The organism is Rhizobium laguerreae (assembly GCF_002008165.1).
In the GTDB taxonomy this organism is placed as follows: domain Bacteria; phylum Pseudomonadota; class Alphaproteobacteria; order Rhizobiales; family Rhizobiaceae; genus Rhizobium; species Rhizobium laguerreae.
In genome coordinates this window covers 280,741-337,656 of the sequence record NZ_MRDM01000032.1, presented here as the reverse complement: position 1 = coordinate 337,656, position 56,916 = coordinate 280,741, and the positions used below count along the sequence as shown (strand labels likewise).

Below are 56,916 nucleotides of genomic sequence, written 5' to 3'. Positions count from 1 at the left end.
GGGCGCCGTAACCGCGCGCATGGACGACCCGCTCGGGGATGCGCTCGTGATCGAAATGAAAGATCTTCTCGCGAAAATGGAAATCATCGATGAGGGCAGGGCCGCGGGCACCGAGACGAAGCGTATTCTGATCGTCTGAGACGGGTCCGCCCTGCGCTGTGGTCAGCACCGGCTTGCCGTCTTCGGCAAACTGATGAAGCTCGCCGCCTGCACCCCGGTGCAGTTTCTGATCATGGATCGTCGCGTTGTCCGAGGGCGAGGTTTGGGAGGTCTTCTTGGCCATCTACATTCTCCGGAAAAGGTTTGACCTAACCGAAGCTCCCCAACGGCGACATGTTCCGCCCGATGCGAAATAAACCGCCATGGGAAAAAAGACTTGCAGCGCACGATCACCCAACCGCGGCAGAGCCGGGGATGGCTCCACGTAATGGGGCGCGGGGCCTTTCGACCCGCGGCCCGATTCCGTTGATCCTGAGCCCCGGGCCTTAGATCCGGGGCGTGACGAGGAGGTCTTCCTCTTCGTCGCGTTGCGACCCGCCAAAGGCAGCGGCGGCGGCAGCGATGAAAGCCCCGATCAGAAGTGACAACGCGCCGAGCAATGCCGTGGTGGAGGCAGCCTTGCGTGCCTCGTCGGCGGCTTTCTGGGCGGCGACCTTGGCGTCGTCGATGCGCTTCAGCACGGTGTCGACGCGCGTGCGTGCATCGGCTTCGGAAAGACCGGTGCGAGCAGAGACGATGGTGGCCAGATAGGCCTTGTCGTCATCCGGGATCTGGCCGGCGGCAGCACCGTTGAGGAGGATGCGAGAAACCTCAGCCGTTGCAGCAGTATCATCGGATGTTGCTCCTGCACGGGCCTGTTCCGGACGCAGCAAAGCGTCAGTAAAATAGGCGGTAGGCAGATCCGCGGCCGATGCCGTCGACGACGCTGCTGCCGTACCTGCGGCGCTGGCCGCTGAACCCACGGCTTGTGCGCCCGCACCGGCAAGCGAGGTCAGCGACGAGGCTAGAAATCCGGCAACGAAGATCGTCGCCAGCGCCCAGCTGATGAAGCCATGCGCGGTATCGCGGAAGAACACCTCGTCGGTGTGCACGGCTGCCCACTTCGTGCGCAGCCGGCCGGTGATATAGCCTCCGAGCCCGGAGGACAGCCATTGCACGACAACGAGCCAGATCGCCGCCGTCACCCCGACCGTGCCGAGCGAACTACTTTGCCCCGACCAGGGCGACACCATCGTCAACCCGACCCCGGATCCAAGCAGCAAAAGAATGAGGGTCACGCCGATGGCCGCAGCGGCGCCCCCGAAGATTGGCCCCCATGTCATGGCGGAATTGGAGGATTCGACTGGGGTAGCAATCTCCCCGGAACCTGTCATTGAAACCGACATGATCTCTTCCTATCGCATAAACAGAGCAAGAAGGATGATGATCGGCAGTGGAACACCAAGCAGCCAAAGCAGAATACCGCGACCCATGAGAGACCTCCTGTCAGAAACTGACGTTACGTGGTTGATGCCACTCAACTTTTATCCACGGCGTTTGTTCCCGAACGGGTTCTATCTGGGATGATGCGCCTAAGTCGGGCCGTTTCATCAGCGGGACCGAGCCGCTCGCGCGGTTCAGCCGAAAGCCAACACGATCTGGTGCGCAATCTCCTTCAATCGCGCGGCAGCTTCTGAAGTAACAGCACATTGTCGGACCGGTTGCCGCATCCTTGACATTTGAGGCACCTGGCGAGCTTGGCGAGAGACAGGTCATCGCCGCAGCGTCGGGCAATTTCCTGCCGGTCGATAGATGTTTCGTGACGGCATCTGCGGCAACGAGCATGGATGATATACCACCGCGGCAGGGTCGACAGCGTTTCCTTTTCGATTTCGACTGCATGGCTATCAGGGGGTGCGAGCTCAATACTGCGGCGATGTTTCATGCCCGTTCGACAGTCGGTGTCCACCTACGTGTCATGCCGCAGTTCATCCCTCTTTCCGCAAGAGCAAGCTGAAGCCGCAGGTGACGGCAATCCAGCAGCAATGTCGTAATGGCGGCGCGGATATCCCCATCGTGAAAGGCGACAACTGCGTCGACTTCTCCTCTTAGCGCTTCTTCTGCCAGTTTTTCAGCTATCTGCGGACGCACGACCTCGCTCTCCTTCAGAGTTTCCACCGCAAGTTTTCAGATTGGCGGCCACTAAGCCGATGTTCCTATTATGTTCCGTTCGGTTCGCGAGTCAAGAGTGGCAGAAGCGGAGTTTCCGTCGCTTTTAAACGGAAACAGTTCGAGAGCCCCGGTTGCCGTTGCCGAGCCTACGAAGGTCGAAGAGAATCTTGCACGTTCGGAGCTAACGCCAACCGAGGAGCGCGCCTATATGTTGAGGCTCAAGATATCTGGGAGCAGATGAGTTCTGGGAAAATTTCTCCCGGCATTCCGAAGGAGAGGGGCTCTCATCGCGTCGAAAACTGGAGAAGCATAGATGAACAGATTTCAGGCATTTGTAGCAGCCGCGGCAATCAGCCTTGCCGCCATGACCTCGGCCTGCTCGACACCACCAAATTCATATGGCTCAGCATCAGGATATCAGCCGGGCGATTCAATGAACCCGGCCTGTGCGGATGGGTTCCGACCCGGCGACGGCCGTTCATGCAGCTACTAGAGGCCGGCGTCTGTTTGTCGGTACAAGCATGCGCTGTCCGGACGCTTCAGCGCTCAGGTCCCTGGAGCGCGAAATCGGCGTGGCACCGGCGGGCTATTTCGCCGGTTGGCGACCGGCAACATAAGCGCGCCAGCCGGTGATTTTATCGAGCATACCTGCTCTCGTGGTTGTTCAGTGCGCGATGGCGGAATCGTCCGTCATGGACCTTTCCTACTTGTTTGTGCGGCCGCGCTGTTTGGGGTTTACGCCGCCAAATCGGTTGGTGTCGTTGGCCACATCGCCTTCTTCAGTGTTCTGCCCGGCAATATCGTCGGCGCCCGTGTCACGATGCAGCCCCTTCGACTGTCCGATACCCGGATCTCGCTCGAGATCTGCGTCGGTAGGGCGAGTTGACTTGGGATGTTTGGAAGTCATGATTTTCCTCCGTTTCGTTGCCTGGATGCAAAACAGCTGCCGGCTGCGAGAGTTCCGGTGAAAACGGAATTAAGCGGGTATATTGGGTGTCTTAATCAGAACACCCAGGGGCGGCTGATCGCCTCCAGACCAGCCTGTCGTTGTCGCAATACCTTGCGCAGCGTTGTACGATCTGTTTAGGCCGCAGCCTGCACCGGCTCGAAATCGATGTCGAGGACCGCGTCGAGTTGGCGATCCATGAAGCGCTCCGGGATACTCTTCACCACGCGATTGCGAAGTGGAACAACGAGTGGATTTTGCCACTGGGCCACCTTTGCGTAGAGGCGGGACCCGGAGGCGAGGCGATGCGCGCGACCGACGCGCCGGGCATCGTATTCGTGCAGGGTCTCATCGATCGGAAGGCGGCCGAGAAGCGATGCGAGTACCGCTGCATCCTCTATCGACAAGCCCGCGCCCTGTCCGAGATCGGGCGTCACGGCATGAGCAGCATCGCCGAGCAGGACAATTCTGCCATGCGTGAAGGACGGCATGGGGTCGAGATCCTCGATGTCAGTCCAGATCACGGCGTCTGCAGAGGTGCTGGCGAGCACCTCCGGAACAGGATCGTGGAATTCGGCAAACATGGCCTGGAGTTCGGTGAGCCCAATCTTGGCCAAGTCAGGATCCTTGATTCTGCGGGCGCCGCAGCACGCGAACCAGTAGATCCGTTGCCCGGAATGGCGGCCAGGCCGATACGTTTGCCGGCAGCGCCCCAGCTCTCCGACAGGCGGGTCGGATCAAATCCCGCCGGTATTCCAGGCGAGATTGCGCGCCAGCACGTATAGCGCGCGAAACGCTCACGCGCTTTGGGGAATACCGCCTTGCGTATGGCGGAATGGACGCCATCGCAGGCAAGCACGAGGTCGGCTTCGATAGTATGGCCATTTGCAAAGGTCAGTACGGCACCGGCCTCATGCGTTCGTGCACTCACGCATTCCATGCCGAGGCGAATGGCTGATTGAGGCACCGCCGATAACAGGGCGTGGTGCAAGCCGCCGCGATGAAGCACCGCCATGCTGAGATGGCCATAGCGCTGGCTGAGGGCAGCCAAGTCCGTCGTCTGCAGCACGTCACCGCTGTGATCCAACAAAGCGATGCAGTCAATACGCTGCGCCTCGGCCAGCACGGCATTACAGAGACCGAGCGTGCGCAAGGCGCGCAACGCATTGGCGCTGAGGCTCAGGCCCGCGCCGATCGGCTTTAACTCCGGCGCCTGTTCATAGATTTCGACCTCGTGGCCGATGAGGCTAAGACCCCTTGCCATAGCCAAACCTGCAATGCCAGCGCCGACGATGACGATGCGCATGATGTCGCTCCCCATGCCGTGAGTTGCTGTGAGACCGAACGCCTGACGTTCCTGGACCGTTCCATCGACCTGAGAAATCGATCAAGTAACTCAGCGGCGGAGGGCGAGCGACCGGCTGCCGATACCGTGAACGACCTCGGCTACACGGCGCGAATTTCCAATTGAAGCGTTTGTCTTGACGGCGTCGCCCTTGCCGGCGGCGGCGCCCGCTCCACATCAAGTGCCAATATTATCAAAGGCGGAACGATGCTGATTCAGCCAGTTGATTACTTTCTGCTTGTTTGGTTTGCACTTGCCCTTGCGTCCACCTTGTACGTTGCCTGGGACCAGTACGCCAACAATCCCGAACCGGTGGTGATGAAGTGGGGCTTCATCCTCGTCACGCTCTACCTCGGTCCCTTCGGGTTGCTGATCTATGTGCTCGCCGACAAGGAGCCACGGCCAGGCACGCATGAGGAGTTCGTCAAACCGTTGTGGAAGCAGGGCATCGGCTCCACGATCCACTGCGTGGCGGGAGATGCCACCGGTATCATCATCGCCGCGGTGATCGTCGCGCTACTGGGTCTGCCAATGTGGCTCGACCTGATCGTCGAGTACATCGCCGGGTTCGCGGTCGGCCTCTTCATCTTCCAGGCCCTCTTCATGAAGAACATGATGGGCGGCACCTACTGGGAGAACGTACGAAAGTCCTTCCTGCCTGAGTTCATCTCCATGAATTTCATGATGGCCGGCATGGCGCCCGTCATGAGCTTCCTGATGATGGGCCGCGATATGCGCGCCATGGAACCGACCGAACTCCTATTCTGGGGCGTGATGTCGTTGGGCGTCATGGCCGGGTTCGCCTTCGCCTACCCATCCAATGTCTGGATGGTCGCCCGTGGTCTCAAGCTCGGTCTGATGACCGATCGCGGCGATTCGGACCATGCCGAGCATGCGCGCGAAAACCGTTCGGAGCCCGCCGTACCAGCGCATGAGCCCAAGCAAAACCATCAGCACGCGGCGAAGGAAGCTCCGCGGTCGCAGCGCCGCGGCACCGCTCCCCATCATGATGGCCACGGTTCCGACCACGACATGGTCCCGGATGCGCCTGTGCCACAACTCGCCGCCGTTGGCGGCGTTTCGCTGATGTTGTTGCTGATCGGGATGGTCGCCCCTGCCAACTGGGTCAATATGACGTTGAGTGCGCGCGATGTAGGGGGCGCCATCATGCCGCCGGGCATGATCATGGATCGCGACACGCCGGCCGAGGCAATGCTGGATATGGCGGCGATCCATCCGCGCTATATCACTGCTACCTATGGCCTCGACACGCGCGGCGACCGTGTGCTCGAACCGCGCATCGAGGATGGCGTCAAGGTCTTCGACATGGAGACCAAGGTCGTTCGCTGGACGATTCTGCCCGGGATCACGGTCGACGCCTTCACTTTCAATGGTCAGCTACCCGGTCCGCGGATTCAGATCCGTGAGGGTGATCGCGTCCGCATCAACGTGAAAAACGGCCTGCCCGAAAGCACGTCGGTGCATTGGCACGGCTTGGTCCTTCCCAATGAGATGGACGGACCGGCAGAAATCACCCAACCGCCGATCGATCCGGGCGAGACCTATGTCTACGAATTTACTGCCGGGCAGTCGGGTTCATATTTCTATCACTCGCACGACCACGTCGACCGGCAGCAGGCTCTGGGCCTCTATGGCGCGCTGATGATCGATCCGGCGCAAGCCGATCCGACCACGATTGCAGACCGCGAATATGTCATTCTCTTGCAGGAATGGCTGAAGCGCGAGGGCCTCACCTATCCAGCCATGCCGATGGATGGCGGGCAGCCCAACTACTTTACCATCAACGGCCGTGCCTATCCCGAGACCGACATCATCAAAATAAAGGTCGGCGAAACCCTGAAGGTGCGCTTTGTCGGGTCGAACAATGGCTTCATCCATCCGATGCACATTCATGGTGGACCGTTCACCGTCGTTGCCCGTGACGGCATCAACCTCTCGCCAATGGCGCGCTTTCAGGCGGACACCGTCAATGTCGGCCCAGGACAGCGCTACGACGTTATCTGGACGGCGCTCAATCCCGGCAAATGGCTCATTCACTGCCACATCGGGCACCACACGACCAACAACAATACCGAAAGCGAAGGGGGCGGCGGCCTGATGATGGTCATCGAGGTCGAGGCCTGACAAACACCGCCGCATCGACCCGCCAGTGCTGCAGCGGTCAGGATGTCAACCTTCCCCTTCCGCCGCGATCCGGCGGGCGCCGGCTAGATCGATCCCGATCGTCCTCCTGCGGCCACTACCAGCAGCGAGCCGGCCGGTTGTTATTTGACTGCCAACCCATCCCGCTACCGCTTTTTCCGGAGGTCACCTGGCAAAGCGTCGATGAGTTGATGCACTTTTCCGGTGGCGAATACGATGTCCTCGCGCGGCAGATGGACTGTTATCTCAATCTCTTCCCACCTGCCGCCATGGTCTTTTGCGAACCTGACCGCGGCTTCCAAAGAGGTGAATTGCACGGCCGGTGCCTTGGCGGTCCAGAACTGCACGCTGCAGTCCGCCGCACTGTAATCTAAAAATGCTTTTTCGGGATCTAGCGCCATGGTGTTTGCTGTACACCGCCGGCGGTTGGTTGGCTAGCGAATGCCTACCTGTCGTAGATGCTGGCAGCCGTTCATCGGAGGTTAATCCTCATTAACCCAGAATCGCAGCCTGAAAGGATGCGCCGATGAAGATGCTTTTTTCCTCACTTGCAGCCATGATCTTGTCTGCATCTTTCGCCCTGCCGCTAAACGCCACGCCGATCGTTGTGCCGAATGCAGTACATATGCACACCCTCGACGTCGAGCAGGTCAAACACCGTCGCCACGGTAATGGACACGCGTATGGCCACTGGAAGAAACACCGGTACGCTTACCGCGACTGCCGGTATTACGGCTCGTGCTATCGTCCGCGGTATTACGGCAGTCGCGACTATTACGGCTATCGCGACTATCAACCCTATCGTCGTCGGTCAGGTGTGACCGTGTATTTCGATTTTTAGCCGGCAGTAGCGACAGAACGGTCTTGGATAACAAGAAAGGTCGGGCGAATGCTCGCGCCGACCCTTCTTTGATTGCATCAGCAGGGTGCCAGTACATCCGTGGTCACCAGCAAAAGCCATCTGATAGATTGAATTTATGCGCCCCGTGAATTTTCGCAAGGATTAGGGGGGTGCTGATTTAGGGCTAGGCGAAGCAGGGGGCGTCCCTTCAGTCGCAGATTTGAAATACGCGGCGGTCGTCTCGATCCACTCAGCGCCGGGTACCTTGCCGAACGCTGCGAGGGTACCAGCGGTCGTGACAGCCAGGAGAGCCGCGATAATGGCCTTGGCCACTAGCTTGCGGCCTTCGCTCGAAACTTCCTTGGCTAGCGCAGACTTGGCAGCGAGCGACCACAGGTTTTGCAGGGTGCCAGTAAGCGCAAGAACGTCGCGCTTGTCCGCCTCTTTGTCCTCTGTCCAGCCCACCACAGTATCTAGAGCGGCCGTAACCTCTGGATCTGTCTCCCTTTGCGCTTTAAGGTCTCGTACCAAAGCGAGCGTGCTTTGGGAAAGGGCGGCGACGGACTCTCGATCAATGTCTACAGCATTCTCACGGAATACCCGCCAGTCGTCAAACTGCGACGCGGCAGCAAAGACAAGCTCGACGTGGGATCGGAGCAGTTCGAACAGCGTGGGCGAAAGTTCCTCGACATCCCCCCGCAAAACCCGACCACAGGTCTGGTTATACATTCCTACCTGAATGATGTTAGCGCGGGCCTCGAGCTTGTCCTGGAGTGACTTGAACGATTCCCTCAGACGCGGCGAACAGTTCGATTGAGCTAGCTGCTCACCAACATAGACGCCCCTCTCGGTGGCCGCTTCCATCGCCGCTTCAGCGATGTCCTTATCACGCTCCCGAGTCCTGAGAGGCTGATCAACCACAACGAGGCGTGAACCCTCGAACCCAAACTGAAAGGCTGCGGGTTTCTGACCGGGCACTGCGTCCAGGACGTCTTCGGGTCCGAGAAGATTGAGACCGATCTTCATGCCGAGTAGCAGATTACTCAAACTCGATCGGTCCAGGTCATTGATCGGAATGACCGACAGCGTTAGCTCCAGTGCTGCAATGTCCGACGTTCGCAAGGTATCGACTTTGCTGAGAAGTCGCTGCACCTCGGTCCGGAGCCATGACAGGTTTGCAGCGAAGTGGTCCTTCCTTGCACGTTGCATCCGCGCGACGCGAGCATCCATTTCCTGCAGCAGGTTGCGAAGTTTGTCTGGCTTCATCGTTTTCCTATCACCACGAGGCTCAGGTAGTGTACGGTGATGGAGGGCAGGGTGCTAGAAGATACCGCCCGGTCGGAGTTATCCACAGGAGTCGAACCGCAGAATGGGCGTTCCAAAAGCGGGAGGGAAAGTGGGGAAGAAAGCGCCTGCATTCGGAGTTATCAACGAAACAGGCGCTTAACTTGAAAAATGGCTCCCCGGGCCGGATTCGAACCGGCGACCTGTCGATTAACAGTCGAATGCTCTACCGCTGAGCTACCAGGGATCACTGCTTGGCGCGGTGTGAGTGGGCTAATACAAACGCTTTCCCGATTTGCCAAGCAGTTTTTTCAAAAAAATGAAATGAACTTGTATTTGGGATGCCTGCGCCCATCTCTGGGGAATGGCAAATGTGAATGATCGTGAGGAGACGAGAGGCGGCGAGAAGCGCAAGGCACGGGCAGTGCGCTTCGGCATCGATCATGCAAACGGCAGGCTTGTGCTCGGCTCTTTCAGCATCGGCATGCCGCGCTCGCGCATCGCGCGGATGGCGCTTGGCATAGCCCTCATTTTCTGCGGCGTGTTGGGTTTCCTGCCCATCCTGGGTTTCTGGATGCTGCCGCTCGGTTTCCTCGTGCTCTCGCACGATTTGCCGTTCGCGCGCCGACTTCGGCGGCGCCTCGCGGTCTGGTGGCACAGGCGGCGGAAACCGGCTGACTGATAGCCACCCCGGGAGGGCCTCGCATTCGTGGTTTATGCAGTGTAAAACGCGAAAACGCACCACAATGGTTCAGGTGAGGAATGAAGGCATTTTTTGTGGTCGCTCTGTCGGCAGCGACGGTTCTTTCAGGCATTTCCGCCGAGGCCCAAGCCATCGACAGCCGCGGTTTCGACGCGCGCGGCGTCTGCCGCCGCCCGGAAGGCTGTGTGGTCGACCATGGTCAAGGCGGCAGCTACAACGGGCCTCGCAACTATCGCAATTTCAACGGTCGTAACGATCGCGACGACAGGAACGACCGCGAGCGGGACAATCGGCGCTACCGTTCTCAGAACAGGAGCGACAATTTCGACGCCGGAACCAGCCGCCTTGTCGCAGGCCCTGAGATTGAGCTGGGCGCGCAGCTCATCAACATTCGCGCCTAGTTGGACCTGAGTTCGCTTTCCTCGAAAGTCCCGCCACGGTCCTGATCGAGACCTGTCGCCATCAACAAGCTGCAGGCGGCAAGGAGCAGCACGAGCTTGACTGCGTAGGACGCAACGGAGACCGGTTGTCGATGCGCCTGTGATACGCGACACGGCGCTATATAATATTTGTAGTAGAAATGCGGATCATCAGTTTCCAGCAGGTTCTGGTAGACGTGCGGCGGAATATCCGCATGTTTCACCGGCGCAGAACCGGGAAATTTTACAAAAAGATCCCGGGTTTCGGCATCATATGCGGCACGCACGCGCTTCGATTTGAGGGCAGCCCAATCCATCGCAAGCTCCTATACCCTCCCGGGCATAATTGAGGCCCGGACGAGGATCGAAGTCAAGTTAAGAATTTGTTTCAAATGCCATCATTGCCAGGAAATGGGGCATCGTTGCGGCTATGGAAATTCCAGCCTGCGCCCGCGCCGTTCCGGGATGGAAAAATGGTCGTTTCGGCAGCTGCGGAATAGCGTTTTTCCGAAATGCCCTCTTGCGATTTCCTTACGATCATTCTAAACGCTCGCCACGGCTCAGATAACGAGCGCGTGAGGCCTCGTGGCGGAGTGGTGACGCAGAGGACTGCAAATCCTTGTACCCCGGTTCAATTCCGGGCGAGGCCTCCAAACATCTTTTCACCGCCTTGATAAGTATTTCAGAACCTCGGTAATTTTCGAGGTGTGGCAGTTCGAACTTGAACCGTTCCGCCACACCAAAAGCCAGGTGTGGTAGTGTGTTCCCGGTCTATCGGTTCGCCACGTCGCCTTCGTCGGTCAGCGCCAGCAGTTTCGTACCGACGCCATCCCAGTTGATTCGTGCGACCGTCTGCCGGCCAGACGGGCGCGATCGGCATTTTTCGTATAAATTTTGAGGTCTTTCCATCGCGCCAGGCGAACATCGCTCGAGCATGCTGTCGGTCGCCTCGTTGTGGGCAACGGCGGTCGCCAAGAACGGCTTGCCGAATTCGGTGGCGATGTAGGTGAGGTCCGTCACCTTGTGCATGGCGAGCACCGCCTCGAGGATGGGATAGATGGCGATCTCGATGTCGTAGGGATTGCGGTTGCAGTTCTTGAACAGGCGAAGCTTGAACATGTCCCTGCGGCGATGCTGTGGGCCGAGCCGCGAGACATCGGACACTCGGAAGCCGGTGAACATCATGATAGCGACACACAGGACGGCCTTGGAGCGCATTCCATGGTGTTCGATGAACTTCGGGGCCAGCTCCCCGGGCGTCGCCGTCGCGGGGCCATCTGTGTGGACGGGGAAGGGCTCGACGAGGCGGGCGACGTTCGGAACGATCGCCTTGCCGTCCTTCCTGGTGTCGAACGACTGCCGGTTCGCCCTCGGCCGGCAGGGCGGCGTTCCGGGCCTTCCAGGAGGCTTTGGAGAATCTTTCGCTGTCGATGTCCTCGAGAAGGCGGCAGAATAGCGCACCGTGACGTGACGGCTCTTGTTCTTCTCGACACAGGGCAGATCGTCGCGACCATGACTCAACTGTATTTGCACTGACGCCGAAGCTGCGGCATTCGTCTTATGAAGGCCTCCGCGAGGGCAGGACAATGCGGCGGTTTATGAGGTCGAATAGCGTTCGAGGCGGGTGAAGACTGCGAGAAGGCGCGATAGGATGCCAAGCTTGACCGGGATTCCTATTGTTTCTTTGCCGAGCCTTGTGAGCCGCCAACCGGTGACGTAACTCCATCCGCCACCAGGACTATGAATGGTGATGAGGCCAAGATCGCATGCGCGATTTACAACCGTTTTGTCGTAATCTTCCCATTCCCCATCAGTCATGAGACAGCAGAGATCGACTTCCTTCGCTGTGATATACAGAAGCTGAATAACATCTTCGTCCAGTGACGCTATGGCAGCCGCAGAGGACATGCCTGCGTGATTAAATATGTTCATTGATTCTCCCCACCCAAGTAATTAGCTACAGCTCACGCGAGTAATTTGCACAAGCACTATTTCTGGACTTTTGTGACATGGTTACCAACTGCACGGTTATTCAACAGGGGTTTGAGAGATGATGCGCACCGGCGGGGACGGTGCTGCCTTCGGACGGCATCTTGGCGAGCTTTGCATTCCTCTGAGGTGTGGCAGGGTGTGGCAGCCGCCTTTGATTTCTCAAGGGAAATATTTCAGCTAAGGTGTGGCTAAAAACTCGCTAACCATTTGACGCCGCCAGCTTGCGAATTCTGGGCGAGACCTCCAACATCTTCCACATGACAGAATCTACGTGAAACGCTGCTGGCTCAGCGGTGCAGCATCGCCGTTTGCTAACCTACCAAACCCGCTGGCTCGGCGATAAATCGAACTGTGACGGATTAAATTCCCGCGAGGCGGTAGAGCGCTCCGCGTTTGCGGGTTTCCGCCTGATAATCCAGATTGCTCAATTCGGGTCCGTCGTCGAATTCGGGGCCGGAGCCAAGCAGCCGTCGCATGCCTTGCGGCGAAATGCGGGTGAAGCTGCGAATCTCGCCGCTGCTGTATTTGATCAGCAGCAGTCGGGCATCGGCATTGTAGTGAAGCGCTTCCTGCCGCGAGTGGATCATGAAGGTTTGCATGCGCACACCCATAGCGGAAGGCGAGGGCGCCGCAACAAAATGGTTGACGTAACGTTAATGCGCGTGCTGCTGTCGAGGGCTGGACTTCAAAGGAAAAGAACGCATGCCGGACAAGCGCTCGCCGACATGCATTGCCGCAGCCGCGATGCGGGGGATATCTCCGAGCGCGCTTCGGCGCCCTATCGCTTCCAGGTCGTTTCGCCGTCCAGCAGCCCGCAGCAGAAGATGCCGATGAGCGCTGCGACGATGAAGAAATCGAACAGCGTGAAATATTCGATAATCGCAGACATGGCCTGCTCCTCCTATTTCCTCCGCTGCAGATCATAGCATGAAGGGGTAAAAGATTCCACGCTGGAGTTGCAGCGTCCGTCCGGCCCCTGTAGCGCGGAAGAGGCGCCTGCCGGATTCTTTTCGCCGGCGCCTGCCAAGCCTTGAAAGCATCCGTGGCGGGGATTAAGAGACGGGGGACAGGAACCGCTTTTCAAGAGCCAGAGGACATGATGGATTTCGAAGCAGCGCGCGCAAAGATGGTCGATACCCAGGTTCGCACGACGGACGTTACCTCGCATTCCGTGCTGACGGCGTTTCTCACGGTGCCGCGTGAGGCTTTCGTGCCGGAGAAGGCGAAGCTGCTGGCTTATATCGACAACGACGTTGAGATCTCCGCAGCCGCTCCGGGAAAGCCTGCCCGCTTCCTGATGGAAGCGTCGCCGCTTGCCAAGCTGCTGCAGTTGGCAGCGATCACCAAAGACGACTTCGTGCTCGAGGTTGGCTGCGGTACGGGTTATACCTCGGCGCTCTTGTCGATCATTGCCGGCTCCGTCATCGCGCTCGAATGCGACGAAACGCTGGCCACTGAAGCGAAGGCGCAGCTTGCCGGCTACGCCAAGGTCGAGGTGGTGACCGGCCCGCTGGAACAGGGTTACGCTGCCGGCGCTCCCTATGATCTGATCTTCATCAACGGCGCAGTCGAAGAGGTTCCAGCTGCCCTTCTCGGCCAATTGCGCGATGGTGGCCGTCTGATCACCGTTGAAGGTTACGGCAATGCCGCCCGTGCCAAGGTCTTCGTCGCCGAGCGCGGCGCCATTTCGGAAAACGTCTTCTTCAACGCCTCGGTCAAGCCGCTGCCGGGTTTCGCCAAGGCGCGCGAATTCGTTTTCTGACAGCGTTCTTGTCGATGACATTCAGCGACGGGCGTCATCGGCGCCCGTTTTTTTTGTCAACGCCGCTGGAAAGCCTTCACAAACATCATCTACCCTGACGCCGCCACGGCGGATCGGACGGATGTTATGCGCTTCAACTTCGGTTTTATGGGATGTTCCGCCGCAAAATCGCGACAGGCTTTGCGGGTGGCAAACATCAGGTAACAAAACTGTGCATGGCCGCATTCATTTGATTCGCGATGATTTTTTTCACGTCTGGGGTATTCTAAGGTCGTGGTGATTCGGATGAATGCTCCACACCATCCGGTCGTTGTTTTGGGATAACGGGGATAGAAATGGCTCAGCCAAGCGTAGCGCGTGAACCGTCCATGGAAGAAATTCTGGCGTCCATCCGCCAGATCATCGAAAGCAATGAGCCCGGCGCCGGCAAGGCGATTTCCGCATCCCTGCCGCCGGTCTACGGCGCCGACGAGGATGACAATGGCTCCGAAATTCATCTGACGGTCGACGATACCTATGCCGGCGTGGAATTCCCCGAACCGGTCATGCGCTCCTCCGATCCGCGTTTCGTCGCCGCCAATTCGGCCGGCACTGCCCCCGAAGCAGACGTTCCGGCCCGCGCTCTGTCGCTTGCCGATGTCGCCGCCCGCGTGCGCGCCGCCTCTGAGCGCAGCGCCGTGCAGGCCGGTCAGGCCCTGCGCGAAATTCCGAGCGGCTTCCGTCCGCCCGAACCGCAGCCGGCCGTGATGCCGGAGCCGCCGCGCGCTGCAGTTCCGCAGCCGCAACCACATCAGCCGCGGCCAGTTTTCCCGGCGGCCGCTGCACCCGTTCAGAATGTTGCGATCCAGCAGCCGGCCGAGCCGGTGCTTGCGGAAACGCCAAGGGTCGCGGTCGCCGAGCCGGAGCCTGTCCTCGAAACGGCGCTGCCGGCCATGGAACCTGCTCAGTCGTCGACCGAGCGTTTCCTGCCGAGCGTTATGGACGAGGTCCAGCCGACGCTGCTTTCGGAGGATGCCGGCCTGCAGATCAGCCGCTCCTTCGAGGAACTCGCCGCTGCGATCGACGGTGCCGAGCGCCGCTCGCTGGACGAGATCGCAGAAGACATGCTGCGCCCGATGCTGCGTGAGTGGCTCGATGATAATCTGCCGACACTGGTCGAGCGGTTGGTGCGCGAGGAAATCGAGCGCGTGGCGCGCGGCCCGCGCCGCTGATCGGATTGCTTTTTCCTGAAAAGCCGCTCCGGTCTCCGGGGCGGCTTTTTTATTGACTTGGCCGTGACCATCCTATTTACAAACGCCACCCTCGAACCTCGAAATTGGTCAGAAAATGCTCGACAAGACCTATGATTCCGCTGCCGTCGAACCGAAAATCGCCGCAATATGGGATGAGGCGGACGCTTTCCGCGCCGGCGCGAACGCCAGGCCCGGAGCCGAGACCTTCACCATCGTGATCCCGCCGCCGAATGTCACGGGTTCGCTGCACATGGGCCACGCGCTGAACAACACGCTGCAGGACATCCTGGTGCGCTTCGAGCGCATGCGCGGCAAGGACGTGCTCTGGCAGCCGGGCATGGACCACGCCGGCATCGCCACGCAGATGGTCGTCGAGCGCAAGCTGATGGAACAGCAGCTGCCGGGCCGCCGCGACATGGGCCGCGAAGCCTTCATCGACAAGATTTGGGAGTGGAAGGCGGAATCGGGTGGCCTGATCTTCAACCAGCTGAAGCGTCTTGGTGCGTCATGCGACTGGTCGCGCGAACGTTTCACCATGGACGAGGGCCTGTCGAAGGCGGTTATCGAGGTTTTCGTCACCCTTTACAAGGAAGGCCTGATCTACAAGGACAAGCGCCTGGTCAATTGGGATCCGAAGCTGCTAACGGCGATTTCCGATATCGAAGTCGAGCAGCACGAGGTCAAGGGCAATCTCTGGCACCTGCGCTATCCGCTGGAAAAGGGCGTAACCTACCAATACCCGATTGCATTCGATGAGGAAGGCAAGCCGACCGAATTCGAGACGCGCGATTATGTTGTCGTCGCAACGACACGACCGGAGACCATGCTGGGCGATACCGGTGTTGCCGTCAATCCGAAGGACGAACGCTATCAGGGCATTGTCGGCAAGCATGTCATTCTGCCGATCGTTGGCCGCAGAATTCCGATCGTTGCTGACGATTATGCCGATCCGGCTGCCGGCACCGGCGCGGTGAAGATAACGCCCGCGCACGATTTCAACGACTTCGACGTCGGCAAGCGCGCAGGTCTTCGCGTCATCAATATCATGAACGGCGACGGCACGATCACCATCAAGGACAATGAGGACTTTCTCGAAGGTCTCGACAATCCGGCGGCGCTGCACGGCGCCTGGGACCGCCTGGAAGGGCAGGACCGCTTCTATGCGCGCAAGGTCATCGTCGAGATTTTCGAAGAGGCGGGCCTCGTCGACAAGATCGAGCCGCACAAGCACATGGTCCCGCACGGCGACCGCGGCGGCGTGCCGATCGAACCGCGGCTGACCGAACAATGGTATGTCGATGCAAAAACGCTCGCCGAACCGGCGATCGCCTCGGTCCGCGAAGGTCGCACCAGGATGGTGCCGAAGAGCTGGGACAAGACCTATTACGAATGGATGGAAAACATCCAGCCCTGGTGTATCTCCCGTCAGCTCTGGTGGGGTCACCAGATCCCCGCCTGGTACGGCCCGGACGGCCAGGTCTTCGTCGAAAAGACCGAGGAAGAGGCGCTGCAGGCGGCGATCCAGCATTACCTTTCGCACGAGGGGCCGATGAAAGCCTATGTCGAGGACCTGCTTGAAAACTTCAAGCCGGGCGAAATACTGACGCGTGACGAGGACGTGCTCGACACGTGGTTCTCCTCAGCACTCTGGCCTTTCTCGACGCTCGGCTGGCCGGACGAGACGCCCGAACTGGCGCGTTATTACCCGACCAACGTTCTCGTCACCGGCTTCGATATCATCTTCTTCTGGGTTGCCCGCATGATGATGATGGGCCTGCACTTCATGAAGGATGAGGACGGCGAACCCGTCGAGCCTTTCCAGACCGTCTATGTCCACGCGCTGGTGCGCGACAAGAATGGGCAGAAGATGTCGAAATCGAAGGGCAACGTCATCGATCCACTCGAACTGATCGACGAATACGGCGCCGACGCGCTGCGGTTTACCCTGGCGATCATGGCGGCGCAGGGGCGCGACGTGAAGCTCGATCCGGCCCGCATCGCCGGCTACCGCAATTTCGGTACCAAGCTCTGGAACGCTACGCGCTTCGCCGAAATGAACGGCGCAAAAAGCGACCCGCATTTCGTGCCCGAAGCCGCCGAGCTCACCATCAATCGCTGGATCCTGACGGAACTTGCCCGTACGGAACGTGACGTTACGGAAGCACTCGAAGCCTTCCGCTTCAACGACGCCGCCGGCGCGCTCTACCGCTTCGTCTGGAACGAGGTCTGCGACTGGTATCTCGAACTGTTGAAGCCGGTCTTCAATGGCGAGGACGAGGGCGCCAAGGCCGAAGCCCAGGCCTGCAGCGCCTATATTCTCGAAGAGATCTACAAGCTGCTGCATCCCTTCATGCCCTTCATGACCGAAGAGCTTTGGGCCCATACCGCAGGCGAAGGCAAAGTGCGCGACACATTGGTCTGCCACGCCGAATGGCCGGCGCCGTCCTATGCCGATGACGGGGCCGCCGACGAAATCAACTGGCTGATCGACCTCGTCTCCGGCATCCGCTCGGTGCGCGCCGAAATGAATGTGCCGCCATCGGCGACAGCCCCGCTTGTCGTCGTCAAGGCCAACAACCTGACACGTGAACGGCTGTTCCGCCACGACGCCGCCATCAAGCGCCTTGCGCGCGTCGAGGCGATATCGCTGGCTGACGATGCGCCCAAGGGTGCCGCTCAGATCGTCATCGCCGAGGCCACCATCTGCCTGCCGCTCGGCAATCTGATCGACCTTACCGCCGAAAAGGCTCGTCTGGAAAAAGCGATTGCCAAGATGGAGAGCGAGATCTCCCGCATCGACGGCAAGCTCTCCAACGACAGGTTCGTCGCCAACGCCAATCCCGAAGTCGTCGATGCCGAGCGCGATCGTCTCGAGGAACTGAAAAGTCAGATTGCGAGCTTGAGGATCGCTCTTTCCAGGGTGAGCGAAGCCGGGTAAATTTCACCGGCCTATTTGGTAAGTTATTTCAAAGACGCGCCCTCTGCGGGCGCGTCTTTTTGTCGTTCTGGGCGCATGCGATTCGGCCCTGAAAACGGCTGGTTTCAGGCGCGGAGCCTGTGGATTGTGGCTGAGCGGGGCATCCAGCGGCGAAAACTGCCACTGTTGTTGGATTGATACAGATTCTGCAATGTTGGAATGAAAACCCAAAAGCCTAGCTGAAATTCGATAAGTCTGGAATAAAATTTTATTAACCAGGTTTTTTGACGTGTCCGTCAATTTCTTTACGTAAGTTGGTCATTCCAACGACTGGGAGCGCTGTCATGGGGCGCGTTGCCATATCGGGCGAACACTTACTAGAGTGTCGCCACATCAATTGCTGGAGTGGGGGAGACACAATGGCATCGCGTAGGTTTTCCAAGGGCATAACATCGCTCGTTCTTCTTTCGTCGCTTGCATCACCGTCCTTCGCCGGCGGTCTGGAGCGTGGCGGATATAATATCGACCTTCTCTTTGACAATTCGAGGTTCGCTGTCCAGTCCGGCGCGACCTATGTCATGCCGCAGCGCAAGCTGAAAAATGTCAGGGACACCGACCCGACCGATGGCCTCGGCACGAACGGCATTGGCGGCGGTTCGACCACGGCGGATGATACGGAGGACTACTGGATCCCCTATCTCGGGGTGAAAGTCGGTTTCGGCGATGCCATCGACTGTATGGGCGATTTTTCGACACCCTTCGGCGCACATACCAATCCGGGCGCTGACTGGTTGGGCGTCAACGACAACATCGAAACCAAGATCAGCACCCGCAACTATGGCGCCACCTGCTCCTATCGTTTCGATATGGGACCTGGCCAGCTCCGCCTGATCGGCGGCGGCTTCTATCAGACGGTCGAAGGTTTCAAGACACGCCTCGTCGCGCCGATCCCAGGGGCGGCCGCGCTGGTCTATGACGGCACCGGTCGTCTGGACCTTGCCGACCAGGCCTTGGGATGGCGGGCGGGCATCGCCTACGAAATCGAGGAATATGCCTTCCGCGCCAGCCTAGTCTACAACAGCAAGGTCAAATATGACAATCTTACCGGCACGGTCGACCTGACCGAGGTGCCGGCGAATCCCGCCAATCCCTACCTCGGCGTTGTTACGCCGGTCTACGGTTCGGCCGAAGCGCCCGATTCTGTCGAATTGAAATTGCAGAGCGGCATTGCGCCCGATTGGCTTGCCTTCGGTTCCGTCAAGTGGACGAACTGGAGCGTGCTGCAGTCGATCGCCTTCTGCCCGAAGGCCAACAAGGGCGTCGTCGCCTGCGGCGCCGGCAGCCAACTCACCTCGCTCGATCTCTTCTATCGCGACGGTTGGACGATCAGCGGCGGCGTTGGCCACAAGTTCAACGAACAATGGGCCGGCGCCCTCAGCCTGACCTGGGATCGAGGTACGAGCCAGGGCTACGGCGCCCAGACCGACACATGGACGCTCGGCGCGGGTGTCTCCTATACGCCGGTGGAGAATGTCGAGTGGCGTCTGGCCGGCGCGCTCGGCATCATGACCGGCGGGGAATCCGGCACCTACGTCTATAATGGCCGGACCTACGGCAACGACGTTTCCTATTCCTTCGACGACGATCTGGTGGCGGCTCTTTCCACCAGCGTAAAGGTCAAGTTTTGACTTGCAGCCGAAGTAGAAGTCTTAGAGCCCGGCAGGTTGCCGGGTTTTTCTTTGGGCGTCGCAAGACAAATCGACGTTCCAATTTGTGACGATTCAGCAACACAATTTTACGACGTTTGGCGTATGGTGGCGGTAGGGCGAATTTGTCCATTTCCCGCCACAAAGAGGGCGCAGCGATATTTGCGGGCGAGGTGATGGCAGGCATACGGTGCGTGTAAATAGTAGTATGGGTCGATTTTTTTCCGGGTACATCAGTTCGTGCGGCGCGATTGGCGACAATCGTTTGATTGCGGCCGTTTCGCTTTCCGAACAAGGCTGTTCCGGCCGCCGATCCGACCTCGCGATGAGGTCGTCGATTCATGCATTGTGGTTATTTTCGACCCGCTCAGCTGAGCAGCCCGGCCTTACCGAAAATGTCGATACCGCTTTCGTCACATTTACTGTTTACGAATGCGATAAAGGCGGGAAGGCGGATGCCGCACCTGCCGAAAGAGTGCCACAGAGATTGCAGTCGAGCCATGCCGGGAGCCGGGTGGTTCTGAAGGATGGGCTGAGAATATCGCCTTTGAGAAAAGGCCAGTGGGCTGAATGCGACGCGGGTAAAGGAGCCATGGAGCTCGCCGCGGGATCGCTCGCCTCGAAGAAATACATCCGCGGGATGCACGGCATGAGCGCCGTTGCCGCCTGCCTGGGATGAGCGAAAGAAATCGGTTGAAATGGTGACGTCCGAGTTCAAACTGTTCAAATTCATGCTGGTGGGCATGTCTATAGCGCTGGCGCTGTCCGGTCCGTGCCGCGCATTCGACATCAAAGGTGGCGTCAGCAAGGAATCCGGACCCTTCGATCTCTTCAAGTTCGGCTTCAAGGCCTATAAGAACGGCCAGAAGGAAGAGGCGGTCGAAGCCTATAAATACGCCGCCGAAAAGGGGCACACCGGCTCGCGCTGGGCGCTCGCCAACATGTATGCCGATGGCGACGGTGTCACGCAGGATGATTTCGAAGCCTTCAAGATCTACAGCGAGATCGCCCAGCAGGGCGTCGAACCCGGCTCGGAAGATACCGGCTTCTTCGTCAACGCGCTGCTCTCGCTCGCCAACTATTACAAGCACGGCATCGCCGGCAGTCCGGTCAGGACCGACCTCAGCCAGGCACGCCAGCTTTATTTTCAGGTGGCCTCCACCTTTGGCGTGCCCGAGGCGCAGTTCCAGCTGGCGCAGATGATGCTGGCCGGCGAGGGTGGCAATTCCAGCCCGCAGCAGGCGAAGAAATGGCTGAACCAGGCCCGCAAGAGTGGCCATCCCGGCGCCATGGCGGTCTTCGGCAATATTCTTTTCGACGAAGGCCAGACGGCCCGTGGTCTGGCGCTGATGACCGCGGCACTCGACCGCTGCAAGCCCAAGGACTGCGGCTGGATGGAAGCACTGCAGGAGCAGGCCTTCTCGGTTGCAAACGAGTCCGACCGCCGCACTGCGGTGTCGCTGTCGCACACGATCGCGAGCGGTTCGGACGATTGAGGTAGAAGGCCTCAGGCTGCGAAATCGAAATAGGCGATGACGGGCACGTGGTCGGACGGCTTTTCCCAGGCCCGCACATGTTTTTCGATCGCAGCCGACGTCATCCGGTCGGCAGCTTCCGGCGACAGCAGCAAATGGTCGATGCGGATGCCGTTGTTCTTCGGCCAGGCGCCGGCCTGATAATCCCAGAAGGAATAGAACTGCGTCGCATCCGTCGTGGCGCGCACCGCATCCGTCAGGCCGAGATTTTCAAGCCGGCGGAAAGCCTCCCGCGTCTGCGGCAGAAACAGCGCGTCCTTTTCCCAGACCTTGGGATCGAAGCAGTCGTGCGGTTCCGGGATGACGTTGTAATCGCCGGCAAGGACCAGCATTTCCTCATAGGCCAGCCGTTCGGCGGCGAACGTCCGTAGGCGCTCCATCCAGGCGAGCTTGTAGGGATATTTCTCCGTTTCGACGGGATTGCCGTTCGGCAGGTAGATGCAGCAGACGCGCAGGATGCGCGTGTCGGACAGCGTGAACGCCGCTTCGAGGAAACGCGCCTGTTCGTCCAGCGGATCGCCGGGCAGGCCGCGGTTCACTTCGAAAGGTGAACTTTTGGAAAGGATCGCCACGCCGTTGAAGCCCTTCTGGCCGTGCGTCTCGACGTGATAGCCGAGCGCCTCGATCTCCAGCCGCGGAAAACCCTCGTCGACCGTCTTGATCTCCTGCAGGCAGACGATATCCGGATCGGAATCCTTCAGCCATTGCGTGAGATTGTCGATGCGCGCCTTGACGCCGTTGATGTTCCAAGTCGCGATCTTCATCTCTTCGCCCTGTTCGCTTCGTGCGCTTCTTTTATCGCGGTCTTTCGCCGCCGGACAAGACGATAAACCGGCCGGAAGGAATTCTTCGGCCGGTTTGATGGGGAGTATGTGCGTTTAGACGTTCAGATCGAGAAACTGGTGCCGCAGCCGCAGCTTGCCACCGCGTTCGGGTTCTTGATCTGGAACGATTGGCCAAGCAGATTGTCGACGAAGTCGATCTCCGAGCCCGCCATATAAACCAGCGAAAGACTGTCGATCAGCACCTTGGCATCGTTCTTTTCGACGATGATGTCGTCGTCGGCGGCGCTGTCGGCAAGATCGAACTTGTAGGAAAAGCCCGAACAGCCGCCGCCCTCGACAGAAACGCGCAAGGCGCTCTTGCCGGCTTCGGCGCCGACGATCGCAGCGATACGCTTTGCCGCAGCATCTGAAAGGGTTACACTCGTATCCGTCATGTTTCCTCCTGCCGGGGTCAAGATCCGGAGAGAATGGGTTTTGGCACTTGAATGTTCAAATGCCTGATATCAAAGAAACTTACCATGATATTCGCGAAAAGGCGATGATGCGCCGAAGCGGTTAAGAAAGCGCCTCTTTGCCGTTTCATCGGGCTATAGGTATGAAGAGCGTTAGGCGGCGTCAATGGGCAGATGCAGCAACATGCAGGATGACGGTGAAGAATGACGATCGATACGCGTGCTTTGGGTTTCGGCAGCAGTGAGAGGGCGGTTTATGCGGCCGACCCCTGGACGACGCGCGGGCGGCTCTATCAGGAGGACGGAAGCCCGACGCGCTCCGATTTCCAGCGCGACCGCGACCGCATCGTCCACACCACCGCCTTCCGCCGGCTGAAGCACAAGACCCAGGTCTTCATCGCCCAGGACGGCGATCATTACCGCACACGGCTGACGCACACGATCGAGGTGGCCCAGATCGCCCGCGCGCTTGCCCGTGCCCTGAAGCTCGATGAGGATCTGGCCGAAGGCGTGGCGCTCGTGCACGATTTCGGCCATACGCCGTTCGGTCATACCGGCGAGGACGCGCTGCACGAGGTGCTGCTGCCCTATGGCGGCTTCGATCACAATGCCCAATCGCTGCGCATCGTGACCAAACTGGAGAGGCGTTATGCCGAATTCGACGGCATCAACCTGACCTGGGAAAGCCTCGAAGGTCTCGTCAAGCACAATGGTCCGCTTCTGACGGCTGATGGAGTCGGCACCCGCGGTCCCGTTCCTCAGCCGATCCTCGATTATTGCGAGCTGCACGATCTCGAGCTTGCAACCTATGCCAGCCTTGAAGCCCAGGTCGCGGCGATCGCCGACGACATCGCCTATAATACCCACGATATCGACGACGGCCTGCGCTCCGGTTACCTGACTTTCGACATGCTGGAGGAAATCCCGTTTCTTGCCGGGCTGATGGCCGAGGTGAGGGCGCGATATCCGCATCTGGAGCCGAGCCGCTTCACCCATGAGATCATGCGCCGCCAGATTACCCGCATGGTCGAGGACGTGATCGGCGTGGCACAGCAGCGCCTGTCGCTCCTCCGCCCTGAGAATGCGGCCGACATCCGCGCTGCCGACCGGGTTATTGCCACCTTTTCCGAGGGAATGGCCGAGACCGACAGGCAGATCAAGGCCATGCTCTTCAAGCGCATCTACCGCAATCCCGATATCATGCGCATCCGTGCCGGTGCCGCCCAGATCGTCACCGATCTCTTTGCCGCCTACATGGCCAATCCCAAGGAGATGCAAAGCCATTACTGGGTCGATCATATCGCCGGCCTGTCCGATGCGCCGAAGGCCCGCCATGTCGGCGATTATCTCGCCGGCATGACCGACACATATGCGATCAGCGCCCACAGGCGGTTGTTTGACCACACTCCGGATTTGCGATAGGCAGCGGTCGCCCACGCCGAGGGCCGATTTGAGCCTTTGGCACAGCCTATGCATGGAAGAGTGCGATGAACCTTTTTACCGACTTCGAAGCCAGGATCAAAACCGCCCTTGAACAGATCGATCTGGTCAGGGAAAAGCGATCCGAGCTCGATTTCGGCCGCATCACGGTCGAGCCGCCGCGTGACGCGAGCCATGGCGATGTCGCGACCAATGCCGCAATGGTGCTGGCAAAACCGCTCGGAACCAATCCGCGCGCACTGGCCGACGTCATCATCGCCAAGCTCAAGGAGGATGCCGACGTCGCCGATGTCTCGGTCGCGGGTCCCGGCTTCATCAACATCCGTCTCGCCGTCGGTTACTGGCAGCGGTTGCTCGCCTCGATGATCGGCGCCGGCACCGATTACGGCCGCTCGACGCTCGGCGAGGGGAAGAAGGTCAATGTCGAATATGTCTCGGCCAATCCTACCGGCCCTATGCATGTCGGCCATTGCCGGGGCGCCGTCGTGGGCGACGCGCTCGCCAACCTGCTCGCTTTTGCCGGTTACGGCGTCGAGAAGGAATACTACATCAACGATGCCGGCTCGCAGATTGACGTGCTCGCCCGTTCCGTCTTCCTGCGCTATCGCGAAGCGCTCGGCGAAAAGATCGGCGAAATCCCCTCGGGTCTCTATCCCGGCGACTATCTCGTGCCCGTCGGCCAGTCGCTTGCCGCCGATTACGGTGTGCGGCTGCACAACATGCCGGAAGACCAATGGATGCCGATCGTCAAGGATCGCACCATCGATGCGATGATGGTGATGATCCGTGAGGATCTGGCGGCTCTGAACGTCCATCACGACGTCTTCTTCTCCGAACGCACCCTGCATGCCAATGTTGCAGCTGCGATCCGCACGGCGATCAACGACCTGACCTTCAAGGGCTATGTCTACAAGGGCACGCTGCCGCCGCCGAAGGGCCAGCTTCCTGAGGACTGGGAAGATCGCGAACAGACATTGTTCCGTTCGACCGAGGTGGGCGACGATATCGACCGGCCGCTGATCAAGTCGGACGGTTCCTACACCTATTTCGCCGCCGACGTCGCTTACTTCAAGAACAAGTTCGACCGTGGTTTCGACGAGATGATCTATGTGCTTGGCGCCGACCACGGCGGCTACGTCAAGCGCCTGGAAGCGGTTGCACGCGGCGTTTCGGATGGTAAGGCGAAGCTGACGGTGCTGCTCTGCCAGCTCGTCAAGCTCTATCGCAACGGCGAGCCGGTGAAGATGTCGAAACGCTCGGGCGATTTCGTCACGCTTCGGGACGTCGTCGAAGAAGTCGGCCGTGATTCGGTCCGGTTTATGATGCTTTACCGCAAGAATTCCGAGCCGCTCGACTTCGATTTCGCCAAAGTGACGGAACAGTCGAAAGATAATCCTGTTTTTTATGTGCAGTATGCGCATGCTCGCTGCATGTCGGTCTTTCGGCAGGCGAGGGAGGCTTTTCCCGACCTCGACGTCTCCCACGAGAAACTGGCAAAAACCGTTGCAGGCATTGGCGATCCGGCCGAATTGCAGCTTGTCGCCAAGCTTGCTGAATTCCCGCGTATCGTCGAGGCGGCGGCCCAGTCGCAGGAGCCGCATCGTATCGCTTTTTACCTCTACGACCTCGCTAGTTCCTTCCACGCGCACTGGAACAAAGGTAAAGATCAGCCGGAATTACGATTTGTTAATGATAAAAACCGAGAATCAAGTATTGCCAGACTTGGGCTGGTGTACGCCGTCGCGTCGGTTTTGAAGTCGGGACTTGCCATTACAGGCACTGCCGCACCGGACGAAATGCGATAACGTCACCATTTCCCCACAATGCGCTGGCATTTGAGCGTTGGCGTTTGCGAGTGGGAATAGGCATGGCTGATAAACAACTTGCGTATGATACGCGCGGAAAAAACGATCTGTTTGCCGACGATGATCCGTTGGCTGAACTTGCCCGGATCGTCGGCTTCGAGCCACGTGTTGCAGCGAATACGGTGACGGAGAGCACACGGCGCGAGCCTGCCCTCGATCTCGAGGACGAGCTTGGGCGCGAGTTCGACCGCTACGATTCGCCACGTCCGCTTGCAGAGCTCGACCGGCCCGCCGAACCGATCTCTGATGACCTCACGCCTGAAGATTACGTCGAGCCCGTTCTCGATGCTTCTTCCGCTGCCGAACATGCGGAGGCTCCTGAGCCGGTTTCGGTTTCCGTCGCTGCCGTTGAGGCCGAAGAAGCTTTGCCCGCCGCAGGGAATGAGGAGGCATCCGCCGCCGACTGGGCGGAGCAGCTTTCTCCCGAGCCCGACGCGTCGGTGCAATCGGCCTTCGGCGGTGCGCGCGACCTGATCGAGGAGCTTGAACTGTCGATCGGCGCAGCACCGGTCTCTTCGCTGGTGCAGCCCACCAAGGCGCCGCAATGGTCGGCTGCCAGCATCAGGCTGCCGCTTGCCAATTTCCATGCCCCGAGGCGCGAGGAACCGGTTGTTTTGCCGGAGCCTGTGGCCGAAACGGTCGCCGCACCGGTTGCTGAGGCGCCATCCGCCGATCTTCCTGTGGTCGAGCCTCAACCTGTCGTCGAGCCGTCGGCGCTTGTCGCCGCTGTCGAGCCTTCCGAGGAATTCGAATCCGCTTCTCCGTCACTTGGCTTTCCCGCCGAACTCGATCGCCATGATGAGGTGATAGCGCCGGAAGAGGCCGCCAAGGCCGAAGAATTTGTCGAAGTAGAGGAAGAGCTGGACGATTTCGGGTCCGACGCCGGTTTTGATCTCATCGCTGCCGCCGTCGAAGGCGAGATCCAGGCCGATGCCGCGCTGACCGAGGTCGTGCCGGATGTTCCGCATACCGCTGGCACATTCGATCTCGACGATCTGCTCGCGGACGTCTCGCGTTATCCGGTGCCGCAACGTGCCACTCCGGGGCCTGTGTCGCAGCAACCCGCATCGATCGAGGCAGCGCCCGTTCCGACCGCTCCCGTGGCTGCCGCACCTGTTCAGTTCGAGGTGATCGCGCCCGCACCGCTCGCCGTAGCACCCGTCCGGTCTGCCCCGGTCGAGCCGGCTCCGGTCTATGCGGCCGAAGCCGCAAGACCGATCGCGCCGCAGCTCGCTGATGTCGTTACGCCTCAGCCTGCCGCAGCGGCATATTCGCCGACGCCGCGGCCGGCACCGGAAGCCGACGACCCCTTTGCCGGCCATGATTTCGAGCTGGATCTTGCCGGCATCGAGCTGGAACTGACTGATCTCGATTTCTCCGAGCCGTCCGAGCCCGCACCGCAGCCTGAGCCACCAGCCCCTGCTCCCCAGCAGGCCGCTGCCGTCGCTCCTCGCCCCGCTCCGGTTTTTGCTCCTGAGCCGCCGGCTCCTGCTTTTGAGCAGGCTGCTGCCGCTCCTGCACGTTCCGCTCCGGCCTTCGTTCCCGAGCCGCAGGCTCAAGCTCAAGCTCCGGCTCCGGCTTTCAACTGGATGCCTGTCTCCGAATCGACCGAAGATCTGCCATTCGATCCGGCGATGATCTCCGATCCGGAGGATCGTCCCGAGGCCGTCGACGACATGCACGTGCCGGCGCTGCCGCCGGTCGAGCAGCCCGCGCCGGTCGCGAAATCTGCGGATTTCGATTTCGATCTCGACGCCGAGATTGCCAGCTTCTTTGAACCGGCCAAACCGCGGCAAACGCCGACGCCGGTCCGGGATACGGCCGCCGCCGCTGCAAAGCCGGTCAAGCCCACCATCGCCGATGGCCTCGATGATTTCGAACGGGCGCTGGAGGAAGATTTCCGCCGCAGCGTGCGCGAGCCTGTCGAGCGCCGCGAGACCTCCGAGGTCCGCATTGAATCGGCAAGCCAGGCCGCTGATTTCAGCCGCGCTCGGTCGATGCGCCAACTGCTTGCCGGGGCCGTCGTGCTCGTGGTCTTTGCAGGCGTCGGTTATGGCGTCTATTCCTCCGTCTGGAACGGCGAAGGGCTCGGCATTGTAGCAATCGGCGAGCCGCGCGTGATCACCGCCGACAAGGAGCCTGTCAAGGTCGTTCCGGAAAATCCTGGCGGCAAGACCGTGCCGAACCAGGATAAGGCGGTCTACGACCGCGTTGCGGGTTCTGCCGAAGAGCCGAAGCAGAAGGCGCTCGTTTCTTCCGATGAGGCGCCCGTCGATGTCGTCCAGCGCACGCTGACACCGGAAGCGCTGCCCGAGGACGACGAGAACGCCAGCGTCGACGATCAGGTCACGCCGACTGCGGTCGGTGAGACGGAGGATCCGCGTCTGCTGCCAACCCAGGACAACGTCGACAACGCTTCGGCAACCAACACTGACAAGACGCCATCCGTTTCGCCGCGCAAGGTCCGCACGATGATCGTCAAGCCTGACGGTACGTTGGTCGCCCGCGAGGAACCGCCACCCGTCGACGAGCCGACACAGTCTGCCCAGGCGACGCAGTCTGCTCAGGCGACGCCGTCTGCCCAGCCGATGACGCCGGCTCAGCCGGCATTGACGGCTCCGTCGACCCCGTCCGCGCAATCGACCCCGGCTGTACCTCCCGTCGGTGGAACGGCCGCAAGCTTCCCGGCAAGCGCCGAGGTTGCTTCCGCCGATGCGCGTTCTGCAGCCCCCGTCGAAACCGCGCCGGTACAGCCGCCGCTCGCCGGCAGTGCCGACGCGCAGGCCGCAAACCCGGCTCCGGTCGCTTCGCCGGTGCGCCCTGTCAAGACTTCGGGGATTGCCGATACCGCTCCCATTCCGACAGCGCGTCCGGCCGACCAGCCCGTCAACGTCGTCGGCACAGTGACCGAGAAGGGCAATGTCCGCCCGCCCGCCCAGCAACCGAAGACGACGGAGGTCGCGGCCGCAGCACCAGTCGCCGCAAAGCCGCAGCAGGCCGCATCCGCCGGCGGCTACGGCATCCAGATCGCCTCCCTGCCTTCGGAAGACGAGGCGACCAAATCCTATGCCAACCTGTCGAAGAAATTCGCCAGCGTGCTTGGCGGCCGCAGTCATGAGATCCGCAGGGCCGATATCGCCGGCAAGGGTACTTTCTACCGTGTCCGCATTCCGGCCGGTTCCAAGGATGAGGCCGCAGCACTCTGCGAACAGTATCGCGCGGCGGGTGGAAGCTGCCTGATCTCCAGGTAGGATCGCGTCTGAATATAAGAGCGGCGGGCCGGATCGGCCCGCCGCTCTTTTTTGTGCATCGAGCCCGACCTTGCTCGCATTTGGCCGGGCGCCGTCTATGATTCTTGCATGACCGAATCAAAAGCGATGATCCTTGGCTGTAGCGGCCTTGCCCTCACATCCGAAGAGAAAGCCTTTTACCGGAGCGAACGACCCTGGGGCTTCATCCTCTTCGGGCGCAACATCTCCGAAGCACGGCAGATCGCCGATCTCGTCGCCGAATTGCGCGACAGCGTCGGCTGGCATGCGCCGGTGCTGATCGACCAGGAGGGCGGCCGTGTCCAGCGCATCCGTCCACCCGTTCTGGCGCGTTATCCTTCCGGTCAGGCGCTCGGCGATCTCTATCGCCGCGATCCCGCACTCGGCCTGCGCGCCGCCTGGCTGATGTCGCGGCTGCACGCCTTCGACCTTTCGAGCCTCGGCATCGATGTCGATTGCCTGCCGGTGCTCGATGTGCCGGTCGCGGGCAGCAGCAACGTCATCGGCGACCGCGCCTATGGCGGCGATCCGCAGACCGTCATCGCGATGGGCCGGGCGGCTGCCGAGGGGCTGAGGGCCGGCGGCCTGTTGCCTGTCATGAAGCATATGCCAGGCCATGGTCGCGGCTTTGCGGATTCACATCTGGAACTGCCCGTCGTCGCCGTTTCGCGCGATGAGCTGGAGCTCCATGATTTCCCGCCCTTTGTCGCGATGAAGGACGAGTTGATGGCCATGACCTGCCACGTCGTTTTCGCCGCGATCGACCCGGACAATCCGGCGACGACCTCGCGCAAGGTGATCGACGACATCATCCGCGAGCACATCGGCTTTAACGGTCTGCTGCTCTCCGACGACAGCTCGATGAACGCTCTTTCCGGCACGATCGGTGAACGTGCAGCGAATATCATTGCAGGCGGATGCGATATCGTGCTGCATTGCAATGGCAATATGGACGAGATGCGGGAGGTTGTGGCAAATGTTCCGCCGCTCGCCGGCATATCGCTTGCCCGCGCAAAAGCGGTGGAAGCGGGCTTCGCGGCGCCGGATACCGCCGATGAAGCGGAATTGAGGGCGGAATTCGAGGCGATGTTTGCGACGGTCTGATCGTAAGGGAGCAGTTAGGTGAACACGGTCAAGGGCACGGAACGTCCGCAGGCGGCAACGCCGATGGACAAGCTGTGGCAGGATAACGGTGCCGAGCGCGCCAGCCACGAGCCGGCGCTGGTGATCGACGTCGCCGGCTTCGAAGGCCCGCTCGACCTGTTGCTCTATCTCGCCCGCAACCAGAAGGTCGATCTGTCGCGCATTTCGGTGCTGGCGCTCGCCGAGCAATATCTGTTGTTCATCGAAAGCGCCCGGCGTATCCGCATTGAGCTTGCCGCGGATTACCTCGTCATGGCGGCCTGGCTTGCCTATCTCAAATCGAAGCTGCTCATTCCCCAGCAGGTCAAGGATGACGGCCCTTCCGGCGAGGAACTGGCGGCAACGCTCGCCTTCCGCCTGAAACGCCTCGAAGCCATGCGCCAGGCGGCAGACGGCCTCGTCAACCGCAATCGCCTCGGCCGCGATATCTTTGTGCGCGGCGCGCCCGAGCATATTCCCGACCGGCAGCAATCCGCTTATGCGGCGAGCCTTTATGATCTCCTGACCGCCTATGCGGCGCTGCGCCAGCGCCATGCCGTCACCCAGGTGACGATCGAGCGGCGCACCGTCTGGTCGCTGACCGATGCCCGCGAACTGCTGACCAAGATGATCGGTGAGGTCGCCGACTGGACGGCGATGGAACATTATCTGCTGCGGTATCTCGCAGCGCCCGAAGAGCGCGTCACGGCAATCGCCAGCGCCTTTGCCGCCTCGCTGGAGCTGGTGCGCGAGGGCAAGCTCGAAATCCGCCAGGACGGCGCCTTTCAGCCGATATACATGCGCCGCGGTCCGAAACATGCCACGCTGCAGGTGGTCGAACAGGAGCGGCCGGCTTGATCGATCTGAAGGGCGAAGAGGATTTCGAAGGCGATTTCGAAGACAGGGGCCGCGACCTGCAGGCCGAGATCGAGGCCGAGCGCATTGCCGAGGCGCTGGTCTTCGCCTCCTCGCAACCGGTCTCCGAAGGCTTCCTCGCCGAGCGCCTGCCTGAGAAGACCGACGTGCACGCGATCATGCTGCGCCTGAAGGAGCAATATGCGCCGCGCGGCGTCAATCTCGTGCAGGTCGAAGGCGCCTGGGCCTTCCGCACCGCCGCCGACCTGTCCTTCGTCATCCGCCGTGATGACAATGAGGTGAAGAAGCTTTCGCGCGCCGCACTGGAAGTGCTCGCGATCATCGCCTATCACCAGCCGGTGACGCGTGCCGAAATCGAGGATATCCGCGGCGTCCAGACCTCGCGCGGCACGCTTGACGTGCTGATGGAAGCTGGCTGGGTGCGGTTCCGTGGCCGCCGGCGCACACCGGGCAGGCCGGTGACATTGGGCACGACGCGCGATTTCCTCGACCATTTCGGGCTCGAAGAGCTGCGTGACCTGCCCGGTCTCGAAGAGTTGAAGGGAGCGGGCTTGCTGTCGGGCCGCATTCCGGCGAACTTCAACATTCCCTCGCCGTTGATGAACGACGAACTGACCGAGGACGAAGACCCGATCACCCAGATGGACCTCGAGGAATTGGGGTTGCTGGCACCGCGCGGCACCCCTGAAGATTGAGGGGCCTGCGTCTTGCTTTCGCCATGCATGGCGAAAACAATGGCGGCCACCACTTTTCGATGGGTCAACGGCTTGTCACAAAGGGCGATACCGTGACATTAAGCTCAATCCAAAGGGCTTGATGTTGGAAACGGTGTCGGAAATCCTTACATCGTGAGAACATAGAAACAGGGAGTTAGCGTAATGGGTGGTTTTAGCATGTGGCACTGGTTGATCGTTCTGGTCATCGTGCTGTTGTTGTTCGGTCGCGGTAAGATCCCGGAACTGATGGGCGACGTTGCCAAGGGCATCAAGAGCTTCAAGAAGGGCATGACGGACGAAGACGCGCCGGACACGGCAAAGACCGTCGATCACAAGGCCGACGAAACGAAGTAACCAAGTCCGGGAAAAAGCGCAGCCCCCGCGCTTCCCGTCCAGGAGCCTTGCATGTTCGATATTGGCTGGACCGAGCTTTTGGTCATCGCGGTCGTACTGATCGTGGTCGTCGGTCCCAAGGATTTGCCGCCGATGCTGCGCGCTTTCGGCAAGATGACGCAGCGCGCCCGCAAGGTGGCGGGTGATTTCCGTGCGCAGTTCGATGAAGCGTTGCGCGAAGCCGAGCTTGACGATGTCCGCCAGACGATCAGCGACGCCCAGAAGCTCAACCCGGTCAACAGTCTGCGCGAGGCGATGAATCCGCTTCGGCAGATGGGCAACGAGATCAAGGCCGACCTGCAGAAGGCGACCACGGTCACGGAAAACAAGACCGAGGTGCCGCCCGATGCCGTCGCAGCCCCGACGCCTTCGATGAGCTTGCCAGAAACGCCGCCATTGGTAGCGACACCTGCGCCGTCGGAACCCGTCGCCGCAGCGATTGTGCAAGCTGATACGGTTGTCGCGAAGCCGAAGGCCGTGCGCAAGCCGCGCGTCAAGCCTGCCGACCAGGTCGATGCTGCGGCCGCCGTTGCCGTGCCTGTGGAAAAGCCGAAACGCATGACGGCAGTCAGGAAGCCTCCAACGCCGAAGAAGCCTGCGCAGACAAAGAAGGACGAGGCATGAGCGGTGATATCGAAGACAAGCCGCAGCCGTTGATCGAGCACCTGATGGAGCTGCGCACGCGGCTGATGTGGTCGATCGGCGCATTTTTCGTCGCCTTCATCGCATGCTTCTTTTTCGCCAAGGATCTCTTCAATTATCTGGTCATCCCATACAAGACAGCGGTCCAGTGGGCTAATCTCGACGTCGAGAAGGCCCAGCTCATCTACACCGCGCCGCAGGAATTCTTCTTCACCCAGGTCAAGGTGGCGATGTTCGGCGGCCTTGTGGTCGCTTTCCCGATCATCGCTGCCCAGGTCTACAAGTTCGTGGCGCCCGGCCTCTACAAGAACGAGCGTCAGGCTTTCCTGCCGTTCCTAGTCGCCTCTCCGGTTCTGTTCCTGATGGGCGGTGCGCTCGTCTATTTCTTCTTCACGCCGATGGTCATGTGGTTCTTCCTGTCGATGCAGCAGGCGCCGGGTCATGACGAGATAGCGATCTCGCTGATGCCGAAGGTCTCGGAATATCTGAGCCTGATCATGACGCTGGTCTTCTCCTTCGGCCTCGTCTTCCAGCTGCCGGTCATCACCACGCTGCTCGCCCGTGTCGGTCTTCTGACGTCGCAATGGCTCGCCGAAAAGCGCAAGTTTGCCATCGTCCTCGCCTTTGTCGTCGCCGCCGTGCTGACGCCGCCGGACCCGATGTCCCAGATCGGCCTTGCGATACCGACGATCCTTCTCTACGAGATTTCCATCTATGCGGCGCGACTCGTGGAGCGCCAGCGTGCCCGGCGGGCGGTCGAAAAGGAAACCGGATCCGCAGACGTTGCCAAGACGGACAGCGTCTGAGCGGCGATCCCGGAAATCCCTTCATGAACGCCGTCGACTGCGTATTCCTTAAATCGGAATCGGTTTAAGGAATTAAGCAGCAATTCAAAGTGTTGCGGTGTCCTTTGCGCGTCTGAAAAGACAGGGCGGCGCTGTAACATCCGGTCGAGGCCATATCAGGCTTTGGCCGGGCCACCTCTGTTGCAACGACCTGGAACGACGATGCTCGATATCAAATGGATCCGTGAGAATCCCGAAGCGCTCGATGCCGCCCTAGCCAAGCGCGGCGCGGAACCTCTTGCCCAAAGCCTCGTCGCTCTCGATGAAAAGCGGCGTTCCGCCGTGCAGAAGGCGCAGGACTTGCTGTCCCGCCGCAACCTCGCCTCCAAGGAAATTGGTGCGGCGATGGCCCAAAAGAATAGCGAGCTTGCCGATAAGCTGAAGGCGGAGGTCGCCGAATTCAAAACTCTGCTGCCAGCGATCGAGGAGGAGGATCGGCAACTAACGGCCGAACTCAATGACGCGCTCTCGCGCATCCCGAACATACCTTTCGACGATGTCCCGGTCGGCAAGGACGAGCATGACAATGTCGTCACCCGCACCGTCGGCGAAAAGCCGCGTTGGAACCACACGCCAAAGGAACACTTCGAAATCGGCGAGGCGCTCGGCTATATGGATTTCGAGCGCGCCGCCAAGCTCTCCGGCTCGCGCTTCACGGTTCTGACCGGACCGCTCGCCAAGCTCGAGCGTGCGCTCGGCCAGTTCATGATCGATCTCCACACCAGCGAGCACGGCTATACCGAGGTCAGTTCGCCACTGATGGTGCGCGCTGAAGCGGTGTTCGGCACCGGCAGCCTGCCGAAGTTCGAAGAGGATCTCTTCAAGACCACGGATGGCCGCTATCTGATCCCGACGGCCGAAGTGACGCTCACCAATCTGGTGCGCGAGGAAATCCTCGATCAGGAAAATCTGCCGCTGCGCTTCACCGCGCTGACGCCGTCCTTCCGTTCGGAAGCAGGCTCCGCGGGCCGCGATACGCGTGGCATGCTGCGCCAGCATCAGTTCTGGAAATGCGAGCTCGTCTCGATCACCGATGCCGAGAGCGCCGTTGCCGAGCATGAGCGCATGACCGCTTGCGCCGAGGAAGTGCTGAAGCGCCTCGGCCTGCATTTCCGCACCATTACGCTTTGCACCGGCGACATGGGCTTCGGCGCGCGCAAGACCTACGATCTCGAAGTCTGGTTGCCGGGGCAGAATGCCTTCCGTGAAATCTCTTCCTGCTCGGTCTGCGGCGATTTTCAGGGTCGGCGGATGAATGCGCGCTACCGCGGCAAGGACGATAAGAGCAACAGGTTCGTCCATACGCTGAACGGTTCCGGCACCGCCGTCGGACGCTGCCTGATTGCCGTCCTTGAAAATTATCTGAACGAGGATGGTTCCGTCACGATTCCGGACGTTTTGCTGCCTTATATGGGCGGATTGACCAAGATCGAACGGGCGGCCTGAGGCGATGCGCATCCTGCTTACGAATGACGACGGCATTCACGCCGAAGGTCTTGCCGCGCTGGAGCGGATCGCGCGCACGCTATCCGACGATGTCTGGATCGTGGCACCCGAGACCGACCAGAGCGGCCTGGCCCATTCGCTGAGTCTTTCCGAACCTTTGCGGCTGCGCAAGATTTCCGACAAGCATTTCGCCCTGCGCGGCACGCCGACCGATTGCGTCATCATGGGCATCAGGCAGGTGATGGATATCAAGCCGGATCTCGTCCTGTCAGGCGTCAATTCAGGCTCGAACGTCGCCGACGACGTGACCTATTCCGGCACGATCGCCGGCGCCATCGAGGGCACGATGCAGGGCGTGCGCTCCTTCGCGCTGAGCCAGGCCTATCTCTATGAGGACGGTGCGCGCATCGTGCCCTGGGAGGTCTGCGAGATGCATGCGCCGGCTCTCCTGGAAAAGCTGATGGTCCTGGACCTGCCGGAGGGCACGTTCCTCAATCTCAACTTCCCGAACTGCCGTCCCGACGAGGTTGACGGCGCCGAGGTGACCATGCAGGGCAAGCTCGCCTTCAATCTGCACGTCGATGCCCGCTCCGACGGCCGGGGATTTCCTTACTACTGGCTGAAGTTTGGCGAACGCGCCGGCGCCTTCGTCGAAGGCACCGATATTCACGCCCTGAAGCATAATAAGATTTCGGTAACGCCTTTGAAACTGGATCTGACCGATTATTCCGTGACGGACCGCGTGGCGCGGGCCTTGGGATACGGAGCACAAGTTTGACGGCAAGACTGGCGGAGAAGGAGGGCTTTGCGGCGCTCGTCCTCAGATTGCGTGCCGAAGGCATCTCGGACCTTGATCTGCTGACGGCGGTCGAGCAGACGCAGCGTTCGTTGTTCGTGCCGCCGCAATTCGCCGACGACGCCTATTCGAGCCGGACGATCCCGATCGAATGCGGTTCGTTCCTCGAGGGCATCGATTTTGCCGTCCGCATCCTGCATCACCTGAAGCTCAAGCCCGGCCAGCGCGTCCTGGAGATCGGCACTGGAAGCGGCTTTACCGCCGCCGTGATGGGGCGCCTGGCAGAGCGTGTTCTGTCCATCGACCGCTACAAGACGCTGACTTCAGCCGCGCAGCGGCGCATGGAATCGCTTGGTTTGCGCAGCGTCGTCATCCGCCAGGCCGACGGCAGCGCCGGCATGCAGGGTGAGGGCACCTTCGACCGCATCCTGGTGACGGCCGCCTTCAACGCGATGCCGCGCTTTTATACCGACCAGCTCGTTTCCGGTGGCTCGATGATCGCGCCGCTGATGATTTCCGAGAACGAGTGTCGAATGGTGCGGCTGACGAAAACCGGCAGCCGCTTCGAACGCGAGGAGTTATTCGAGGCGCCTTATCTGCCGATCGTTCCGCGCCTTGCCTCGCTGCTTTAGGCACTGCGATTTTTCACCTGTAAGCTATGGTTATCAACTTCTCAAAAAAATCGCACTGATTCCAGCATCTTAACCGCGTGGTAATACTAACGCGTTTTAATAGACTCACAAATGGTTGCGTTCTCAGTGGGTCGAGTCATGCGTTTCAGTCTTTCGCCAAAGTTCGGGAAGTCGGCCGGTAATCTTCTGGTTGTTAGCCTGCTGGCAAGTGCCGCAACGGGCTGCAGCTCCGATGTGACACGGTTTGGCGGCTTGTTTTCCTCCTCCGGGCAGGACCAGATCACCACAAGTTCCATTCCGCGTAGGAATATGAACGGTTCTCAGGGCGATCCGGTGCCGCGCGCCGATCTTAGCAGTTCGGCCGTTGCCGGCCAGTCAGGCTATGGCGGCGGCAATGACGCACTGAACCAGCCTTATCCGGCAAGCCCGGGTTACGATCCCACCCGCACGTCGAGCTCGAGCGCACGTCTCGCTTCCGCGCCGGTCTCGGTGCAGCGTTCAGAGCTGGCCGCGCCGACGGCCGCGGCACCCTCCCGGCAGCGGGAAAAGGAAGTCGCGCTCGCGCAGCCTTTCCCGGCTGCGCCGCAGGCTGAGAAGCCTCGACTGGTAGCGCCGGCCGCGCCGAAGGTCACGCCCGATACGCTGACCACAGGCACGACGCCCAAGATTTCCGGCTGGTCCGCGACCAACGCTCCATCGGTGACGCTGCGTCCGGGTGAAAGCATTGCCACGCTCTCTAGGCGCTTTGGCGTACCCGAAAAAGAAATTCTGCGCGTCAACAACCTGAAGACGGCATCTGCCGCCCAGCCTGGCCAGGCGGTCCTCATCCCGACCCTCAACGGCGGCAATGCCGCCAAGGCGGCGTCGCAGGCGGCTGATCTTTCCAAGCCCGGCAAGATGCCGGCGCCGAAGGCACCTGAGCAGAACGTCGCCGTCGTTCCAAACGTCAATTCCGCCCGCGACAAGACGCTGGCGAGTGGCGATGTCACCGGCAAACTTCCCGCCGGCGCCGGCAAGGATCCGAAGGCGCCTGCCGGGACCTATGTCGTCAAGCAAGGCGATTCCCTGGCAAAGATTGCCAAGGCGACCGGTAGCAATGTCGACGACATCAAAGCCGCCAACAATCTTTCGGCCAGCTCGCTCCGCATCGGTCAGGCTCTGAAGATCCCGAACGGCACTGCCGACACTATCAAGACCGCCTCGATCCCGGCCGAGAAGGTCGATGCGAAGCCGACCCAGCCGGCGGCTGCCCAGCAGACGGCTTCCGTTCAGCCCGCGCCCTACAAGGCGCCGGCCGCCACTCAGACCGTCGACGATGTCGAGAAGAAGTCGGACGTCAGCTCCGTCGCGCCGGAATCGACCGGCATCGGCAAATATCGCTGGCCGGTGCGCGGCCAGGTCATTGCTTCATACGGCGCCAACGTCAACGGCAACCGCAATGACGGCATCGACATTTCGGTACCGCAGGGCACGCCGATCAAGGCTGCCGAAAACGGCGTCGTCATCTATGCCGGCAACGGCCTGAAGGAACTCGGCAACACGGTTCTCGTCCGTCACGACGACGGTACCGTCACCGTCTACGGCAACGCCGATACGCTGAGCGTCGCCCGCGGCCAGAAGATCCAGCGCGGTCAGACCGTCGCCGTCTCCGGCATGAGTGGCGACGTCAAGCAGCCACAGGTCCATTTCGAGGTGCGCAAGGATGCGTCCCCGGTCAACCCGATGACTTTCCTGGAATAGGTACAGCGTACCAGGAAACGCAAAAGCCCGGCCGCCAGCCGGGCTTTTGTCATTTGATGGATGCGGCCCAAAAGTGGGCAGCGGTTTTGGGAGAACGACGTGCATAAGCGCGTCGCATGAATTCCGATTGGCGCGACGCGCTTCAGCCCCGGTCGATGTGAACCCGCATGCGTCCGGCCAGGTCTTGAATATACTGCCACGCGACGCGGCCGGAGCGTGCGCCGCGCGTCGTTGCCCATTCCAGCGCTTCGGCATGCATCTTGTCGCGTTCGAGCCCGAGCTTGAAGTGATCGGCATAGCCGTCGATCATGCCGAGATAATCCTGCTGGCTGCATTTGTGGAAGCCGAGCCAGAGGCCGAAGCGGTCGGAAAGCGAAACCTTCTCCTCGACCGCCTCCGACGGATTGATCGCCGTCGACTGCTCGTTTTCCATCATGTGGCGCGGCAGGAGATGGCGCCGGTTGGAGGTGGCGTAGAAGAGCACATTGTCCGGCCGCCCTTCGACGCCGCCGTCGAGTGCCGCCTTCAGCGACTTGTAGGCTGTATCGTCGTGATCGAAGGAGAGATCGTCGCAGAAGACGATCACGCGGTACGGCGTGTCCTTCAGGAGGTCGAGCAGATTGGGAAGGCTGGCGATATCCTCACGATGGACTTCGACCAATTTCAGCGAGGCGCTGCTTTCGCGCCGGACATCCTCGTGCACGGCCTTGACCAGAGAGGATTTGCCCATACCGCGCGCGCCCCAGAGCAGCACATTATTGGCGGCATACCCCTCGGCGAAACGCACCGTATTCTCGTGCAGGATGTCACGCACGTGATCGACGCCGCGGATAAGCGTCAACGCCACCCGGTTCGGCCTTTTGACCGGCTGCAGATGCTGGCGCAGTGGCGCCCAGACGAAACAGTCGGCCGCATCCCAGTCGTTGAGGGCGGGTGCCGGTCCGGCAAGACGCTCGACGGCGTCTGCGAGCCGCTTCAGCTCGGCAAGCAGGGCTGTGTTGATTTCCTCGGTCATCGGTGGCCTCCTGATTTCTCACTGCGGCAATCCGCTTTGATCTTTCGATGACGCTAATGCATGTCGCCCGGAAGTGTGGGGCGGTTCCGAGATAACGACATGCTTGAAAATAAAGGAGCTAAAGCGCGTCGCATTGATCAAGTTCGATGCGACGCGCTTTAGCATGGCGTTTTGACGGCGGAAAGGTTATGAGGCAGCGGAATCGGTACTGTTTCCGGCTGTTTCTGTTGCATTCATCGAAGCCGTAACTATAGTCCGGCAACCTGAAAAGAGAGGCGGAGTTCCGCCGCCCAAGCCTGAGGAGTTTAGCATGTTCATCACCCCGGCATTCGCCCAGAGCGCGACCGATACCGCAACGGGATTCGGCGGCTCCGGTTTCGAAATGATCATCCTGTTCGTGCCGCTGATGGTCGTCTGGTACTTCCTGCTGATCCGTCCGCAGCGCGCGCAGGCAAAAAAGCGTGAGGAGACCCTGAAGGCGATCCGTCGCGGCGACCAGGTCGTCACCGGTGGCGGCCTCGTCGGCAAGGTCACCAAGGTGATCGACGAAAAGGAAGTCGAAGTCGAGATCGCTGACGGCGTGCGCGTGCGCATCGTCCGCAGCGGCATCTCCGAAATTCGCGTCAAGGGTGAACCGGTCAAGGCCGACGCGGCGTAACAAGCGATAACCGCAGGACCGCCGGATCGGAAGATCGTCGAGAGAATGTTGCATTTTTCCCGCTGGAAAACACTTCTGATTTGGCTGGTCGCGTTTGCGGCCATCGTCGCCGCTGCGCCCAATCTGATGACTGAGGCGCAGCGATCTTCCTTGCCGAACTGGTTGCGGCACGACCGCGTAGTGCTTGGTCTCGACCTGCAGGGCGGCTCGCATATCGTTCTGAAGGTCGAGCGTTCCGATATCGTCAGGGACCGCCTGGAAGAGGTGGTCGCCGATGTGCGCAACGCGCTACGCGGCGCCGGCATCCGCTATACCGGGCTGACCGGCAATGACCAGACCGTTACCGTGCGGATCACCGATGCGGCCCAGACACAGGCGGCGGTCGATCTCCTGAAGCCTTTGACGACGGCTAGTGGACATTCGGGACCTGAGGTCGCCCTGCAGCAGGGTGACCAGGGGCAGCTCTCGCTGCAGATTTCCGACGCCGGCATTACTGCTGACCTCGCTTCCGCCCGGACCCGCTCGCTCGATATCGTTGGCCGCCGCATCGCCGGATTGGGCAATGATAATTTCCTCGTTCGCCCCGATGGCGCCGACCGCATCGTCGTGCAGGTGTTGGGATCGATCGATGCGGAGCGGCTGAAGAACATCCTCAACCAGCCGGCCAAACTTTCCTTTCATCTGATCGACGAAAGCATGTCCGGGCAGGAGGCGCTGAACGGCCGCTGGCCGCCGACATCGCAGGTGCTCTATTCGCTTGACGATCCGCCGGTGCCGTACCTTGTCGACCGCACAGCTTTCATCACCGGCAGCAACATGGTCGATATAGAGCCTGTCGTCGATCCACAGACACAGGACACCTCGATCGCCTACCGTCTCGATGCCGAAGGCAAAGAGCGGCTGGCGCAGGCGACGGGGCAGAATATCGGCAAGCACCTTGCCATCGTCTTTGACGACCAGGTGATGTCGTCACCGGTCATCGATGCGGCGATCACCGGCGGCGAGGGCCGGATTTCGGCAAACTTCTCCGAGGGTGGCGTCCGCGACCTTGCGATCATGCTGCGCGCCGGCGCCTTGCCGGCGACGCTGACCAGCGTCGAGGAACGCAGCGTCAGTCAGAGATTCGGCGCCGATTCCATCTTCAACGGTCTCGTTGCTGGCCTCGTCGCCGTCGTATTGGTCGCGGCATTGATGATCGCGCTCTATCGCATCCTCGGCCTCATCGCCGTCGCCTCGCTCTTCCTCAACCTGATCCTCATCGTCACAGTGCTCAGCCTTGCCGGCGCGACGCTCACCTTGCCGGGGATTGCCGGAATCGTGCTGATCGTCGGCATGGCGGTCGACTCGAATGTTCTGATCTATGAGCGAATCCGCGAAGAGGAAAAAACCACCCATTCCTTTGCGGAGGCCGTCGGACGCGGTTTCTCGCGCGCATTCGCAACCATCGTCGACGCGAACGTCACGATCTTCATTGCCGCCATCATCCTCTTCTTCCTCGGCAGCGAATCCATCCGCGGTTTCGCCGTGACGCTCGCGATCGGCATCCTGACGACCGTTTTCACGGCTTTCACGCTGACACGCTCGATCGTTGCCGTCTGGTTGAGAAGGCGCCATCCCCGGCATCTGCCGAAGAGCGTTCTGACGCACCTTTTCGAACACGCCAATATCCGCTTCATGGGGATCCGCCGTTATGTCTTTACGGCGTCGGCGGTCATCTCGCTGATCGCCATGGCCGCCTTTGCCACCGTCGGCCTGCATCTCGGCATTGATTTCACCGGCGGTTCGCTCATCGAGGTGACGGCGAAGCAAGGCAATGCCGACATCGCCGATCTCAACGCGCGCCTTAATGATCTCAATCTCGGTGAGATCAATGTCGAGCCCACGGGCGGGCCGGCGAATGCGCGGATCCGCATCGCTTCCCAGGGCGGCGGCGAAAATGCCGAGCAGTCGGCGGCGACGCTGGTGCGCGGCGAGCTCCAGGAAGATTATGACTTTCGCCGCGTCGAGGTCGTCGGCCCTGCCATCTCGGGCGAATTGACGATGATGGCGACGCTCGGCGTGCTTGCAGCACTTGCGGCGATCCTGATCTACATCTGGATCCGCTTCGAATGGCAGTTCGCGGTCGGCGCCATCGTCGCAACGCTGCACGATGTCATCATCATGCTCGGCCTCTTCGTCCTCACCGGCATCGAGTTCAACCTGACGAGCGTCGCCGCCGTGCTGACCATCGTCGGTTACTCCCTGAACGATACGGTCGTGGTCTACGACCGAATGCGCGAGAATCTGAAGCGATACAAGAAGATGCCGCTGTCGATCCTGATCGATGCTTCGATCAATCAGACGCTGTCGCGCACCGTTCTGACCGCGGCGACGACGCTGATCGCCTTGCTGGCGCTCCTTCTCTTCGGCGGTGAAGTCATCCGTTCCTTCACCTTTGCGATGCTCTTCGGCGTTGCTCTCGGCACCTTCTCTTCGATCTATATCGCCGCTCCTGTCTTGATCGTCTTCCGGCTGCGGCCAGAGGCTCCCGACGGGGAAGAGAGCAACAAGACGGATGCTGGTGTAAAATCCGGCACGGTGGTTTGAAAACATGGCAAAAGGCATAGAAATCCGCGCCGCGCATTTCCCCGGGCGCGCTCCGATCGATGCTTACGGCAATGGCGGCTTTCGTTTTGCCGACATGTCGCATCGCGGCTCGATCCTTTGCCTGCCCTCCGGCATTCATGGCTGGGATATGGACATGTCGAAACCGCTGTCGCCTGAAAATTTTCGTCGGGTGCTGGATGAGGCCGCCGATATCGAGGTTCTGCTCGTCGGTACTGGAACCGAGCTTCGCCGTCTGCCCGAAGAATTGAGGCTGGCGCTGAAGTCGCGCGGCATCTCCTCCGATCCGATGAGCACCGGGGCTGCAGTGCGCACCTTCAACATCATGCTCGCAGAGCAGCGTGCCGTCGCCGCGGCGTTGATTGCGGTCTGACGATGACTGATGCGCATATTGCGACCAACCAGGAGATCTGCCTGGCGATGCTGCGTGACAGCGATCGCGACCGCTATCTCGCCTGTCTGCTGTCGCCGGAGGAAAAGCGCGGCGCGCTCGCAGCTCTTTACGCCTTCAACGCCGAGCTTGCCCGCATCCGCGATCTCGTCCACGAGCCCTTGCCCGGTCAGGTGCGGCTGCAATATTGGCACGATCTTCTGGAAGGCAGCGCGCACGGCTCGACGGCGGCCAATCCCGTCGCCGCAGCACTTCTCACCGCAATCGAAACGCATCGCCTGCCGCGCACGACGCTGATCGACATGATCGAGGCCCGGACCTTCGATCTCTATGACGATCCGATGGAGACACGTCTTTCGCTTGAAGGCTATGCCGGCGAAACGGCATCGGCGCTGATTCAGCTCGCAAGCCTGGTGCTTTCGCCGGAGGAGGCCGCACGCTCGGCCGACGCCGCCGGCCATGCCGGCGTCGCCCAGGCGGTCGCCGGGCTGTTGCTGCTGATGCCGCTGCATCGCCGCCGCGGCCAGATCTATATTCCGCTGCAGATCCTTTCCGCCACCGGTCTCGACCGCGATGCCTTCCTCGCCGGCGAAGACAGGCCGCGCATCTCTGCCGCCATCGAGGCCTTCGCCGGCCTCGGTCGCGAACATCTGGCAAAGGCGAGGGCGGCGGGGCCGATTGCGCCGGCCGTCTTTCCAGCCTTCCTGCCGGCGACGCTTGCCGAACCGGTGCTCGTCATGGCGCAGAAACGCGGGGCCTTGGTGTTCGACCGGTCGCTGCAGCCGCCGCAATGGCGCCGCCAGCTGCGGATGGGGCTGGCTGCCGCACGCCGAAAAATCTGATATCGGTCAAATTCGCGCAAGTCTCGCGCGTTACAAGGCTTCCACCGCTACCCTTTGAACGGAGACTCGGCGTGGGCATTATCGTCTGGTGCGTCCTTTTCGTCATCGTCATTTTCTTTGCTTTCGTGGCAACGCGCATGGCCGCGCAGAACAAGGAAGATGGCCTGCATGACACGGGCCTCGCCATCATCGAGTTCGGCCGTGCCTTTCCGAACGAGGCGATCCGTCAGCTGCAGGCGACGGAAAACGGCCAGGCCGTCTTTGTGCGCCTGCACGACAACAAGGCCGGCTTCATGCGCAATATGTCGCGCCATTTCTCCTGCCACGTGATCGAGCCGGGCCGGGTGCGCGTCATCGGCTCGGAAACGGGCAGGGGACTGGTGATCGACTTTCTCGATGCACCCCATCACAACGGCAATTTCGAATTCGCTACCGCCAAGGAAGCCTCGGAGGTTTCGCTCTGGCTGCTCGGCAATTATATCGCCGAGCCCGATAAGGACCTGCCGCCCGGCAATATTTCGGCGGCGAACCAGCAGTAGAAGTGGCTGCTCACGCGCTTTCGGCAAACGTCGAATTTTGGCCGAGCCAGGCGGCGCAGTCCGCGAGCGCGCGGCGTGCGATCAGCTGCCGCTTCATGATCGTCTTGTCCTTGCCGCGGAAGCGCTTGACGCCTTCGGGTTTGACGATCGAACCCGGCTGAAGCTCCGGAAACAGCCCGAAATTGATGTTCATCGGCTGGAACGATCGTTTGCCCGGCTCCTCGTCGGTGACGAGATGCCCGCCGGTGATATGACCGAGCAGCGAGCCGAGCGCCGTCGTCGCGGGCGGTAGCGAGATCGCCTCGCCCTTGCGTTCCGCGGCAGCGAAACGCCCGGCCATCAGCCCGACGCTGGCGCTTTCCACATAACCCTCACAGCCGGTGATCTGGCCGGCAAAGCGCAGGCCGGGCCGCGATTTCAGCGTCAGCGACGGATCGAGCAGGGTGGGGGAGTTGATATAGGTGTTGCGGTGCAGACCGCCGAGACGGGCAAATTCCGCATTTTCCAGACCCGGGATCATCCGGAAGATATCCGCCTGCGCGCCATATTTCAGCTTCGTCTGGAAGCCGACCATATTGTAGAGCGTACCGAGCGCATTGTCCTGACGCAGCTGCACGACGGCATAGGCCTTGACCGTCGGATTATGCGCGCTCGTCAGCCCCATCGGCTTCATCGGTCCGTGGCGCAGCGTCTCGCGGCCACGTTCGGCCATCACCTCGATCGGCAGGCAACCGTCGAAATAAGGCGTGCCCTCCCATTCCTTGAAACCGACCGTATCGCCGGATATCAGCGCATCGACGAAGGCATTGTACTGCGCTTCGTCCATCGGGCAGTTGATGTAATCCTTGCCTGTGCCGCCGGGGCCGACCTTGTCGTAGCGCGACTGATACCAGCAGATATCCATATCGATGCTCTCGCGGTAGACGATCGGCGCGATGGCGTCGAAGAAGGCAAGCGAATCCTCGCCGGTTTCCGTCTGGATGGCGCTCGCGAGCGACGGCGCCGTCAGCGGTCCGGTGGCGACGATGGCTAGATCCCAATCCTTCGGCGGCAGGCCGGTGATCTCCTCACGCACGACGGTGATGAGCGGGTGGTCATGGACCGCTTTGGTCACCGCCTCGGAGAAGCCATCGCGATCGACGGCGAGCGCACCGCCGGCCGGTACCTGGCACCGATCGGCAGCGGCCATGATCAGCGAGCCCGCCATGCGCATCTCGGCATGGATGACGCCGACGGCATTGCTGGTCGCATCGTCGGAACGGAAGGAATTGGAGCAGACGAGTTCGGCAAGGCCGTCGGTCTTGTGCGCATCCGTGCCGCGCACCCCGCGCATTTCATGCAGGATGACCGGAACGCCGGAACCGGCGATCTGCCAGGCGGCTTCCGAACCGGCAAGCCCGCCGCCGACGACGTGGATGGGGGAATAGGAAGAGATCGTGTTCATTCCGGGCTGATATCATGTCGGCAGGTGCGATCCAACACCCTGGAATCAAAAACGGCGCCCTGGGGCGCCGTCTTGGAAGCATCGTACTCGCTATTAGCGGAACGAGCGGGATGCGATATTCCGGATGTCGTAGCGGCTAACGCCGATATCGGACAGGGTCTGGTTCGAAAGGCCGCCGAGTTCATTGAGCGTACGACGGTAGCTGAGCCAGCTTCTTGCAATGCGGATCGGGTTCATTGTCTTCTTCCTATGTCCGCGGGACGGCGGGATCGCCTGTCTCTCTGCGGTTGACGTTTATATAGGCGAGAACCGTCCGATTGTGCAGTGCAAATAAAAGGCGTCTGCCATGCAATTGTGCACTATGATGCTCTTCAATTAAGCAGAGGATATTTTTTGAGCAGGCTAACGAGCGGAAAAAACCTGCAACCGCCGCGGCAGCCGCATGCAGACAAAAGAAAACGCCCGCTGTGGGGACAGCGGGCGTTTCAATCGAGAACAATCCTGCTTGGGAGGAGCAGCGGATCGCCTGGAATTAGCGGTGAGAAGCCTCACGGGCAACGCGATGGATGTCCGAACGATCGATGCCGAGATCGTGCAATTCGCGGTTGGTCATGCGGCCGAGTTCCGTGACGGTCTGACGATACTTGCGCCAGTTATTGAAAGAGCGAGAGAAGTTCATGTTAAGCCCCTTTCCGAGGGTTTCATCCGCCAGCAGCCACCGATCGGCGCTGACCTCTATTTGATGACTGGAATATATGTTGCGACGCGAAAGACCAAAACAGACAAGTTTTCAGATCACCTATGCGACCCATGCAATGCTCAAAGGATATTTGACGCAGACTTACCATTTTTTGGTCAACGAATAGGCAGAATGACTTTTGAGAAAGCAGTTCGACTGAGAGGGCGAATGGGGTGCCATAACAGAAAACGCTGCTTCCTCCGGTGATTCCGCCCGTGCTTCCGCTGCAAAGAGGCGTTCCGTTTCGCATTGGAAGTCGCCCACCCCTTCGCGGGGTTGGTGGGGCGGCGTGACGACAATGTGGCATGACGGCGCCATGCGACGAAAATCCTCTCGCCGCCAAGGTTTTAATGAAGCTCTGACTAAACAAAAACGCCCGCCGGGGGAGGATCCGGCGGGCGCGTTATGGTGACTGACAACTGGGAGGAGGAGTGTTGCCAGTCTATCGCAGCGCGCTGGGAGGAGGAGTGCGCGGCTACGAATCTCGTCACGGACAAAGCATCCGCGGGCGTCCGGCTAATGCCGGGCCGGGGCGCCATCCCCGTGCTTCGATGTGTCGATCAATAGTATGACTAATGAGTATTGTGCAGTGCAATAATTTCATGGGGGATATGCAGAGATCGCATACCTCTCCGTCCATAGGCTTATACTAGTGCTTCTGACGTTAGCGGCCGGTTAACACTCGATACTATTTAGACCAATGAGGAACTTGTATATTGTCGCAAGAGCGTTTGCGAACACACGTGCTGCATCTATAACGGCGTGAGCTGCAGCGCCGCAGTCGACGTTGCGGAAATCGAGGGGTTGAGCATGTATCGCGGCAGATTGGAGCGGGATCTTTCGCTCTGGGTAGGCAAGGGCCTGCTCAGGCAGGAAACGGCAGGTGCGCTTCTCGCCGAATATGACAGCCGCCCGGCAAGCTTCAGCCTCGGCCGGGTGCTGATGGCGCTGGCAGCGGTGCTGCTTGCAGCTGCCATCCTGCTGGTCGTCGCCTCCAACTGGGAGGCCATCCCGCGCCTGGTACGCGTCGGGGGCATCCTTGCCCTGATCTGGGTGGTGCATATCGCCGCCGCCCGGATGCTTGCCCGCGGTGCGACAGCCGCCGCAGGCGGCTTGCTGGTCATCGGCGCGATGAGTTTCGGCGGCGCCATCTCGCTGGTCGGGCAGATGTATCACGTCTCCGGCGACCAGCAGACGGTGATGTATCTCTGGTTCGCGATTGCGACGGTCTCGGCGATCCTGTTCCGTTCAGCCGCCGTGACCGTCGTCGCCGGCTTCCTCTCCTGGGCGTCCTTCGCCGTCTATCTTCAGAATAACGACACGCATTGGATAGGTTTCAACCCCTGGATGGCGCCCGTCATGGCGGTGATCGTCATCGGGCTGGTGCGGTATACCGGCGCTGAGAGAGCCCGCCACCTGGCCTATCTGCTGCTCATCGGCTGGCTTGCCTGGCTCTATACTCTTTATGAGGAGATCGCCGTGGCGCTTGCTTTTGCAATCGGCGGCATGGCGGCCTTCGTCCTGACGGCGCTGCCCCCCCGGCCTATTGCCTCCTTGGTCAGAACCGCCGGTGCGGCTCCCGCCTTCTACAGCTTCCTCGTCGCCGTAATCGGCTTCCTGCTGCTGCATATCGAGATCGAGGACGGCTGGGGGCTGGTGGTGCTCGGAGTGGTGACGCTTGCCGCTTCCGTGCTGGCGATCGTCCTGCGTGGCAGGGATAATGGCGCGGTGCGATATCTCGCCTACGCGACCTTTGCCGCGGAGATGCTCTATCTCGCCTCCGTCACCGTCGGCTCGATCCTCGGCACGTCGAGCCTCTTCCTCTTCTCCGGTCTCGTGGTCGCGCTAGTTGCCTGGATGGTCATCCGTCTCGAACGGCGTTTTTCGGCGAGTGCACAGGGGGAGCGGGCATGAATTCGTTCATGGCAAAGCTGCAATCCGGCAAGGGCTATTTGCTTTCGGCCATCATCGTCGCGGGTCTGCAGACCCTAATCCTCGGCACGATCATCCAGAGCCGGGCGTCGATCCTCAGCGATGGCGCCGAAGTGCTGCTGAAGACGGCGCCCGTCGATCCGCGCGATTTCCTGCGCGGCGACTATGTCGTCTTGAACTACGACATTTCCTCGGTGCCGGTGCAGACGGTTTCCGGCGGCATTCCGGCTGAGGCCGGCGAGCGGGTGTTATGGGTCCGGTTGAAGAAGCAGGAGGACGGTTTCTGGACGGTGACCGAATCGTCCTTTCACGAACTGCCTCCGCAGCCGGAGACCGTGATCCTGCGCAGCCAGCCATTTTATAGCGGCGGACTTGCCGTCGGCGACAGCATGCGTGTCGAATACGGCATCGAGCGCTACTACGTTCCTGAAGGCGAGGGCAAGCCGATCGAGGAGGCCCGCAATGACGGCAACGTCGCCATTGCAGTGCGTGTCTCGCCTGATGGAAGCGCACAGATCCGCAGCCTTCTCGTTGACGGCAAGCCGGTTTACGACGAGCCGCTTTACTGATCCGGCGGCACTTCGGGGCAGGGCTGCTCCAGGGCTGCAAATCCCCTGTCATTTGCCGTTCATTTTTCCTTTGCCTCGACCAAATCGGGTGATATAGAGACGCCGCGCTCCGGAAGGCCTCATGCGCAGGCATAGGCATGCGGTTTTGTGAACGCGGGTATGGTGAAATTGGTAGACACGCCAGATTTAGGTTCTGGTGCCGCAAGGCGTGGGAGTTCAAGTCTCTCTACCCGCACCAAGCTGTTTGCAGGCGGGAGACTAAGAATCGGTTGTTCCAGAACAATTGAGAGTTGTCCCGAATAGCCCGCGAGTGCCATTCCGCTTTGGGCGGAATGATATGGAATTGGGAAAAGCCACGCGCGGCAGGATCGCCGGCGTCGTGCTCATCGAAACGAACGGCGTCTGGGCACGGCCGCCACGAAATGAAGGTAGGAAGACATGCAGGTTATCGAAACGCTCGCTGAAGGGCTGAAGCGCGAAATCAAGGTCGTTATCCCGGCCAAGGACATGCAAGACAAGATGAATGAGCGTCTTGCCGATGTGAAGGACAAGGTTCGCATCAACGGCTTCCGTCCGGGCAAGGTGCCTGCCGCTCACCTGAAGAAGGTCTACGGCAAGTCGATCATGGCCGACCTCGTCAACGAGATCGTCCGCGAGCAGCCGGCCGCCATCCTGTCCAGCCGCGGCGAGAAGTCGGCCACGCAGCCGGAAATCGCCATGACGGAAGACAAGGACGAAGCCGACAAGATCCTCGCCGCCGAGCAGGATTTCGAATTCACGCTCTCCTATGAAGTTCTGCCGCCGATCGAACTGAAGTCGGTCAAGGGCATCAAGGTCACGCGCGAAGTCATCGACATCTCGGACGACGAAGTCAACGAGCAGGTCCTGAAGGTTGCCGAAAGCGCCCGCGCCTACGAGACCAAGACCGGCAAGGCCGCGAACGGCGACCGCATCACCATGGATTACGTCGGCAAGGTCGACGGTGAAGCCTTCGAAGGCGGCACTGACCAGGGCGCCGAACTGGTGCTCGGCTCCGGCCGCTTCATTCCGGGCTTCGAAGACCAGCTCGTCGGCGTCAAGGCCGGCGCCGAGAAGACCATCACCGTGACCTTCCCGGCCGACTATCCGGCCAAGAACCTCGCCGGCAAGGAAGCGACCTTCGACGTCACTGTCAAGGATGTCGCAGCACCCGCCGCTGTCGAGATCAACGATGAACTCGCTTCCAAGCTCGGCATCGAGTCCGCCGATCGCCTGAAGGAGATCGTCCGTGGCCAGATCGAATCGCAGTACGGCTCGCTGACCCGCCAGAAGCTGAAGCGTCAGATCCTCGACCAGCTCGACGAGATGTACAAGTTCGAGACCCCGAACTCGCTCGTCGATGCCGAATATAACGGCATCTGGAGCCAGGTGAACAACGACCTCGCCCAGTCCGGCAAGACCTTCGAGGATGAAGACACGACCGAGGAGAAGGCTCGCGAGGAATACAAGACGCTCGCCGAGCGCCGCGTCCGCCTCGGCCTCGTTCTCTCCGAAATCGGCGAAAAGGCCGGCGTCGAAGTCAGCGAAGACGAGATGCAGCGCGCCATCTACGATCAGCTGCGTCAGTATCCGGGCCAGGAAAAGCAGATCCTCGAATTCTTCCGCAGCCAGCCGGGTGCCGCCGCTTCGATCCGCGCACCGATCTTCGAAGAGAAGGTCATCGATCACCTGCTGACCGAAATCGACGTCACCGACAAGAAGGTGACGAAGGAAGAGCTGCTCGCCGAGGAAGAAGGCGAAGCGAAGGCCGAAACCAAGAAGGCCGCACCGAAGAAGAAGGCTGCCGCCAAGGCCGAAGCAGCTGACGCCGGTGAAGGCGAAGAAGCCGCACCGAAGAAGAAGGCTGCTCCGAAGAAGAAGGCGGCTGACGAAAGCGCCGAATAATCGCTTTTCAGTTCAGAAGTTTGGAAGGCCTCGCCATGGTGCGGGGCCTTTTCTATTGTTCAGGTCAGTTCATTCTCGAACGCCTACTCCATTGTGTTTATTCATCCGGAACAACAAAAAGTTGCATTAGCGTACAATTCGATGCAGATTTCGCTGATGGTGGAGGGACCTGAAAATGACCGCAAAGCACGACATGAAGAAGCTCGTGGAGGAAATCTATGCTGTGCGTGACCGTGGCGATATCGAAGCTACGCTGGCGCTGATCGGCGAGAATTGCACCTTTCGCATGGTTGGCAATACACGGCTGGCGCCTTTTTCGACTGAATCAAGCGGGCATGCTTTTCGCCAGGGGATAACGCAGCTTATCACTGTATGGGATCTATCGAATATCAGGACAGCCGGCATCTATGTGGACGAGGATGAGCATATGGTCTTTGCCCACCGCGAAGGCGTGGTCAGGCACATCCCATCGGGCGTGAGCTTCCATACGGAATTCGTCGACAAGATCCATTTCCGAGATGGGAAACCGGTCAAGATCGTCGAATTCGTCGACACGCTGCAAGTGGCCGAGACCACCAAGATGATCCAAGTCGCTTAAACGGCAAGTCGGAGCTTTCAAAGCGCGTTGTCAAACTTGATTGATGCGACGCGCTTTAGCGACATGTATCGGCTTGCCGCCCATGTGTTCGGGCGTCAGCCGCCGTTCAAGAATTGCCACTCAATGCGCGGTCAGTTGCGCGACCTTCCTGACGTGGTTGACGGCTGCGGCGCCGCCGGCGGTCTGTGTGAAGAGGTGGAGCGTTTCCTCTTCGTCGTCGGCGACCGGCGTCAGGGCCTGATCCATGTAGGTCTTCGACTTCGCGTCCCTTGAAATCAAGAACGCCGAAATCGTCAGGCCAATGATCGTGCCGGCGAGCGAAGCATGTTTGCGGAAGGTTTCCCAGGCAAAGCGCGGCCAGAAGACGAGCGGATTCTCGCGCGGCAGGTCCGGGCGCCGCTCCGACGGCGTCTTCAGGCGCAGCAGGCCGCTTTGCAGCGGGTGCACATTTTCCAGCGGCACGGTGGTCGCGAAGGAGACCAGAACCTTGACGAGCCTTGCGAGCGGTACGCCGGTCGCCACGGCGCGGCGCAGCAGCGTCTTCATATGTTCAGGCGAATAGTAGAGCGCCCAGGCCTCGTGGTAGATGTCCTCCCATTCCTGCTTGCTCATCTTCGGATGGGCGGTGCAGACGTGCTCGACATCGTAGATGTTGAGATCGGCATCCATCTCGACGCCCTTCTTCCACAGGACCTGATGGTCCTCGGAGCCGGGCAGCGGCGTCAGGATGAAGAATTCGATGACGTCGAGCGGCAACTCTTCCTGGATGATCGTGATGTCGCGGCGGATCGATTCCGGCGTGTCGGCGGGGAAGCCCAGGATATAACCGGCGAGCGTCATGATGCCCTGCGCCTTCCAGGCGAGCAGCATTTTGCGGTATTCGGTGATCTTGTTCTGGTTCTTCTTGGCGGCGGTCAGATTGTCCGGATTGACGTTTTCGAGGCCGATGAAGACGCGGGTGACACCGGCGCGCCTGGATTTCTCGATGAAATTGGGGATCTTGTGGCAGAGCGTGTCGACCTGGATCATCAGGCCGAGCGGAATGCCGTCCCGTTCCTTAAGTTCGATCAACCGGTCGAAGATCGCTTCCCAATCCTTGTTGCGGGCGAAATTGTCGTCGGTGATGAAGAATTTGTGGATGCCCTGCGCCCAGTTCATCCGCACCAGCTTTTCGACGTCGTCGGCCGAGCGGAAGCGCGACTTGCGTCCCTGTACGTTGATGATGGTGCAGAACGAGCACTGATAGGGACAGCCGCGTCCGGCATCAAAGCTGGTGCTGAGCCCGAGCGTGCGCTGGATATTGTCCTTCGGCAGGAAGGGAACCGGCGTGCCGCCGATGCCGGGAAGGTCGTTCATGAAATTATAGAGCGGCTTCAGCTCACCGGCGGCGGCATCGCGCAGCACCATGTCGAGCCGGCCCTCGGCTTCGCCGGCAAACATCGAGATGCCCATGTCGCGGCAGGCGTCGAGCCCGACCGCCTTGCCATCCAGCATCGACAGGCAGCCGGAAACATGGAAGCCGCCGATCGAAACCGGCAGGCCGGCATCGCGGAAGGGACGGGCGATATCGAGGGCGCGCGGATATTGGTTGGTCTGGACGCCGACGAGCGCTATCATGCCGAAATTGTCGTGACGCTTGAACTGCGCCAGCAGTCCGGCGATATCGATCCGCGTATTGGTCTCGTCGATCACGGTGATATCGATCGCCGTATCGTCTCCGAGCACCTTGCGTTCGGCGCATTCGGCGGCAATGCCGTAGAGCGCCGCCAGCGAATTGGAAGGGATCATCGCCCGCCACCAGCGGATGACGTAGCCGTCGTCGTCATAATGCGACGGCTTGATCAGGATCAGCTGAAAACGTCTGCGCGCAGCTTCCAAGACATGGGACAAGAGTATCTATCTTTCTTTAGAAGCTTTTGCCCGAAGGCAAAAAATGGCGTTGAAGGCATAGACAGGCACGACATACCAATGCGACTTAGGAGGTCAAACTAAGGCGTAAAAAAACGGCACGGCGCGCAAACGTTTCGCAAAGTGTATCATTCCTCAATATACTACCCGATATCGAGCAGCAATGCGCGATGGTCGGAGACTTCGGGCGCCTCGACCACCTCGAATTTGGCAACCTTCATCCCCGGCGTCACCAGCATGTAGTCGGCAAAACGGCCCTGCTTCAGATAGTAGGAGGTTCGCGTGTCTACAAGGCCGCTTCCGGTGACGAGGTCGGAAAGCCCGAGTCTAGCGAGAATCGCAAAGGTCGCGCTATCGGGCAGCACGTTGAAATCACCGCAGACGACGAGCCCTTCGTCGCCGGGCCAGACGCCCTCGATGAGCCTGACCAGCGCTGCAGCCTGTTCGTCGCGCGCCGCCGTGTCGCGCTTGCCTGCGGGATCGCGCAGGCCATGCATGTGGGCGATGGTCACGGTAGAAGCGTGCTCATGGCCGAAGAGACGGACGCAATGGGCGTTTCGCGGCCGAGGATGTTCGCCCCAGCCATCAGCGGAAAAACGGCCATGCACGAAGCCCAGCCCTTGGGCGATGACGGAATGCGTTTTGCGCACGAAGGTCGCCAGCCCGAATTCGGCGACAATGGCGGTATCGCCGTCGAAGAGTTCGCCTCTCGATGTCGGGCAGAAGAAGCCGTCGTGGCCGGGCAGGGCGGTGCTGATCTCGGTAAAGAGATTGAAGCGCTGCGGCAGCTCGACATCGCCGTCCCGATAGACCGACCAGCCCGAGCGGGTGCCGGGTGCGCGCAAAACCTCCTGCAGGCATAGCACGTCGGGATCGACCGCCGTCATATATTCAATCAGCGCCTCATGAAGCCTGCCGCCCCATGCGTTCAGCGAGATGATGCGCAATGTCATTCGCCTCCGTTTTGGCGGCCGGACTGAGACGGCAGTTCCCTTGACGACGCGACGGACTTTAGAGCTCCGACTTGATGTCGCCCATCCTGTTCCAGGCATCGAGGCCGGCGATCTTGTAGGCTTCGGCGAGCGTTGGATAGTTGAAGGTGTTCTCGACGAAATATTCGACGGTCCCTTTGAGATTGAGCACCGCCTGGCCGATATGCACCAGCTCGGTGGCGCCTTCGCCGACGATATGCACGCCGAGCAGGCGGCGGGTCTTCAGCGAGAAGATCAGCTTCAAAAGCCCCGTGTCGAGGCCCATGATATGACCGCGCGACGTCTCACGGAAGCGGGCGATGCCGCATTCATAGGGAATGCCGCGCTCCTTCATCTCTTCTTCGGTCAGGCCGCAGGTCGAGATCTCCGGCACGGCATAGATGCCGTAGGGGAAATATTTCGGCGGCTCCTTGGCGACTGCGCCGACCGCGACGCGGGCGGCGATGCGGCCCTGTTCCATCGAGGTCGAGGCAAGGCTCGGAAAGCCGACGACGTCGCCGGCGGCGTAGACGTTGGCAACCGATGTCTGAAACGTTTCCGGATTGACCTTGAGACGGCCGCGTCTGTCGGCTTCGAGGCCGATGGCCTGAAGATTCAGCGCATCAGTCGCCCCCATGCGCCCGGCGGCGAAAAGCACCATGTCGGTCGTCAGGCGTCGGCCGCTGTCGAGCGTCAGTCCGACCTTGCCGTTTTCGAGCCTCTCCACCTTGTCGGCCTTCTGGCCGAGCAGCAGCTTCATGTTGCGGTCGCGCAGCTGGTAGGTGAAATCCTCGATGATTTCCTTGTCGATGAAGTCGAGCATTGTCGCCTTCGGGTCGATGACGGTGACGGCGGTGTCGAGCGCGCTGAAGATTGTCGCATATTCGATGCCGATGACGCCGGCGCCGATAACCACCATCGATCGCGGCAGGTCCTGGATGTCGAGCAGTTCGTCGCTGTCGAGAACGGTCTTGCCGTCGAAGGGCATGTAATCGGGGCGGAACGGCTTTGTGCCGACGGCGAGCAGCACGCTGGCGGCGGTGACCTGCGTGGTCTCGCCGTCATCCTTGATTACCTGCAGCGTCGACGCATCGATGAAGCTCGCCTTGCCGCGAATATGCTGCACGCGGTTGCGGGCGAACTGGTGTTCCAGCACCTCGACCTCGTGATTGAGCGTAATCAGCAGGCGGCGGCGCAGGTCATCTGCACTGATCTCTTCCTTGACGCGGTATGACCGGCCGTAGAAGCCGCGTTCGCGCCAGCCGGAAAGATTAAGCGCAGTCTCGCGCAGCGTTTTGGAAGGGATGGTGCCGGTATGCACGGACACGCCGCCGACGCGTTTGCCCTGCTCGATGACAAGCACTTTCTTGCCGAGTTTTGCCGCCTGGATCGCGCCGCGGCGCCCTGCGGGACCGCTGCCCACCACAACGAGATCGTACTGAAGCATCATCAAGCCCCGGATTGGAAAGGAATCATATTGCGACGCAAAATGTCGCCCGTCCATCGTTAGCCGGTCAACGTTACAGATTGTTTTACGGCCACCTGATTGGTCCTGACGGGTACTTTTTCGGGCAAGTGGGCCCTGCGAGAAACAGCTTTACGTCTTGGGCCGTAGCCGACGAATACCGGCAGGGTCGCTTGCCATGCTCGGTGGCTCGACGGCTTTTCATGCACGGGTGATGTAGTCCGCGGAAATATCGCCCACCTTGGTGACGCCGAGCAACGCCATATTGCTATGCAATTCCGTCTTCAGGATATCGGCCGCCTTGAGCACGCCTGGTAGGCCCGCGACGGCTGCGGCATAAAGGAACGGCCTGCCCACGAACACGAAACAGGCCCCGAGCGCGAGGGCCTTCATGATGTCCGTTCCACGCCTGAAACCGCCATCGACCATGACGGCAACGCGGTCGCCAACACGGGACGCAATCTCCGGAAGGGCCTGAAGGGGAGACGCGGTGCCGTCGAGCTGGCGGCCGCCATGGTTGGAGACGATCACGCCATCAGCCCCGGTGTCGACAGCCCGGGCCGCGTCGTCAGGATGCATGATCCCCTTGACCACAAGTTTGCCGGACCACCTGTTGCGTATCCGCTCCAGATGGTTCCAGTTGAGATGGTCGCGCCTCCCAAAATCGCGCGCGACATTCGAGGAGATGATCGGCGCGCCTCTTGTGGCATAGGAATTTTCAAAATGCGGAATGCCGTGCCGGACGATCGTGCGCAGGAATGTGCCGGTGGTCCAGCGCGGGTGCGAGATGCCCTGCCATGCCAGGCGGAGACCGGGACGCAGAGGCGTCGAGAATCCTGCCCTTACATTGTTTTCTCGGTTTGGCAGCGTGGCTGTATCCACGGTCAGCAGAAGCGTGCGCAAGCCGGCCGCGCCGACGCGATCGATGAGAGCGTCGATACGGTCGGGCTCGCCGGGGAGATAGGCCTGAAACCATGCTTGCGGCGAAACCGCAGCGATCTCTTCCAAAGGGATAAGCGATGAACCGCTTATGATCATCGGGATTCCCGATTGATCCGCTCCTTGCGCAAGCACGATGTCACCTCGATAGGCCATCAAAGCGCTGATACCCATCGGTGCGATGCCGAATGGTGCGGCATGGGTCTTGCCGAAGAGGCTCGTCTCGGTGCTGCGTTTCGAGACGTCCCGAAGGACACGAGGCCGGAAGGCATAGGCCTGGAAAGCTTCTGCATTATGCCGCAGCGACGCATTGGTCTCGGTCGCGCCGGCGATATAACCGAACAACGGCTTTGGCAGATGTCGC

Annotated in this window: 54 protein-coding genes, 3 tRNA genes and 1 pseudogene (2 of these 58 cut by a window edge); 35 read left to right on the top strand and 23 right to left on the bottom strand. The window is 60.6% G+C overall.

The window, feature by feature from the left end:
• The 3 genes from katE to BS630_RS35555 form a co-directional block, all read right to left on the bottom strand.
• Positions 1-283, bottom strand: partial view of a catalase gene (katE, locus tag BS630_RS35575; RefSeq protein WP_077981193.1) — the start only. Its footprint begins 1,835 nt before the window's first position; only the first 283 of its 2,118 coding nucleotides appear in the window; it begins with the start codon at positions 281-283; the stop codon falls past the left edge of the window.
• A 202-nt stretch (positions 284-485) separates the two neighbouring features.
• Positions 486-1,385, bottom strand: a complete 900-nt coding sequence (locus BS630_RS35570; RefSeq protein ID WP_077981192.1) for a hypothetical protein — start codon at positions 1,383-1,385, stop codon at positions 486-488.
• A 535-nt stretch (positions 1,386-1,920) separates the two neighbouring features.
• On the bottom strand, positions 1,921-2,157 hold the full coding sequence (locus tag BS630_RS35555) for a hypothetical protein (RefSeq protein WP_077981189.1): 237 nt from the start codon (positions 2,155-2,157) through the stop codon (positions 1,921-1,923).
• Between the two features lie 307 nt (positions 2,158-2,464).
• Here BS630_RS35555 and BS630_RS38360 point away from each other — a divergent pair, with 307 nt between their 5' ends.
• On the top strand, positions 2,465-2,644 hold the full coding sequence (locus BS630_RS38360; RefSeq protein WP_020049667.1) for a hypothetical protein: 180 nt from the start codon (positions 2,465-2,467) through the stop codon (positions 2,642-2,644).
• 210 nt (positions 2,645-2,854) lie between these two features.
• Here BS630_RS38360 and BS630_RS35545 read toward each other — a convergent pair whose 3' ends face one another.
• From BS630_RS35545 to BS630_RS36950, 3 genes are all read right to left on the bottom strand, one after another.
• Positions 2,855-3,058, bottom strand: a complete 204-nt coding sequence (locus BS630_RS35545) for a hypothetical protein (protein WP_017960164.1) — start codon at positions 3,056-3,058, stop codon at positions 2,855-2,857.
• A 176-nt stretch (positions 3,059-3,234) separates the two neighbouring features.
• Positions 3,235-3,621, bottom strand: a complete 387-nt coding sequence (locus BS630_RS37600) for an FAD-dependent monooxygenase (RefSeq protein WP_167383855.1) — start codon at positions 3,619-3,621, stop codon at positions 3,235-3,237.
• Complete coding sequence (locus BS630_RS36950; RefSeq protein ID WP_167383854.1) at positions 3,618-4,403, bottom strand: FAD-dependent monooxygenase; 786 nt, start codon at positions 4,401-4,403, stop codon at positions 3,618-3,620. The genes BS630_RS37600 and BS630_RS36950 overlap by 4 nt, the downstream gene beginning before the upstream one ends.
• Positions 4,404-4,649: 246 nt before the next feature.
• Between BS630_RS36950 and BS630_RS35530 the strand changes: the two genes are divergently transcribed.
• Positions 4,650-6,587, top strand: a complete 1,938-nt coding sequence (locus BS630_RS35530; RefSeq protein WP_077981186.1) for a multicopper oxidase domain-containing protein — start codon at positions 4,650-4,652, stop codon at positions 6,585-6,587.
• A gap of 164 nt (positions 6,588-6,751) precedes the next feature.
• Here the strand turns inward: BS630_RS35530 and BS630_RS35525 are convergent, their stop codons facing one another.
• Positions 6,752-7,006: a hypothetical protein gene (locus BS630_RS35525; protein WP_027666056.1), complete on the bottom strand. Its 255-nt coding sequence runs from the start codon at positions 7,004-7,006 to the stop codon at positions 6,752-6,754.
• Positions 7,007-7,131: 125 nt separating this feature from the next.
• Here BS630_RS35525 and BS630_RS35520 point away from each other — a divergent pair, with 125 nt between their 5' ends.
• The gene (locus tag BS630_RS35520; RefSeq protein WP_077981185.1) at positions 7,132-7,446 is read left to right on the top strand and encodes a hypothetical protein; all 315 of its coding nucleotides are present in this window, start codon (positions 7,132-7,134) and stop codon (positions 7,444-7,446) included.
• A gap of 162 nt (positions 7,447-7,608) precedes the next feature.
• Here the strand turns inward: BS630_RS35520 and BS630_RS35515 are convergent, their stop codons facing one another.
• On the bottom strand, positions 7,609-8,712 hold the full coding sequence (locus BS630_RS35515) for a hypothetical protein (protein ID WP_077981184.1): 1,104 nt from the start codon (positions 8,710-8,712) through the stop codon (positions 7,609-7,611).
• A gap of 190 nt (positions 8,713-8,902) precedes the next feature.
• Positions 8,903-8,977: transfer RNA gene (locus BS630_RS35510), tRNA-Asn, on the bottom strand.
• A 117-nt stretch (positions 8,978-9,094) separates the two neighbouring features.
• On the opposite strand from BS630_RS35510, the gene BS630_RS35505 reads away from it, so the two are divergent.
• Positions 9,095-9,412, top strand: coding sequence for a hypothetical protein (locus tag BS630_RS35505; RefSeq protein ID WP_077981183.1), 318 nt, complete (start codon positions 9,095-9,097; stop codon positions 9,410-9,412).
• Between the two features lie 80 nt (positions 9,413-9,492).
• On the top strand, positions 9,493-9,834 hold the full coding sequence (locus BS630_RS35500) for a hypothetical protein (RefSeq protein WP_077981182.1): 342 nt from the start codon (positions 9,493-9,495) through the stop codon (positions 9,832-9,834).
• Here the strand turns inward: BS630_RS35500 and BS630_RS35495 are convergent.
• Entirely contained in the window at positions 9,831-10,169 is a 339-nt protein-coding gene (locus tag BS630_RS35495) for a KTSC domain-containing protein (protein ID WP_077981181.1), read from the bottom strand. The two genes, BS630_RS35500 and BS630_RS35495, sit on opposite strands and share 4 nt — an antisense overlap.
• Positions 10,170-10,431: 262 nt before the next feature.
• Here BS630_RS35495 and BS630_RS35490 point away from each other — a divergent pair.
• Positions 10,432-10,505: transfer RNA gene (locus BS630_RS35490), tRNA-Cys, on the top strand.
• A gap of 118 nt (positions 10,506-10,623) precedes the next feature.
• Here BS630_RS35490 and BS630_RS35485 read toward each other — a convergent pair.
• From BS630_RS35485 to BS630_RS35475, 3 genes and pseudogenes are all read right to left on the bottom strand, one after another.
• Positions 10,624-11,373: a hypothetical protein gene (locus BS630_RS35485; RefSeq protein ID WP_077981180.1), complete on the bottom strand. Its 750-nt coding sequence runs from the start codon at positions 11,371-11,373 to the stop codon at positions 10,624-10,626.
• A gap of 75 nt (positions 11,374-11,448) precedes the next feature.
• Positions 11,449-11,784 carry a hypothetical protein gene (locus tag BS630_RS35480; RefSeq protein WP_077981179.1) on the bottom strand — a complete coding sequence of 112 codons (336 nt, stop codon included), beginning with the start codon at positions 11,782-11,784 and terminating at the stop codon, positions 11,449-11,451.
• Positions 11,785-12,160: 376 nt separating this feature from the next.
• Positions 12,161-12,455: pseudogene (locus tag BS630_RS35475) on the bottom strand (hypothetical protein).
• A 485-nt stretch (positions 12,456-12,940) separates the two neighbouring features.
• On the opposite strand from BS630_RS35475, the gene BS630_RS35470 reads away from it, so the two are divergent.
• The 6 genes from BS630_RS35470 (at position 12,941) to exoR (ending at position 20,957) form a co-directional block, all read left to right on the top strand.
• On the top strand, positions 12,941-13,606 hold the full coding sequence (locus tag BS630_RS35470) for a protein-L-isoaspartate O-methyltransferase family protein (protein WP_170269145.1): 666 nt from the start codon (positions 12,941-12,943) through the stop codon (positions 13,604-13,606).
• Between the two features lie 335 nt (positions 13,607-13,941).
• Positions 13,942-14,817, top strand: coding sequence for a PopZ family protein (locus tag BS630_RS35465; protein ID WP_077981178.1), 876 nt, complete (start codon positions 13,942-13,944; stop codon positions 14,815-14,817).
• A gap of 115 nt (positions 14,818-14,932) precedes the next feature.
• Complete coding sequence (locus BS630_RS35460) at positions 14,933-17,776, top strand: valine--tRNA ligase (protein WP_077981177.1); 2,844 nt, start codon at positions 14,933-14,935, stop codon at positions 17,774-17,776.
• A gap of 398 nt (positions 17,777-18,174) precedes the next feature.
• Complete coding sequence (locus BS630_RS35455) at positions 18,175-19,443, top strand: OmpP1/FadL family transporter (protein WP_077981176.1); 1,269 nt, start codon at positions 18,175-18,177, stop codon at positions 19,441-19,443.
• A 226-nt stretch (positions 19,444-19,669) separates the two neighbouring features.
• Positions 19,670-20,140, top strand: coding sequence for a hypothetical protein (locus tag BS630_RS35450; protein ID WP_077981175.1), 471 nt, complete (start codon positions 19,670-19,672; stop codon positions 20,138-20,140).
• A gap of 19 nt (positions 20,141-20,159) precedes the next feature.
• The gene (gene exoR, locus BS630_RS35445) at positions 20,160-20,957 is read left to right on the top strand and encodes an exopolysaccharide production regulator ExoR (RefSeq protein WP_026158651.1); all 798 of its coding nucleotides are present in this window, start codon (positions 20,160-20,162) and stop codon (positions 20,955-20,957) included.
• A gap of 11 nt (positions 20,958-20,968) precedes the next feature.
• Here exoR and xth read toward each other — a convergent pair whose 3' ends face one another.
• Positions 20,969-21,760 (bottom strand): exodeoxyribonuclease III, encoded by a 792-nt coding sequence (gene xth, locus BS630_RS35440; protein WP_077981174.1) that lies wholly within the window; start codon positions 21,758-21,760, stop codon positions 20,969-20,971.
• A gap of 122 nt (positions 21,761-21,882) precedes the next feature.
• Positions 21,883-22,215, bottom strand: coding sequence for an iron-sulfur cluster insertion protein ErpA (erpA, locus tag BS630_RS35435; RefSeq protein ID WP_017960192.1), 333 nt, complete (start codon positions 22,213-22,215; stop codon positions 21,883-21,885).
• A gap of 222 nt (positions 22,216-22,437) precedes the next feature.
• On the opposite strand from erpA, the gene BS630_RS35430 reads away from it, so the two are divergent.
• From BS630_RS35430 to BS630_RS35370, 13 genes are all read left to right on the top strand, one after another.
• Positions 22,438-23,655: a deoxyguanosinetriphosphate triphosphohydrolase gene (locus BS630_RS35430; RefSeq protein WP_065279719.1), complete on the top strand. Its 1,218-nt coding sequence runs from the start codon at positions 22,438-22,440 to the stop codon at positions 23,653-23,655.
• Positions 23,656-23,720: 65 nt separating this feature from the next.
• Entirely contained in the window at positions 23,721-25,478 is a 1,758-nt protein-coding gene (gene argS / locus BS630_RS35425; protein WP_065279720.1) for an arginine--tRNA ligase, read from the top strand.
• Between the two features lie 62 nt (positions 25,479-25,540).
• Positions 25,541-28,789 carry an SPOR domain-containing protein gene (locus tag BS630_RS35420; protein WP_245310620.1) on the top strand — a complete coding sequence of 1,083 codons (3,249 nt, stop codon included), beginning with the start codon at positions 25,541-25,543 and terminating at the stop codon, positions 28,787-28,789.
• Between the two features lie 108 nt (positions 28,790-28,897).
• The gene (nagZ, locus tag BS630_RS35415) at positions 28,898-29,911 is read left to right on the top strand and encodes a beta-N-acetylhexosaminidase (protein ID WP_077981172.1); all 1,014 of its coding nucleotides are present in this window, start codon (positions 28,898-28,900) and stop codon (positions 29,909-29,911) included.
• An 18-nt stretch (positions 29,912-29,929) separates the two neighbouring features.
• Complete coding sequence (locus BS630_RS35410; protein ID WP_077981171.1) at positions 29,930-30,787, top strand: segregation and condensation protein A; 858 nt, start codon at positions 29,930-29,932, stop codon at positions 30,785-30,787.
• Complete coding sequence (scpB, locus tag BS630_RS35405; protein WP_065279724.1) at positions 30,784-31,500, top strand: SMC-Scp complex subunit ScpB; 717 nt, start codon at positions 30,784-30,786, stop codon at positions 31,498-31,500. The genes BS630_RS35410 and scpB overlap by 4 nt, the downstream gene beginning before the upstream one ends.
• Before the next feature lie 183 nt (positions 31,501-31,683).
• Positions 31,684-31,875: a twin-arginine translocase TatA/TatE family subunit gene (locus BS630_RS35400; protein ID WP_017960199.1), complete on the top strand. Its 192-nt coding sequence runs from the start codon at positions 31,684-31,686 to the stop codon at positions 31,873-31,875.
• A 51-nt stretch (positions 31,876-31,926) separates the two neighbouring features.
• Positions 31,927-32,538: a Sec-independent protein translocase protein TatB gene (gene tatB, locus BS630_RS35395; protein WP_077981170.1), complete on the top strand. Its 612-nt coding sequence runs from the start codon at positions 31,927-31,929 to the stop codon at positions 32,536-32,538.
• Positions 32,535-33,362 carry a twin-arginine translocase subunit TatC gene (tatC, locus tag BS630_RS35390; RefSeq protein ID WP_077981169.1) on the top strand — a complete coding sequence of 276 codons (828 nt, stop codon included), beginning with the start codon at positions 32,535-32,537 and terminating at the stop codon, positions 33,360-33,362. Before tatB ends, tatC begins: the two co-directional genes overlap by 4 nt.
• Positions 33,363-33,563: 201 nt before the next feature.
• Positions 33,564-34,847, top strand: a complete 1,284-nt coding sequence (gene serS / locus BS630_RS35385; protein WP_077981168.1) for a serine--tRNA ligase — start codon at positions 33,564-33,566, stop codon at positions 34,845-34,847.
• Positions 34,848-34,851: 4 nt separating this feature from the next.
• Entirely contained in the window at positions 34,852-35,625 is a 774-nt protein-coding gene (surE, locus tag BS630_RS35380) for a 5'/3'-nucleotidase SurE (protein WP_077981167.1), read from the top strand.
• Complete coding sequence (locus BS630_RS35375) at positions 35,622-36,275, top strand: protein-L-isoaspartate(D-aspartate) O-methyltransferase (protein WP_011651660.1); 654 nt, start codon at positions 35,622-35,624, stop codon at positions 36,273-36,275. The genes surE and BS630_RS35375 overlap by 4 nt, the downstream gene beginning before the upstream one ends.
• Positions 36,276-36,413: 138 nt before the next feature.
• On the top strand, positions 36,414-38,015 hold the full coding sequence (locus tag BS630_RS35370) for a peptidoglycan DD-metalloendopeptidase family protein (RefSeq protein ID WP_077981166.1): 1,602 nt from the start codon (positions 36,414-36,416) through the stop codon (positions 38,013-38,015).
• Positions 38,016-38,157: 142 nt separating this feature from the next.
• Here BS630_RS35370 and BS630_RS35365 read toward each other — a convergent pair whose 3' ends face one another.
• A complete protein-coding gene (locus tag BS630_RS35365) occupies positions 38,158-39,030 on the bottom strand; it encodes an ATP-binding protein (protein WP_077981165.1) in 873 nt (290 codons plus the stop codon).
• Positions 39,031-39,340: 310 nt separating this feature from the next.
• Between BS630_RS35365 and yajC the strand changes: the two genes are divergently transcribed.
• The 5 genes from yajC (at position 39,341) to BS630_RS35340 (ending at position 44,064) form a co-directional block, all read left to right on the top strand.
• Positions 39,341-39,688, top strand: coding sequence for a preprotein translocase subunit YajC (yajC, locus tag BS630_RS35360; RefSeq protein ID WP_003539006.1), 348 nt, complete (start codon positions 39,341-39,343; stop codon positions 39,686-39,688).
• Between the two features lie 45 nt (positions 39,689-39,733).
• Positions 39,734-42,274 carry a protein translocase subunit SecDF gene (gene secDF / locus BS630_RS35355; protein ID WP_077981164.1) on the top strand — a complete coding sequence of 847 codons (2,541 nt, stop codon included), beginning with the start codon at positions 39,734-39,736 and terminating at the stop codon, positions 42,272-42,274.
• A gap of 4 nt (positions 42,275-42,278) precedes the next feature.
• Positions 42,279-42,665, top strand: coding sequence for an Mth938-like domain-containing protein (locus BS630_RS35350; RefSeq protein WP_003539009.1), 387 nt, complete (start codon positions 42,279-42,281; stop codon positions 42,663-42,665).
• Between the two features lie 2 nt (positions 42,666-42,667).
• Positions 42,668-43,525 (top strand): phytoene/squalene synthase family protein, encoded by an 858-nt coding sequence (locus BS630_RS35345; protein WP_077981163.1) that lies wholly within the window; start codon positions 42,668-42,670, stop codon positions 43,523-43,525.
• A gap of 71 nt (positions 43,526-43,596) precedes the next feature.
• Complete coding sequence (locus tag BS630_RS35340) at positions 43,597-44,064, top strand: hypothetical protein (protein ID WP_077981162.1); 468 nt, start codon at positions 43,597-43,599, stop codon at positions 44,062-44,064.
• A gap of 10 nt (positions 44,065-44,074) precedes the next feature.
• On the opposite strand, the gene trmFO is transcribed toward BS630_RS35340, so the two are convergent.
• The 3 genes from trmFO to BS630_RS35325 all read right to left on the bottom strand — a co-directional run bounded on the left by trmFO (position 44,075) and on the right by BS630_RS35325 (position 46,187).
• Positions 44,075-45,508, bottom strand: coding sequence for a methylenetetrahydrofolate--tRNA-(uracil(54)-C(5))-methyltransferase (FADH(2)-oxidizing) TrmFO (gene trmFO, locus BS630_RS35335; protein ID WP_077981161.1), 1,434 nt, complete (start codon positions 45,506-45,508; stop codon positions 44,075-44,077).
• 93 nt (positions 45,509-45,601) lie between these two features.
• A complete protein-coding gene (locus tag BS630_RS35330) occupies positions 45,602-45,745 on the bottom strand; it encodes a DUF1127 domain-containing protein (RefSeq protein ID WP_003539017.1) in 144 nt (47 codons plus the stop codon).
• A gap of 295 nt (positions 45,746-46,040) precedes the next feature.
• Positions 46,041-46,187, bottom strand: a complete 147-nt coding sequence (locus tag BS630_RS35325; RefSeq protein ID WP_003539019.1) for a DUF1127 domain-containing protein — start codon at positions 46,185-46,187, stop codon at positions 46,041-46,043.
• Positions 46,188-47,057: 870 nt separating this feature from the next.
• On the opposite strand from BS630_RS35325, the gene BS630_RS35320 reads away from it, so the two are divergent.
• The 5 genes from BS630_RS35320 (at position 47,058) to BS630_RS35300 (ending at position 51,269) form a co-directional block, all read left to right on the top strand.
• Positions 47,058-48,161, top strand: coding sequence for a DUF2157 domain-containing protein (locus BS630_RS35320; RefSeq protein ID WP_077981160.1), 1,104 nt, complete (start codon positions 47,058-47,060; stop codon positions 48,159-48,161).
• On the top strand, positions 48,158-48,748 hold the full coding sequence (locus BS630_RS35315; protein WP_077981159.1) for a GDYXXLXY domain-containing protein: 591 nt from the start codon (positions 48,158-48,160) through the stop codon (positions 48,746-48,748). The genes BS630_RS35320 and BS630_RS35315 overlap by 4 nt, the downstream gene beginning before the upstream one ends.
• Before the next feature lie 153 nt (positions 48,749-48,901).
• A tRNA-Leu gene (locus BS630_RS35310) sits at positions 48,902-48,986 on the top strand.
• 200 nt (positions 48,987-49,186) lie between these two features.
• On the top strand, positions 49,187-50,671 hold the full coding sequence (gene tig, locus BS630_RS35305; RefSeq protein ID WP_017960213.1) for a trigger factor: 1,485 nt from the start codon (positions 49,187-49,189) through the stop codon (positions 50,669-50,671).
• 175 nt (positions 50,672-50,846) lie between these two features.
• Complete coding sequence (locus BS630_RS35300; RefSeq protein ID WP_077981158.1) at positions 50,847-51,269, top strand: nuclear transport factor 2 family protein; 423 nt, start codon at positions 50,847-50,849, stop codon at positions 51,267-51,269.
• 120 nt (positions 51,270-51,389) lie between these two features.
• Here BS630_RS35300 and BS630_RS35295 read toward each other — a convergent pair whose 3' ends face one another.
• The 4 genes from BS630_RS35295 to BS630_RS35280 all read right to left on the bottom strand — a co-directional run.
• Positions 51,390-53,159, bottom strand: coding sequence for a B12-binding domain-containing radical SAM protein (locus BS630_RS35295; protein WP_077981157.1), 1,770 nt, complete (start codon positions 53,157-53,159; stop codon positions 51,390-51,392).
• Positions 53,160-53,320: 161 nt separating this feature from the next.
• Positions 53,321-54,130 carry an endonuclease/exonuclease/phosphatase family protein gene (locus BS630_RS35290; protein ID WP_183594525.1) on the bottom strand — a complete coding sequence of 270 codons (810 nt, stop codon included), beginning with the start codon at positions 54,128-54,130 and terminating at the stop codon, positions 53,321-53,323.
• 58 nt (positions 54,131-54,188) lie between these two features.
• Complete coding sequence (gene sthA, locus BS630_RS35285; protein WP_077981281.1) at positions 54,189-55,595, bottom strand: Si-specific NAD(P)(+) transhydrogenase; 1,407 nt, start codon at positions 55,593-55,595, stop codon at positions 54,189-54,191.
• A 219-nt stretch (positions 55,596-55,814) separates the two neighbouring features.
• Positions 55,815-56,916, bottom strand: the 3' portion of a protein-coding gene (locus tag BS630_RS35280; RefSeq protein ID WP_077981156.1) for an alpha-hydroxy acid oxidase. It continues 86 nt past the right edge of the window; only the last 1,102 of its 1,188 coding nucleotides appear in the window; its start codon lies off the right edge, out of view; it ends in the stop codon at positions 55,815-55,817.

Excerpts from the sequence above, each read along its gene's own strand:
- BS630_RS35495 (WP_077981181.1), bottom strand. The coding sequence starts at position 10,169 with ATGGATTGGGCTGCCCTCAAATCGAAGCGCGTGCGTGCCGCATATGAT.
- yajC (WP_003539006.1), top strand. The coding sequence starts at position 39,341 with ATGTTCATCACCCCGGCATTCGCCCAGAGCGCGACCGATACCGCAACG.
- BS630_RS35530 (WP_077981186.1), top strand. The coding sequence starts at position 4,650 with ATGCTGATTCAGCCAGTTGATTACTTTCTGCTTGTTTGGTTTGCACTT.
- BS630_RS35420 (WP_245310620.1), top strand. The coding sequence starts at position 25,541 with ATGGCTGATAAACAACTTGCGTATGATACGCGCGGAAAAAACGATCTG.
- BS630_RS35470 (WP_170269145.1), top strand. The coding sequence starts at position 12,941 with ATGATGGATTTCGAAGCAGCGCGCGCAAAGATGGTCGATACCCAGGTT.
- BS630_RS35325 (WP_003539019.1), bottom strand. The coding sequence starts at position 46,187 with ATGAACTTCTCTCGCTCTTTCAATAACTGGCGCAAGTATCGTCAGACC.
- BS630_RS35545 (WP_017960164.1), bottom strand. The coding sequence starts at position 3,058 with ATGACTTCCAAACATCCCAAGTCAACTCGCCCTACCGACGCAGATCTC.
- BS630_RS35300 (WP_077981158.1), top strand. The coding sequence starts at position 50,847 with ATGACCGCAAAGCACGACATGAAGAAGCTCGTGGAGGAAATCTATGCT.
- surE (WP_077981167.1), top strand. The coding sequence starts at position 34,852 with ATGCGCATCCTGCTTACGAATGACGACGGCATTCACGCCGAAGGTCTT.
- BS630_RS35400 (WP_017960199.1), top strand. The coding sequence starts at position 31,684 with ATGGGTGGTTTTAGCATGTGGCACTGGTTGATCGTTCTGGTCATCGTG.
- BS630_RS35430 (WP_065279719.1), top strand. The coding sequence starts at position 22,438 with ATGACGATCGATACGCGTGCTTTGGGTTTCGGCAGCAGTGAGAGGGCG.
- secDF (WP_077981164.1), top strand. The coding sequence starts at position 39,734 with ATGTTGCATTTTTCCCGCTGGAAAACACTTCTGATTTGGCTGGTCGCG.
- nagZ (WP_077981172.1), top strand. The coding sequence starts at position 28,898 with ATGACCGAATCAAAAGCGATGATCCTTGGCTGTAGCGGCCTTGCCCTC.
- argS (WP_065279720.1), top strand. The coding sequence starts at position 23,721 with ATGAACCTTTTTACCGACTTCGAAGCCAGGATCAAAACCGCCCTTGAA.
- erpA (WP_017960192.1), bottom strand. The coding sequence starts at position 22,215 with ATGACGGATACGAGTGTAACCCTTTCAGATGCTGCGGCAAAGCGTATC.
- BS630_RS36950 (WP_167383854.1), bottom strand. The coding sequence starts at position 4,403 with ATGCGCATCGTCATCGTCGGCGCTGGCATTGCAGGTTTGGCTATGGCA.
- BS630_RS35290 (WP_183594525.1), bottom strand. The coding sequence starts at position 54,130 with ATGACATTGCGCATCATCTCGCTGAACGCATGGGGCGGCAGGCTTCAT.
- BS630_RS35365 (WP_077981165.1), bottom strand. The coding sequence starts at position 39,030 with ATGACCGAGGAAATCAACACAGCCCTGCTTGCCGAGCTGAAGCGGCTC.
- serS (WP_077981168.1), top strand. The coding sequence starts at position 33,564 with ATGCTCGATATCAAATGGATCCGTGAGAATCCCGAAGCGCTCGATGCC.
- BS630_RS35460 (WP_077981177.1), top strand. The coding sequence starts at position 14,933 with ATGCTCGACAAGACCTATGATTCCGCTGCCGTCGAACCGAAAATCGCC.
- BS630_RS35465 (WP_077981178.1), top strand. The coding sequence starts at position 13,942 with ATGGCTCAGCCAAGCGTAGCGCGTGAACCGTCCATGGAAGAAATTCTG.
- BS630_RS35500 (WP_077981182.1), top strand. The coding sequence starts at position 9,493 with ATGAAGGCATTTTTTGTGGTCGCTCTGTCGGCAGCGACGGTTCTTTCA.
- BS630_RS35330 (WP_003539017.1), bottom strand. The coding sequence starts at position 45,745 with ATGAACCCGATCCGCATTGCAAGAAGCTGGCTCAGCTACCGTCGTACG.
- BS630_RS35315 (WP_077981159.1), top strand. The coding sequence starts at position 48,158 with ATGAATTCGTTCATGGCAAAGCTGCAATCCGGCAAGGGCTATTTGCTT.
- BS630_RS35455 (WP_077981176.1), top strand. The coding sequence starts at position 18,175 with ATGGCATCGCGTAGGTTTTCCAAGGGCATAACATCGCTCGTTCTTCTT.
- BS630_RS38360 (WP_020049667.1), top strand. The coding sequence starts at position 2,465 with ATGAACAGATTTCAGGCATTTGTAGCAGCCGCGGCAATCAGCCTTGCC.
- BS630_RS35370 (WP_077981166.1), top strand. The coding sequence starts at position 36,414 with ATGCGTTTCAGTCTTTCGCCAAAGTTCGGGAAGTCGGCCGGTAATCTT.
- BS630_RS35570 (WP_077981192.1), bottom strand. The coding sequence starts at position 1,385 with ATGTCGGTTTCAATGACAGGTTCCGGGGAGATTGCTACCCCAGTCGAA.
- BS630_RS35520 (WP_077981185.1), top strand. The coding sequence starts at position 7,132 with ATGAAGATGCTTTTTTCCTCACTTGCAGCCATGATCTTGTCTGCATCT.
- BS630_RS35320 (WP_077981160.1), top strand. The coding sequence starts at position 47,058 with ATGTATCGCGGCAGATTGGAGCGGGATCTTTCGCTCTGGGTAGGCAAG.
- xth (WP_077981174.1), bottom strand. The coding sequence starts at position 21,760 with ATGAAGATCGCGACTTGGAACATCAACGGCGTCAAGGCGCGCATCGAC.
- BS630_RS35345 (WP_077981163.1), top strand. The coding sequence starts at position 42,668 with ATGACTGATGCGCATATTGCGACCAACCAGGAGATCTGCCTGGCGATG.
- tatC (WP_077981169.1), top strand. The coding sequence starts at position 32,535 with ATGAGCGGTGATATCGAAGACAAGCCGCAGCCGTTGATCGAGCACCTG.
- trmFO (WP_077981161.1), bottom strand. The coding sequence starts at position 45,508 with ATGAACACGATCTCTTCCTATTCCCCCATCCACGTCGTCGGCGGCGGG.
- tatB (WP_077981170.1), top strand. The coding sequence starts at position 31,927 with ATGTTCGATATTGGCTGGACCGAGCTTTTGGTCATCGCGGTCGTACTG.
- exoR (WP_026158651.1), top strand. The coding sequence starts at position 20,160 with ATGGTGACGTCCGAGTTCAAACTGTTCAAATTCATGCTGGTGGGCATG.
- BS630_RS35505 (WP_077981183.1), top strand. The coding sequence starts at position 9,095 with ATGGCAAATGTGAATGATCGTGAGGAGACGAGAGGCGGCGAGAAGCGC.
- BS630_RS35480 (WP_077981179.1), bottom strand. The coding sequence starts at position 11,784 with ATGAACATATTTAATCACGCAGGCATGTCCTCTGCGGCTGCCATAGCG.
- BS630_RS35450 (WP_077981175.1), top strand. The coding sequence starts at position 19,670 with ATGGGTCGATTTTTTTCCGGGTACATCAGTTCGTGCGGCGCGATTGGC.
- BS630_RS35515 (WP_077981184.1), bottom strand. The coding sequence starts at position 8,712 with ATGAAGCCAGACAAACTTCGCAACCTGCTGCAGGAAATGGATGCTCGC.
- tig (WP_017960213.1), top strand. The coding sequence starts at position 49,187 with ATGCAGGTTATCGAAACGCTCGCTGAAGGGCTGAAGCGCGAAATCAAG.
- sthA (WP_077981281.1), bottom strand. The coding sequence starts at position 55,595 with ATGCTTCAGTACGATCTCGTTGTGGTGGGCAGCGGTCCCGCAGGGCGC.
- BS630_RS35525 (WP_027666056.1), bottom strand. The coding sequence starts at position 7,006 with ATGGCGCTAGATCCCGAAAAAGCATTTTTAGATTACAGTGCGGCGGAC.
- BS630_RS35350 (WP_003539009.1), top strand. The coding sequence starts at position 42,279 with ATGGCAAAAGGCATAGAAATCCGCGCCGCGCATTTCCCCGGGCGCGCT.